The sequence below is a fragment of the Curtobacterium sp. MCLR17_031 genome (assembly GCF_003234775.2).
GTDB classification, from domain to species: domain Bacteria; phylum Actinomycetota; class Actinomycetes; order Actinomycetales; family Microbacteriaceae; genus Curtobacterium; species Curtobacterium flaccumfaciens.
In genome coordinates, this window is record NZ_CP126270.1 from 2,512,204 (window position 1) to 2,569,216 (window position 57,013).

The 57,013-nt window shown below is 70.7% G+C and carries 55 protein-coding genes and 1 pseudogene (2 of these 56 running past the window's edge); 21 read left to right on the forward strand and 35 right to left on the reverse strand.

Annotation, left to right across the window (positions count from 1 at the left end):
* Window positions 1-92, reverse strand: the beginning of a protein-coding gene (locus tag DEI96_RS11825) for a hypothetical protein (RefSeq protein WP_111022323.1). It extends 136 nt beyond the left edge of the window; only the first 92 of its 228 coding nucleotides appear in the window; the start codon lies at window positions 90-92; its stop codon lies beyond the left edge, outside the window.
* A gap of 131 nt (window positions 93-223) precedes the next feature.
* On the reverse strand, window positions 224-1,447 hold the full coding sequence (locus DEI96_RS11830; protein WP_181440440.1) for a polysaccharide pyruvyl transferase family protein: 1,224 nt from the start codon (window positions 1,445-1,447) through the stop codon (window positions 224-226).
* 48 nt (window positions 1,448-1,495) lie between these two features.
* Between DEI96_RS11830 and DEI96_RS11835 the strand changes: the two genes are divergently transcribed.
* Complete coding sequence (locus tag DEI96_RS11835) at window positions 1,496-2,698, forward strand: glycosyltransferase (protein WP_146246841.1); 1,203 nt, start codon at window positions 1,496-1,498, stop codon at window positions 2,696-2,698.
* A 70-nt stretch (window positions 2,699-2,768) separates the two neighbouring features.
* Here the strand turns inward: DEI96_RS11835 and DEI96_RS11840 are convergent, their stop codons facing one another.
* The 3 genes from DEI96_RS11840 to DEI96_RS11850 form a co-directional block, all read right to left on the reverse strand.
* On the reverse strand, window positions 2,769-4,076 hold the full coding sequence (locus tag DEI96_RS11840) for a UDP-glucose dehydrogenase family protein (protein WP_071406414.1): 1,308 nt from the start codon (window positions 4,074-4,076) through the stop codon (window positions 2,769-2,771).
* A 70-nt stretch (window positions 4,077-4,146) separates the two neighbouring features.
* Window positions 4,147-4,695: a PH domain-containing protein gene (locus DEI96_RS11845; protein ID WP_071244247.1), complete on the reverse strand. Its 549-nt coding sequence runs from the start codon at window positions 4,693-4,695 to the stop codon at window positions 4,147-4,149.
* A gap of 4 nt (window positions 4,696-4,699) precedes the next feature.
* A complete protein-coding gene (locus tag DEI96_RS11850; protein WP_111022321.1) occupies window positions 4,700-5,500 on the reverse strand; it encodes a biotin--[acetyl-CoA-carboxylase] ligase in 801 nt (266 codons plus the stop codon).
* A 74-nt stretch (window positions 5,501-5,574) separates the two neighbouring features.
* Here DEI96_RS11850 and DEI96_RS11855 point away from each other — a divergent pair, with 74 nt between their 5' ends.
* Complete coding sequence (locus tag DEI96_RS11855; RefSeq protein ID WP_071406413.1) at window positions 5,575-7,170, forward strand: acyl-CoA carboxylase subunit beta; 1,596 nt, start codon at window positions 5,575-5,577, stop codon at window positions 7,168-7,170.
* Window positions 7,170-7,424 (forward strand): acyl-CoA carboxylase subunit epsilon, encoded by a 255-nt coding sequence (locus DEI96_RS11860; protein ID WP_051596908.1) that lies wholly within the window; start codon window positions 7,170-7,172, stop codon window positions 7,422-7,424. The genes DEI96_RS11855 and DEI96_RS11860 overlap by 1 nt, the downstream gene beginning before the upstream one ends.
* Before the next feature lie 648 nt (window positions 7,425-8,072).
* Here DEI96_RS11860 and DEI96_RS11865 read toward each other — a convergent pair.
* The 4 genes from DEI96_RS11865 to DEI96_RS11880 all read right to left on the reverse strand — a co-directional run bounded on the left by DEI96_RS11865 (window position 8,073) and on the right by DEI96_RS11880 (window position 12,533).
* A complete protein-coding gene (locus DEI96_RS11865) occupies window positions 8,073-9,122 on the reverse strand; it encodes a DUF8320 family protein (RefSeq protein WP_111022366.1) in 1,050 nt (349 codons plus the stop codon).
* Entirely contained in the window at window positions 9,119-10,372 is a 1,254-nt protein-coding gene (locus DEI96_RS11870; protein ID WP_111022320.1) for a sensor histidine kinase, read from the reverse strand. Before DEI96_RS11870 ends, DEI96_RS11865 begins: the two co-directional genes overlap by 4 nt.
* 5 nt (window positions 10,373-10,377) lie before the next feature.
* Window positions 10,378-11,097, reverse strand: a complete 720-nt coding sequence (locus tag DEI96_RS11875; protein ID WP_017888757.1) for a response regulator transcription factor — start codon at window positions 11,095-11,097, stop codon at window positions 10,378-10,380.
* Window positions 11,098-11,273: 176 nt separating this feature from the next.
* The gene (locus DEI96_RS11880; protein WP_111022319.1) at window positions 11,274-12,533 is read right to left on the reverse strand and encodes a class I SAM-dependent RNA methyltransferase; all 1,260 of its coding nucleotides are present in this window, start codon (window positions 12,531-12,533) and stop codon (window positions 11,274-11,276) included.
* A 14-nt stretch (window positions 12,534-12,547) separates the two neighbouring features.
* Between DEI96_RS11880 and DEI96_RS11885 the strand changes: the two genes are divergently transcribed.
* Window positions 12,548-13,342, forward strand: a complete 795-nt coding sequence (locus DEI96_RS11885; protein ID WP_111022318.1) for a Maf family protein — start codon at window positions 12,548-12,550, stop codon at window positions 13,340-13,342.
* A gap of 95 nt (window positions 13,343-13,437) precedes the next feature.
* On the forward strand, window positions 13,438-15,222 hold the full coding sequence (locus tag DEI96_RS11890) for an acetyl/propionyl/methylcrotonyl-CoA carboxylase subunit alpha (RefSeq protein ID WP_111022317.1): 1,785 nt from the start codon (window positions 13,438-13,440) through the stop codon (window positions 15,220-15,222).
* An 85-nt stretch (window positions 15,223-15,307) separates the two neighbouring features.
* On the opposite strand, the gene DEI96_RS11895 is transcribed toward DEI96_RS11890, so the two are convergent.
* The 16 genes from DEI96_RS11895 to DEI96_RS11970 form a co-directional block, all read right to left on the reverse strand.
* Window positions 15,308-16,246: a polysaccharide lyase domain-containing protein gene (locus DEI96_RS11895; RefSeq protein ID WP_111022316.1), complete on the reverse strand. Its 939-nt coding sequence runs from the start codon at window positions 16,244-16,246 to the stop codon at window positions 15,308-15,310.
* Window positions 16,247-16,424: 178 nt separating this feature from the next.
* Entirely contained in the window at window positions 16,425-18,101 is a 1,677-nt protein-coding gene (locus DEI96_RS11900) for a phospho-sugar mutase (RefSeq protein ID WP_111022315.1), read from the reverse strand.
* The gene (locus tag DEI96_RS11905) at window positions 18,098-18,940 is read right to left on the reverse strand and encodes a purine-nucleoside phosphorylase (protein ID WP_111022314.1); all 843 of its coding nucleotides are present in this window, start codon (window positions 18,938-18,940) and stop codon (window positions 18,098-18,100) included. Before DEI96_RS11905 ends, DEI96_RS11900 begins: the two co-directional genes overlap by 4 nt.
* A gap of 101 nt (window positions 18,941-19,041) precedes the next feature.
* Entirely contained in the window at window positions 19,042-19,320 is a 279-nt protein-coding gene (locus DEI96_RS11910; protein ID WP_027466460.1) for a PTS sugar transporter subunit IIB, read from the reverse strand.
* A complete protein-coding gene (locus DEI96_RS11915; RefSeq protein ID WP_071406407.1) occupies window positions 19,317-19,763 on the reverse strand; it encodes a PTS sugar transporter subunit IIA in 447 nt (148 codons plus the stop codon). Before DEI96_RS11915 ends, DEI96_RS11910 begins: the two co-directional genes overlap by 4 nt.
* Before the next feature lie 3 nt (window positions 19,764-19,766).
* The gene (locus DEI96_RS11920; RefSeq protein WP_111022313.1) at window positions 19,767-20,879 is read right to left on the reverse strand and encodes an adenosine deaminase; all 1,113 of its coding nucleotides are present in this window, start codon (window positions 20,877-20,879) and stop codon (window positions 19,767-19,769) included.
* 120 nt (window positions 20,880-20,999) lie between these two features.
* Entirely contained in the window at window positions 21,000-22,298 is a 1,299-nt protein-coding gene (locus DEI96_RS11925; protein ID WP_111022312.1) for a thymidine phosphorylase, read from the reverse strand.
* Between the two features lie 5 nt (window positions 22,299-22,303).
* Entirely contained in the window at window positions 22,304-22,786 is a 483-nt protein-coding gene (locus DEI96_RS11930) for a cytidine deaminase (RefSeq protein WP_111022311.1), read from the reverse strand.
* 19 nt (window positions 22,787-22,805) lie between these two features.
* Entirely contained in the window at window positions 22,806-24,098 is a 1,293-nt protein-coding gene (locus tag DEI96_RS11935; protein ID WP_111022310.1) for an ABC transporter permease, read from the reverse strand.
* Window positions 24,095-25,462, reverse strand: coding sequence for an ABC transporter permease (locus DEI96_RS11940; RefSeq protein WP_181440439.1), 1,368 nt, complete (start codon window positions 25,460-25,462; stop codon window positions 24,095-24,097). Before DEI96_RS11940 ends, DEI96_RS11935 begins: the two co-directional genes overlap by 4 nt.
* Window positions 25,463-25,517: 55 nt before the next feature.
* A complete protein-coding gene (locus DEI96_RS11945; RefSeq protein ID WP_071406403.1) occupies window positions 25,518-27,038 on the reverse strand; it encodes an ABC transporter ATP-binding protein in 1,521 nt (506 codons plus the stop codon).
* 167 nt (window positions 27,039-27,205) lie between these two features.
* On the reverse strand, window positions 27,206-28,270 hold the full coding sequence (locus tag DEI96_RS11950) for a BMP family lipoprotein (RefSeq protein WP_111022309.1): 1,065 nt from the start codon (window positions 28,268-28,270) through the stop codon (window positions 27,206-27,208).
* A 234-nt stretch (window positions 28,271-28,504) separates the two neighbouring features.
* Window positions 28,505-28,882, reverse strand: coding sequence for a hypothetical protein (locus DEI96_RS11955; protein WP_284183604.1), 378 nt, complete (start codon window positions 28,880-28,882; stop codon window positions 28,505-28,507).
* Window positions 28,883-29,010: 128 nt separating this feature from the next.
* A complete protein-coding gene (locus DEI96_RS11960; RefSeq protein WP_111022307.1) occupies window positions 29,011-29,508 on the reverse strand; it encodes a hypothetical protein in 498 nt (165 codons plus the stop codon).
* A 25-nt stretch (window positions 29,509-29,533) separates the two neighbouring features.
* A complete protein-coding gene (locus DEI96_RS11965; RefSeq protein WP_111022306.1) occupies window positions 29,534-31,456 on the reverse strand; it encodes an alpha/beta hydrolase in 1,923 nt (640 codons plus the stop codon).
* Window positions 31,457-31,528: 72 nt separating this feature from the next.
* Window positions 31,529-32,644 (reverse strand): mannose-1-phosphate guanylyltransferase, encoded by a 1,116-nt coding sequence (locus DEI96_RS11970; RefSeq protein ID WP_071244281.1) that lies wholly within the window; start codon window positions 32,642-32,644, stop codon window positions 31,529-31,531.
* Window positions 32,645-32,831: 187 nt separating this feature from the next.
* On the opposite strand from DEI96_RS11970, the gene DEI96_RS11975 reads away from it, so the two are divergent.
* From DEI96_RS11975 to DEI96_RS12000, 6 genes are all read left to right on the forward strand, one after another.
* Window positions 32,832-34,067 carry a glycosyltransferase family 4 protein gene (locus DEI96_RS11975; protein WP_231495703.1) on the forward strand — a complete coding sequence of 412 codons (1,236 nt, stop codon included), beginning with the start codon at window positions 32,832-32,834 and terminating at the stop codon, window positions 34,065-34,067.
* A gap of 78 nt (window positions 34,068-34,145) precedes the next feature.
* Window positions 34,146-34,595: a succinate dehydrogenase, cytochrome b556 subunit gene (gene sdhC / locus DEI96_RS11980; protein ID WP_017888739.1), complete on the forward strand. Its 450-nt coding sequence runs from the start codon at window positions 34,146-34,148 to the stop codon at window positions 34,593-34,595.
* 11 nt (window positions 34,596-34,606) lie between these two features.
* Window positions 34,607-35,053 carry a succinate dehydrogenase, hydrophobic membrane anchor protein gene (gene sdhD / locus DEI96_RS11985; protein WP_027466446.1) on the forward strand — a complete coding sequence of 149 codons (447 nt, stop codon included), beginning with the start codon at window positions 34,607-34,609 and terminating at the stop codon, window positions 35,051-35,053.
* 49 nt (window positions 35,054-35,102) lie between these two features.
* Window positions 35,103-36,896, forward strand: a complete 1,794-nt coding sequence (gene sdhA / locus DEI96_RS11990; protein WP_027466445.1) for a succinate dehydrogenase flavoprotein subunit — start codon at window positions 35,103-35,105, stop codon at window positions 36,894-36,896.
* Window position 36,897: 1 nt separating this feature from the next.
* Window positions 36,898-37,671, forward strand: a complete 774-nt coding sequence (locus tag DEI96_RS11995) for a succinate dehydrogenase iron-sulfur subunit (protein ID WP_017888736.1) — start codon at window positions 36,898-36,900, stop codon at window positions 37,669-37,671.
* 51 nt (window positions 37,672-37,722) lie between these two features.
* Complete coding sequence (locus DEI96_RS12000; protein ID WP_111022304.1) at window positions 37,723-38,364, forward strand: TNT domain-containing protein; 642 nt, start codon at window positions 37,723-37,725, stop codon at window positions 38,362-38,364.
* Window positions 38,365-38,431: 67 nt separating this feature from the next.
* Here DEI96_RS12000 and DEI96_RS12005 read toward each other — a convergent pair whose 3' ends face one another.
* The 8 genes from DEI96_RS12005 to ptsP all read right to left on the reverse strand — a co-directional run bounded on the left by DEI96_RS12005 (window position 38,432) and on the right by ptsP (window position 46,482).
* The gene (locus DEI96_RS12005) at window positions 38,432-39,154 is read right to left on the reverse strand and encodes a DUF805 domain-containing protein (RefSeq protein WP_181440438.1); all 723 of its coding nucleotides are present in this window, start codon (window positions 39,152-39,154) and stop codon (window positions 38,432-38,434) included.
* Complete coding sequence (locus DEI96_RS12010) at window positions 39,151-39,735, reverse strand: DUF805 domain-containing protein (RefSeq protein ID WP_111022303.1); 585 nt, start codon at window positions 39,733-39,735, stop codon at window positions 39,151-39,153. The genes DEI96_RS12005 and DEI96_RS12010 overlap by 4 nt, the downstream gene beginning before the upstream one ends.
* 82 nt (window positions 39,736-39,817) lie before the next feature.
* Window positions 39,818-40,369: a DUF805 domain-containing protein gene (locus DEI96_RS12015; protein ID WP_111022302.1), complete on the reverse strand. Its 552-nt coding sequence runs from the start codon at window positions 40,367-40,369 to the stop codon at window positions 39,818-39,820.
* A gap of 102 nt (window positions 40,370-40,471) precedes the next feature.
* Window positions 40,472-41,404 carry an NADP-dependent oxidoreductase gene (locus DEI96_RS12020; RefSeq protein ID WP_111022301.1) on the reverse strand — a complete coding sequence of 311 codons (933 nt, stop codon included), beginning with the start codon at window positions 41,402-41,404 and terminating at the stop codon, window positions 40,472-40,474.
* A 114-nt stretch (window positions 41,405-41,518) separates the two neighbouring features.
* The gene (locus DEI96_RS12025) at window positions 41,519-42,676 is read right to left on the reverse strand and encodes a mannitol-1-phosphate 5-dehydrogenase (protein WP_111022300.1); all 1,158 of its coding nucleotides are present in this window, start codon (window positions 42,674-42,676) and stop codon (window positions 41,519-41,521) included.
* Window positions 42,673-43,110, reverse strand: coding sequence for a PTS mannitol transporter subunit IIA (locus DEI96_RS12030; protein WP_071244331.1), 438 nt, complete (start codon window positions 43,108-43,110; stop codon window positions 42,673-42,675). Before DEI96_RS12030 ends, DEI96_RS12025 begins: the two co-directional genes overlap by 4 nt.
* An 88-nt stretch (window positions 43,111-43,198) precedes the next feature.
* The gene (locus tag DEI96_RS12035) at window positions 43,199-44,755 is read right to left on the reverse strand and encodes a PTS mannitol transporter subunit IIBC (protein WP_181440437.1); all 1,557 of its coding nucleotides are present in this window, start codon (window positions 44,753-44,755) and stop codon (window positions 43,199-43,201) included.
* Between the two features lie 68 nt (window positions 44,756-44,823).
* A complete protein-coding gene (gene ptsP, locus DEI96_RS12040; RefSeq protein WP_111022298.1) occupies window positions 44,824-46,482 on the reverse strand; it encodes a phosphoenolpyruvate--protein phosphotransferase in 1,659 nt (552 codons plus the stop codon).
* Window positions 46,483-46,733: 251 nt separating this feature from the next.
* Between ptsP and DEI96_RS12045 the strand changes: the two genes are divergently transcribed.
* Both DEI96_RS12045 and DEI96_RS12050 read left to right on the forward strand, forming a co-directional pair.
* Window positions 46,734-47,504: a DeoR/GlpR family DNA-binding transcription regulator gene (locus DEI96_RS12045; protein WP_111022297.1), complete on the forward strand. Its 771-nt coding sequence runs from the start codon at window positions 46,734-46,736 to the stop codon at window positions 47,502-47,504.
* A gap of 69 nt (window positions 47,505-47,573) precedes the next feature.
* Complete coding sequence (locus DEI96_RS12050; RefSeq protein ID WP_022905912.1) at window positions 47,574-47,846, forward strand: HPr family phosphocarrier protein; 273 nt, start codon at window positions 47,574-47,576, stop codon at window positions 47,844-47,846.
* A gap of 92 nt (window positions 47,847-47,938) precedes the next feature.
* On the opposite strand, the gene DEI96_RS12055 is transcribed toward DEI96_RS12050, so the two are convergent.
* On the reverse strand, window positions 47,939-48,280 hold the full coding sequence (locus tag DEI96_RS12055) for a hypothetical protein (RefSeq protein ID WP_111022296.1): 342 nt from the start codon (window positions 48,278-48,280) through the stop codon (window positions 47,939-47,941).
* 52 nt (window positions 48,281-48,332) lie between these two features.
* Between DEI96_RS12055 and DEI96_RS12060 the strand changes: the two genes are divergently transcribed.
* From DEI96_RS12060 to DEI96_RS12095, 8 genes and pseudogenes are all read left to right on the forward strand, one after another.
* On the forward strand, window positions 48,333-49,175 hold the full coding sequence (locus DEI96_RS12060; RefSeq protein WP_110863349.1) for an exodeoxyribonuclease III: 843 nt from the start codon (window positions 48,333-48,335) through the stop codon (window positions 49,173-49,175).
* A 41-nt stretch (window positions 49,176-49,216) separates the two neighbouring features.
* Window positions 49,217-50,227, forward strand: a complete 1,011-nt coding sequence (gene trpS / locus DEI96_RS12065) for a tryptophan--tRNA ligase (protein ID WP_111022295.1) — start codon at window positions 49,217-49,219, stop codon at window positions 50,225-50,227.
* 2 nt (window positions 50,228-50,229) lie between these two features.
* Window positions 50,230-50,784 (forward strand): GNAT family N-acetyltransferase, encoded by a 555-nt coding sequence (locus tag DEI96_RS12070; protein WP_181440436.1) that lies wholly within the window; start codon window positions 50,230-50,232, stop codon window positions 50,782-50,784.
* Window positions 50,785-50,875: 91 nt separating this feature from the next.
* Complete coding sequence (gene ribD / locus DEI96_RS12075) at window positions 50,876-51,976, forward strand: bifunctional diaminohydroxyphosphoribosylaminopyrimidine deaminase/5-amino-6-(5-phosphoribosylamino)uracil reductase RibD (protein WP_258372693.1); 1,101 nt, start codon at window positions 50,876-50,878, stop codon at window positions 51,974-51,976.
* Between the two features lie 29 nt (window positions 51,977-52,005).
* Window positions 52,006-52,635 (forward strand): annotated as a pseudogene (gene ribA / locus DEI96_RS12080) (GTP cyclohydrolase II); the annotation flags it as partial.
* Window positions 52,636-52,857: 222 nt separating this feature from the next.
* Complete coding sequence (locus DEI96_RS12085) at window positions 52,858-54,237, forward strand: MFS transporter (protein WP_111022292.1); 1,380 nt, start codon at window positions 52,858-52,860, stop codon at window positions 54,235-54,237.
* 143 nt (window positions 54,238-54,380) lie between these two features.
* Window positions 54,381-54,596, forward strand: a complete 216-nt coding sequence (locus DEI96_RS12090; protein WP_027466417.1) for a hypothetical protein — start codon at window positions 54,381-54,383, stop codon at window positions 54,594-54,596.
* Window positions 54,597-54,603: 7 nt separating this feature from the next.
* Window positions 54,604-56,457 carry an ABC transporter ATP-binding protein gene (locus DEI96_RS12095; RefSeq protein WP_071404991.1) on the forward strand — a complete coding sequence of 618 codons (1,854 nt, stop codon included), beginning with the start codon at window positions 54,604-54,606 and terminating at the stop codon, window positions 56,455-56,457.
* Window positions 56,458-56,527: 70 nt separating this feature from the next.
* Here DEI96_RS12095 and DEI96_RS12100 read toward each other — a convergent pair whose 3' ends face one another.
* Window positions 56,528-57,013, reverse strand: the 3' portion of a protein-coding gene (locus tag DEI96_RS12100) for an NAD-dependent succinate-semialdehyde dehydrogenase (RefSeq protein ID WP_111022291.1). The gene runs 1,023 nt beyond the window's last position; only the last 486 of its 1,509 coding nucleotides appear in the window; its start codon lies off the right edge, out of view; its stop codon occupies window positions 56,528-56,530.

Genomic DNA, 57,013 nt, shown 5'->3' on the forward strand with positions numbered 1-57,013 from the left:
ACGGTGAGGATCAGCGCCCCGGTTCCGGAGACGGCTCCGCCGATGGCGGCGGTGACGCCGCCGGCGACGGTGAGGGATCGACGCTCGGTCATGTCGTCAGCCTAGGGGCGCGCGCCCCCGGCGCTCGGCCACCACGAACGGACAGGAGGCCCGTGGCGGTGTCGCCACGGGCCTCCTGTCCGTCACGGGCGCGCGTTCGCGCCCGCCGTGTCAGCGCACAGTGTCAGCGGACGTCGCGCGTCGCCTCGGCGAAGTCGGCGTCGAGGGCGGTCGCCATGCGGGCAACGCCCTGCGCGAGCTGCGCGCGGACCGCGTCGCGGTCCGCGTCGAGCGCCTCGAGCTGCGCCGTGACGTCGTCGACGAACGTGGGCTCGAGTGCGGCCTCGATCGGCTTCGAGTAGGCCTGCTGGCCCATCTGCTCGAAGAACAGCCGGCCCTTGTCGACGTAGTAGAGCACCGCGGCGGGGACCCCGGCGATGGTCGCGACGATCGCCGAGTGCAGGCGGCTCGCCAGGAACAGGCGGCTGCGCGACATCAGTCCGGCGTACTCGGACGGCGAGAACTCGTCGGCCTCGACCACGTGGGTGCGGTCGGCGCGCCGCATCAGCGCGATGACCTCGCGCGCGAAGGCGGCGTCACCCTCGGACGCCTCCATGTGCATCGGGTAGAACACCACGTCGGCGTCCCAGCGGTCGATCACACGGTCGGCGAGATCGGCGACGGCCTGCCGGTAGGTCACGAGCTTGTCGCTGTCGACACCGGTCTGGCGGAAGCGCTTCGGCAGGAACCGGAACGGGATCCAGCCGCTGCGCTTGTAGTGGAACCAGCGACGGACGCCGAAGCCGATCGAGCCGTCGAGCTGCTCGGCGGTCAGGCCGGTGGTGCGCTCGAGCCGCTCGAGCACCTCGGCGTCGGGCGGGGTGACCGTCCCGACGACCGCGGGGTCGAAGGACGACACGATCGGCGTCTTCACGCCCCAGGACAGGAGCTTCTCGCGGGACTCGTCGTCGCGGACGGCGAACGCGCTGCAGAGGTCGACGGTGGCGCGGATCAGGCGCTTGCTGACCCCGGCGGTGGTCGGGCCGATGCCCTGGAACGCCCCGACGAGGTTCTTGTTGACCGCACGGACGAGCAGCATCTTGCCGAACCAGTACACGAGGCCGAGCTTGTTCGTGTAGTCCTTCAGGATCTCGCCGCCACCCCAGAGCACCACGTCGGCGCCGCGGGCGGCACGGAGCAGGGCGAACAGGTCACCGATGCCGGTGCTGTACGGGGAGACCGGCAGGAACCGGATCCCGAACCACGCGGCGTCCCGCTCGGGGTACTGGGACAGGGACACGATCTCGGCGTCCGGCCACCGGCGACGGACGAGCTCGACGTTGCCGGCGAGGATCGCCCGGTCCCCGCGGTTGTGGGGCGAATCGCTATTGTGGATCAGTACGCGCACGGGGTGAGAGCCTACCGGACCGTCCCCCGCCAGCCCCGGAAAGGCACGATGTCCCGCACCACTCGCTCCGCCCGTTCCCGCCAGGACCGCCCCCGCCTGCTCGTCCTGGGCTCGACGTTCCCGGCCCGTCCGGACGACGGCGTTCCGGCGTTCGTGCTCGACCTCGCCCACCAGGAGGCCACCGAGTTCGACACCCTCGTGCTCACCCCCCGCGTGCCCGGCGGTGCCGCGAAGGAGCGCATCGGCGACGTCGCGGTGCGCCGCTACCCGTACTTCCCGCGTCGCTTCGAGGACCTGGCCGACGGCGCGATCCTCGACAACCTCAAGGAGCGGCGCTCCCGCATCGTTCAGGTGCCCGCGCTGGTGCTGGCGCAGTACCTGGCCGTGCGGCGCATGGTGCGCTCCGCGAAGCCCGACGTCATCCACGCGCACTGGGCCATCCCGCAGGCCCTCGTCGCGACGCTGGCCGCCCCGGGTGTACCCGTCGTCGTGACCACCCACGGCGGGGACATCTACGCGCTCCGTGCGGCTCCCCTGGTCCGGCTCAAGCGCTGGGTCTTCGGACGGTCGGCGCACGTCACCACCGTGAACTCCGAGATGCGCGAGCGCCTGACCGAGTGGGGCGTCCCCGAGTCGCGCTCGACCGTGATCCCGATGGGTGTCGACCTCGGTCCGGCCCGCGACACCCGTGCCCGCGTCGCGCCGCAGGAACACCACGTCGTCGCCGTCGGTCGTCTGGTCGAGAAGAAGGGCTTCGGCAACCTGATCGAGGCGCTCCGCGGCCTGGGCGACGACGTGCCCTGGCGGCTCACCGTGGTCGGCGACGGCCCGTACCGCGCCCAGCTCGAGCAGCAGGCGGCGGATCTGCCGGTGACGTTCCTGGGCCAGCGGGGCCGCACCGAGGTGCTCGAGACCCTCGCGTCGGCCACCGTCGTCGCGGTGCCGTCGGTCCCCGCGGCGAACGGCGACCAGGAAGGGCTGCCGGTCACCCTGCTCGAGGCCGCGGCGGTCGGGGCCGCGATCGTGGCGAGCGACCTGCCGGGCATCCGGGACGTCGTGCAGGACGACGTGTCCGGCGTGCTCGTGCCCCCGGGGGACGTCCCGGCGCTCCGCGCAGCACTGCAGCGCGTGCTCACCGACGATGCAGCGCGCTCGCGCTACCAGGAGCAGGCCGTCGTCTCGGCGGCGGAGTTCTCCACCGAACGGATCGGCGAGCGCTACCGGGCGGTGCTGCGCGCAGCCATCGGCTGACGACGCGGCAGACACACCGGAGGCCCGGTGCCGGTCCCACGGACCGGCACCGGGCCTCCTGTGTGTCGCCCTAGCGCCCCATGCCGCGGTACGTGAAGCCGGCGGCGGTCCACGCGTCACGATCGAGGCAGTTGCGGCCGTCGATGACGACCGGCGACGCCACGAGTGCGGCGGCGGCGGTCGCGTCGAGCTCCCGGAACTCGGTCCACTCGGTGAGCACGAGCACGAGCTCCGCCCCGCCCAGCGCCTCGGCCGCACTCTCGACGTAGTCGAGCTCCGGGTGGACGCGTCGCGCGGTGACGACGGCCTCGGGGTCGTACGCCGAGACCACGGCGCCGAGTTCCTGCAGGCGGGCTGCGATGTCCAGGGCGGGCGAGTCACGCACGTCGTCGGAGTTCGGCTTGAACGCCAGGCCGAGCACCGCGACGCGCTTGCCGCTGACGACACCGCCGAGCAGCTCCTGCGCCAGCTCGACGACGTGGGCGCGACGGCGCAGGTTCGTGGCGTCGACGTCGGCCAGGAACGCCAGGGACTCCCCGACGCCCAGCTCGTTCGCCCGCGCCTGGAACGCACGGATGTCCTTCGGCAGGCACCCGCCACCGAAGCCGAGACCGGCGTTCAGGAACTTGCGGCCGATGCGGGCGTCGTGGCCGATCGCGTCGGCGAGCGCCGTGACGTCGGCACCGGCGACCTCGGCGATCTCGGCCATCGAGTTGATGAACGAGATCTTCGTGGCGAGGAACGCGTTCGCGCTGATCTTGACGAGCTCGGCGGTGGGCAGGTTGACGACGAGTCGGGGCGTGCCGGTGGACAGCGCCTCGGCGTAGACCTCGTCGAGGGCAGCGACGGCCTGTTCGCCGGCCTCGCCGTCGGGCACGCCGTAGACGAAGCGGTCCGGCGCGATGGTGTCCTGCACAGCGAAGCCCTCACGCAGGAACTCGGGGTTCCAGACGAGCGTGGCACCGGGGACGGCCTCGCTGACCTCGGCGGCCAGGCGTGCGGCGGTGCCGACGGGCACCGTCGACTTGCCGACGACGAACTCGCCGGCGGACAGGTGCGGGGTGAGCGCGGCGACGGCGGCGTTCACGTAGGTCAGGTCCGCGGCACCGGTGGGACCCTGCGGGGTGCCGACGGCGAGGAAGTGCACGCGGGCACCGGCGACCTCGGCCATGTCGGTGGTGAAGCGGATCCGACCGGACTCGAGGGCCTCGGTCAGGATCTCGGGCAGGCCGGGCTCGAAGAAGGGGGCCTCGCCCGCGGCGAGCCGCTCGATCTTGGTGGGGTCGACGTCCACGGCGACGACCTCGTGTCCGAGTTTGGCCATGGAGGCGGCGTGCACGGCACCGAGGTAGCCGCAGCCGATCACAGAGATACGCACGTCGAAGAAGGTACCGGTTTCTCGCCGAAGTCTCATCACGGCGCCCGCGGCGACGCTCGCAGCGGCCGGGTCAGGCCCGCACGTCGCCCCACGGCGGACGGTCCGGACCGCCGACGATCTCGTCCCAGTCCGGCTCACGGTGCCGGCGTCTGGCCTCGTAGGCCTCCACCAGGTCGTGCAGGACGGCGACGACGAGGTCGGCGTGCGGCACGTCGGCGAGGACCACCGCGGGGTCGTCCCCGGGGAACACGAGCACGTCACCGGAGCGGAACAACCCCTGCAGCCCGCGGCGCCGCACGGTCACGTCGTAGCCGCGGGAATGGAGGAGCTCCCGTCGGGTCCGGGTGCCGAGTCCGTTGACCACGACCAGGCGACGCGTGGTGACGACGTACCGCTCCGACATCCAGCGGAACAGCGGGACGGCGCCGCCGAACACGACGAGCACCACGACGACGAGCGCGACGACGGCGTTCAACCAAGCCAGCTGCGCCTGGAACACGCCGAAGCCGAACCCCCCGGCCGCGGTGACGAGCACGACGAACACCGCCGGGCGCACCAGCCGACGGGCGTGTGGTCGCAGGCGTGCGACGACACGTTCGGGCGGGGGCTCGGCGGTCATGCCGTCATGCATACCGCAGGTGGGTGACGTCCCCCACCGCGACTCCCCTGGTGCCGCCCGCCTGGTCCCGGATCGTGATGCGACCGGCGTCGTCGATGCCGGTCGCGTCGGCCTCCTCGACGGTGCCGTCCGGCAGTTCGAGGCGGATGCGGCGACCGATCGTGCCGCACGCGGCGCGGACGTGGGACCGGACCGTCTCGGCGGCGGGACCCCCCGTGACCAGGCCGGCCACCGCCTCCAGGACGGACCGCAGGAAGGCGGACAAGACCGCGTCGGCCAGGGCGGGTGCGTCGTCGACCGCGCCGGCGAGCAGGAGCGAGGTGGACGTCGGGGTGGGCAGCCGGTCCGCCGGAATCGTCAGGTTCACGCCGGCCCCGACCACGACGCCGCCGTCGGCGGCGACTTGGCAGAGGATCCCGCACACCTTGTCCCCGGCGACCTGCACGTCGTTCGGCCACTTCACGACGACGTCGGCGCCGGCCGGGAGCACCGATGCGATCGCGTCGCGCATCGCCGCCCCGGCGACCAGCGGCAACCAGCCGCGGTCGTGGTCGTCCAGGTCCGCACGGACGAGCACGCTGGCGGCGAGCGTCTCACCGGCCGGAGCGGTCCAGGTCCGGTCGAGCCGGCCCCGACCCGCGGTCTGGTGCAGGGTCGCGACGACGCTGCCGTGCTGCTGCTCGGGGGCGGCGGCGAGCAGGTCCGCGTTGGTGGACCCGGTCTCGGCGGGGGCGGTGATCGTCGCGCCCGCCGACCGGACAGCCGCGCTGGTGGCGGGGAACGACGGCGACGGGGATGTGGACATGCACGCAAATGTACGGGCAGGAACCGTGGGGGTCCTCCAACCGGCAGCGTGGCACCCGCCGGTAGGGTGAGCGGGTGACTTCAGGAGACACCCCCGATCTGTCGACGACGGCCGGCCGACTGGCCGACCTCCGCGACCGGTACCACGAGGCCGTGACCGCCGCGGGCGAATCCGCCATCGCCAAGCAGCACGCGAAGGGCAAGGGCACCGCGCGCGAACGCATCGAGCAGCTGCTCGACGAGAACTCCTTCGTGGAGTTCGACGAGTTCGTGCGGCACCGCACCACGTCGTTCGGCATGGACGCCAAGCGCCCCTACGGTGACGCGGTCGTCACCGGGGTCGGCACGATCCACGGCCGCAACGTCGCCGTCTACGCGCAGGACTTCACGGTCTTCGGCGGGTCGCTCGGCGAGGTCGCCGGCGAGAAGATCATCAAGGTCATGCAGCACGCGCTGAAGACGGGTGTGCCGATCATCGGCATCCTCGACTCCGGCGGCGCCCGCATCCAGGAAGGCGTCGTCGCGCTCGGCAAGTACGGCGAGATCTTCCGCCTGAACACCCAGGCCTCCGGTGTCATCCCGCAGCTCTCCATCGTGATGGGTCCGGCGGCCGGCGGTGCGGTGTACTCCCCTGCACTCACCGACTTCGTCATCATGGTCGACAAGACCAGCCACATGTTCGTCACCGGCCCCGACGTCATCAAGACCGTCACGGGCGAGGACGTCGGCTTCGAGGAGCTCGGCGGCGCCCAGACGCACAACGCGGTCTCCGGCGTGGCCCACTACCTGGCCGAGGACGAGACCGATGCGCTCGACTACGCGCGCTCGCTCATCGGGTTCCTGCCGGACAACAACCTGTCCGACCCGCCGGCCTACGACGTCGCCCCGGAGCTCGAGACCACCGACGCCGACCACGAGCTCGACCTCGTGATCCCGGACTCGACGAACCAGCCGTACGACGTCACCACGATCATCGAGCACATCGTCGACGACGGTGAGTTCCTCGAGGTCCAGCCGCTCTTCGCGCCGAACATCCTGATCGGCTTCGGCCGGGTCGAGGGCCGCACGGTCGGCATCATCGCGAACCAGCCGCAGGCGATGGCCGGCACGCTGAACATCGACGCCGGCGAGAAGGCCGCCCGCTTCGTGCGGTTCTGCGACGCGTTCGGCATCCCGATCCTGACCCTGGTGGACGTGCCCGGCTACCTGCCCGGCACCGACCAGGAGTGGACCGGCGTCATCCGCCGCGGCGCGAAGCTGCTGTACGCCTACGCCGAGGCCACCGTCCCGCTCGTCACCGTCATCACCCGCAAGGCCTACGGCGGCGCGTACATCGTGATGGGCTCGAAGCAGCTCGGCGCCGACATCAACCTGGCGTGGCCGACCGCCGAGATCGCCGTCATGGGCGGTCAGGGCGCCGTGAACATCCTGTACCGCGCCGAGATCAAGCGCGCCGAGGAGTCCGGCGAGGACGTCGCCGCGGTCCGCACGAAGCTCGCGAACGAGTACACGTACAACGTCGCGTCGCCGTACCTGGCGGCCGAGCGCGGTGAGCTCGACGGCATCATCCAGCCGCACGCCACCCGGGTGTCGGTCATCAAGGCCCTCCGGTCGCTGCGGGGCAAGCGCGCCACGCTGCCCCCGAAGAAGCACGGGAACATTCCCCTCTGATGGGTCGCCACGCAGCAGCCGTGCCCTCGGACGAACCCGCCTCGGTGGCGGACGTCCGGGTGGTCTCGGGCGACCCCACACCCGAGGAACTCGCCGCCGTCGTGGCCGTCCTGCAGCGCCAGGCCGACGAAGCCGCTGCCGCCGGACGCGCCGCCGTGGTCGTCGAGCCCCGCACCGGGTGGGACGCCGCGGCCCGCGGACTCCGACGCCCGCTCGACCACGGACCGGGCGCCTGGGGCCGATCGCTCCGCTGATGTACCCCTGGTGCGCGGGCGACCGGAACGGTTGCAGGGCGTACTTCCCGGTCGGTATCCCCTCACTCGGGGGACACGTTCAGCGGATACGGACCGGAAATGCCGGAATTGTCCCCCATAATGACGACTGACATGCGGCTCGTGCGTGGGCATAGTAGTTGGTGTTCGGTGTCCTTCAACGAAAGACATCGCAGGACGGTGGCCGACTAGGGTACGAAGCCGCCGCCCGCTGCGAGGCAGGGCGACATTCGGGTTGTCGCTCAGCCTCGGGTCGTGAACGGGCCGGTCGGTATCCGACCGGCCCGTTCCCCGTTTCCAGGGCGTTCAGCGCGTGCGTGCGGGCGTCGGTGCGGTACCGAGGCCGACGCGGAACGACACCGTCGACGTCGTACGACAGCGACATGGTCGCTTCCGAGCGCGCGCCCGCCCGGCGCACCCACGTGGCGGCCGGGAGGCCCGTGGCGGGGCCGCCACGGGCCTCCCGGCTGTCCCCCATCGCCGTCCACCGCCGCCCGCACGCCCGGCGCACCACGCGCCTCCGCAGCGCAGTCCGCACCACGTCCGCGACGATCCACGCGTCGATCACGTGGCGCACTGTCGCAACACGCGCGCACACGCTGCCGCGCGCTGTACCGAGCGCGCCGCGCGCTACGCGGGCTCGTGCCGCGGGATCTCGAGCCAGAGTGCGACGGAGTCGTCCTCGTCCCCGTCGTCGTCGTCCATCCCCGCTCCGAGCGCCGCGGACTCGCTGGCCGCGCCGTCGAGGCGGAGTCCGACGACGGTCACCGCGGAGTCGGAGCCCTCGCCGACCGTCCGCACGATGACGTTGTCGGCGTCGCGGGCCTGCCGGAGCGCCTCGGCGACACGGGCGTGGATGCGGCGGATGTCCGGGGCGTCCAGGTCGTCGAGCCCACCGTCGTCGTGCAGCTGGACGGTCGCGCCGCGGCGACGCAGGCGCATCACTTCGTCGCGGACGTCGTCGGACAACAGGGACCGGCCGCGGATCTCGTCGCGGATGGCCTGCTCGAGGTGCAGGCACTCGGCGCGGTCGGCGTCGTCGAGGTCGCCGCAGGAGTCGATGATGCGCTGCAGCATCGGCAGGGCCATCCGGGTGGTCTGGCTCAGCCGGAACTGCCGCTCGAACACGTGGGCGTCCTGCGCGGCCTGCCAGTCGGCGGTCTCCTGCTCGGCGAGGACGAGCTCACGGGTGTTCCGGATGGCACGGCTCATCGCGGCGGCGAAGACGGTGGCGATCGCGACCCAGGCAACGCTGCCGACCACGCCGAGCCCACCGAGCGAGCCGAGACCGGCCCAGGCGACGGTGTACACGGTCAGGAACAACACGCCGGCCCACGCGAAGGGGCCCCGACCGCGCACGACGAGCACCACCATGAGCGTGCCGATGGCCGCGATCCACCAGGTGGCGGAGCCAGGACCGCGACCATCGACGAGGACGGGGGCGGCGATCACCGGCATCACGATGGCTGTCGCGAGGGAGAAGCAGGCCGTCCAGACCGGCAGGACCCTGCCGGGGACGAACAGTGCGAGGCCGGTGGCCGCGGCGTACAGGACCATGCAGGCGACGATCGGGGCGACCTGGTCGACGCGCGGCAGCGTGGCCGCGGCGAGGACCAGGTGGTAGAGGGAGAACAGCGACGCGAGTCCGAGGGCGATGCTCGCCGGCAGGGAGACCTTCATGCGGTCGTCCTCGCGGCCGGAGACCACATCAGCACGATGCGGGTGCCCTCGCCCGGGGCGGTGTGCACCTCGGCTCGGCCGTCGACGGTCGCGACCCGCTCCACGATGGAGCGACGGACACCGAGCCGTTCGGCGGGGATGGCCGCGACGTCGAACCCGCGGCCGTCGTCACCGACCTCGACGAGCACCCCCTGGCCCTGCTGCTCGATGCGGACCCAGCGGGAGACGTCAGCGTCGCCGGCGTGCTGCACGCTGTTCACCGCGGCCTGCAGCGCCGCCGAGGCCAGCGCGTCGGCGACCGACGCGGGCAGGCGGACCGACCCGGTCGGCGTCGGGACGAGGCGGACCGGGGCGGGCAACGCACCGACCCCCTCGCGGATGCGCGCCCGGAGTTCCCCGAGGGCGACCGGTGCGACGTCACCGGGACCGTCGGTGGCGGCGGCCTCGAGGTGGTCGATCGCGTTCCGGGCCATCCGCGCGGCGAGGGTCTTGGCCTCGAGCGTGTCGGCACGGGCGGCGGAGAGCAGCGTCGTGAGCACGCTGTCGTGCACGATGGCGTCCACCTGGACCCGCTCGACCTCGGTCGCGTGTTCCCGGATGGCGAGCGAGTACCGCCGCACCGCGGTGGACTGCGCCGTGTCGACCGACGTGGCCGCACGCCGCAGCACCACGGCGATGACGAGCACCGCACCGCTGAGCAGCGCCGTGTACACGCCGTCGAGCAGGACGGCGAGGACCCCGACGTCGCCGCCGAGCGGGCTGAGCCGGATGACGACGTACACCGCCGGCACGAGCGCGGTGTAGACCGTCGCGCGCCACGTGGCGAAGCCCATGGCCGCCGCCGTGCAGCCGACCGTGCAGAACCACCACGGCCACGGCTGCTGCGCCGACGGGATGGGCTCCTGCACGGTGGCCGTCCACGTCACGAGCACGACGAGGAACAGCAGCGCGCAGACGATCTGCGCGAGCTGCGCGACCCGCTGCACGAAGGCCGAGACCCCGATGAACACGAACGACGCCGCGAGGGCGAGCATCAGCGTCGGACCCCAGAACGGGTCGAGGTACGGCAGCTGCTGCAGGACCGCGGGCGCGTCGACGACGCCGAGGCCGATCGCCGCCATCGCGAGGAGGATCGCGAACGCGCGCTCCACCGACGCCTGCGTGATCGAGGCGCGGACGCTGCGCGCCGGATCGGCGCCGAAGGGCGCCGGTTCGACGACCGGCCGCGCCGACTCAGCCGCGGTCGCCATCCGTGTCAGCGACCGTCGCCGTCGGGGTCGATGCCCGAGTCGAGCCCGGGGAGGATCCCGTCCTCGACGGCTCGACGCAGCAGGTCGACCTTCGTCGGGGCCGGGCGGCCGACCTCGACGTACTTCACACGGATCCGGTCGAGGTACTCACGGGCCGTCGAGTACCCGATGCCGAGCTGCTGGGCGGCGAGCTTGAGCGGGAGTCCCGAGGCGTAGAGGTGCAGGATCTCGCGCTCGCGGCGGCCGAGCTGCGCCTTCGCGAAGTCGCGGTCGGCGTCGATGGCGCTCGCCCACTCGAGGTTGTTGAGCACGTCACCGCGTGCGACGGTGGCGACCGCGGCCATCACCGTCTTGGTGGCCGAGGACTTCGGGATGACGCCGGCAGCCCCTGCTGCGAGCGCCTCACGCACGTTGGCGACACGGTCCGCGATCGAGTGCACGAGCACCGCCGATCCCGTCCCCTGCACGCCCTTGACGTTCTCGGTCACGGTCGAACCGTCACCGAGGGACAGGTCGAGGACGACGACGTCGACCTCTCGCCCGTCGAGGTTCTGGACGTACTCGGGGACGCTGGCGGCGGTGAGCACCACCTCGAACCCCTCGTTCTGGCACGCCGCCTGGATCCCGAGTCGGACGGACTCGTGGTCGTCGACGATCGCGACCCGGACCGGCCTGGTGGCCGCCCCTGACGTCTCGGTGCTGGTGGTTGTCGTTCCTGCTGCCACAGTGGCCTCTCGTTCCGATGCGCGACGCCGGCCCCTGAAACCGGAGTGCCATCAACGACCCAGGATACCCAGCCCGGACTCAGGTGCGGGGCTTCTCCGCTGCGCCACGCTGGCCGGTCCGCCGATTGGTGGACACCCCGACACGCAAGGACCCGCGGTCGAGTGACCCCCGGACCTCAGCGCGTGGGGACCAGGCGCGCGACGGCTTCCAGGTGGTGCGTGTGCGGGAACAGGTCGAAGGCCCGCAGTGCTTCGAGCCGGTAGCCGAGGTCGGCGAACGTCGCGACGTCGCGGGCCAGTGCCACCGGGTCGCACGCCACGTAGACGACCTGCTCCGGCTGGAGCGCAGCGATCTGCACGACCACGTCACGACCGGCACCGGCGCGGGGCGGGTCGAGCACGATCGTGCCGGCGCGGAAGCGGTCCTTCTCGGCACGCGAGGCGTTCGCCACCGTGTTCGTCAGCCAGCGGTCCACACGGCCGGTCTCGGCGCGGGCGCCGAGCCACTCGGACAGGTTCTCCTGCGCGTGCTCGGTGGCACGGGCGGCGCTCTCGACGCTCGTGATGCGCGCCTTCGGGCCGACCAGGTCGCCGAGGGCGGCGGCGAGCAGGCCGACACCGCCGTACAGGTCCAGGTGGGTGCCCTCGGGGTCGAGGCGGTCGCGGTCGACCAGGTCCTGCACGGCCTCGGTGAGCACGGTCGCCGCAGAGCGGTGCACCTGCCAGAACCCGTTGTCGTCGACCTGGAACGTGCGCTCCCCCACGACCTCGGTCACCACGGTGGGCTTCTGGTCGTCGATGACGAGCCGCGCGCCCTCGGAGCCGCTCGGTGCGAGGACGTCGATGACCGACGAGCCCGGCAGCGCACCACGGCCGAGCGGGGCGCTCTGCTGCACGACGGCGGTAGCGAGCGGCAGGCTGGCGACGGGGATCACGGAGTGCGAGCGGGCGGCGAAGGGGCCGGCGGTGCCCTGCTCGTCGACGTGCAGCCGGACGCGGGTGCGCCAGCCGAGGCCGTTCGCCGAGTCGTCACCGGGCGCGGCCTCGACGACGACGTCGTGGCCGAGCACCTCGGCGAGGTCCATCCGCGCGAACCGCGCGAACGAGTCGACGAGGACGTCGTGCTTGAGCGTGCGCTGGTGTGCGAGGGCGATGTGCCCGAACTCGGCACCACCCGGGCGCGTCTCGGGGTCACGCTCGAGCGCGGCCTCGGGCCAGACGTGGTCGACGCGGTGCTCGCTCGGCGTGATGACGCTGACCGTGTCGGCGCGCCAGAACGACTTCTTGCGGTCCTCGGTCACCCGGGCGACGACGCGCTCCCCGGGGATCGCGTCCGAGACGAAGACCACCCGTCCTTCGTGCCGTGCCACCGAGATGCCGCCGTGGGCGATCCCGGTGACGTCGAGTTCGAGCAGCGTGCCGACGGATTCACCCATGGTGAGATGGTCCCATGCGTCTGTACCTCGCGAGTACATCCCCCGCCCGCCGAGCACTCCTCGCCCAGTCCGGGATCGAACCCGTGCTCGTGTCCCCCGGGGTCGACGAGGACGCCGTCGGCGCCGCAGCAGCGGCATCGCTCGGCCGCGACCTGACCGGTCCGGAGCTCGTCTCGCTCCTCGCCGTCGCGAAGGCGTCCGCGGTCGCCGACTCCGCGGTCGCCGGGTCACCGGTCGACGGGGTGGTCTTCGGCGGGGACTCCGCGTTCGAGGTCGACGGACAGCTGTACGGCAAGCCGCACGACCCCGCGGTCGCCCGGGAGCGCTGGCGGCAGATGCTCGCCGCCGGCGGCGGGACCCTGTGGAGCGGACACTGCGTGATCGATCGACGGCGCGACGACCGGCACCGGGACCCGGAACCGGCCACGGGACGGCCTGGAGGCGCGGCACCGGCCCGCACCGTGCCTCCCGTCCGGTCCCTGATCACGTCCACCGCCGGCGTCCCGCAGCTGGGTGCCGTCGCGCCCGGCGGGTCGGCGCTGGCCGCCGCCGGCGACCGCGTGGTCGCGGTCGACAGCGCGGTGCTGACCTTCGCCGACGACGTGTCCATCGACGAGATCGACGCGTACGTCGCGACGGGCGAGCCGCTCGAGGTGGCGGGTGCCTTCACCATCGACGGTCGGGCCGCCGCGTACATCACGCGGATCGACGGAGCACCGTCCGCCGTGATCGGGATGTCGCTGCCGGTGCTGCGGTCGATGCTCCTCCGTGGCTTCGGCATCGCCTGGCACGATCTCTGGGCTCATTAGACGCGGCGCACTGTAGACATCCACACCTGTTCCGGGTGGTTCTTTGTGGGTGCCAGTCAAAACGCACTCCCGCCGCACGAATACGCTGCTGTGTCATGCCCCGTATCAGCAAGGTCCTCATCGCGAACCGCGGCGAGATCGCCGTCCGCATCATCCGCGCGGCCCGCGACGCGGGCAAGGCATCGGTCGCGGTCTACGCCGACCAGGACCGCGATGCCCTGCACGCCCGCCTCGCCGACGAGGCCTACGCGCTGAACGGCACCACGAGCGCCGACACGTACCTCGTCATCGACAAGATCATCTCGGTCGCCCGCCGCTCCGGTGCGGACGCCGTGCACCCGGGCTACGGGTTCCTCGCCGAGAACGCCGACTTCGCCCGCGCCGTCATCGACGCCGGGCTCGTCTGGATCGGCCCGTCGCCGGAGTCGATCGAGCGCCTCGGCGACAAGGTCTCCGCGCGCCACGTCGCCGAGAAGGTCGGCGCACCGCTCGCCCCCGGCACCATCGAACCCGTGCAGGACGTCTCCGAGGTCTTCGACTTCGTCGACCAGGTCGGCCTGCCCGTCGCGATCAAGGCGGCGTTCGGCGGTGGCGGTCGTGGTCTGAAGGTCGTCCGCGACCGTGCCTCGGTCGAGGAACTCTTCGAGTCCGCCACCCGTGAGGCCATCGCCGCGTTCGGTCGGGGCGAGTGCTTCGTCGAGAAGTACCTGGACAAGCCGCGCCACGTCGAGACCCAGTGCCTGGCGGACGAGCACGGCAACGTCGTCGTGGTCTCCACCCGCGACTGCTCGCTGCAGCGTCGCCACCAGAAGCTCGTCGAGGAAGCCCCGGCGCCCTACCTGACGCCCGAGCAGCAGACCGCGCTGTACGAGTCGTCCAAGGCGATCCTGCGCGAGGTCGGCTACGTCGGCGCCGGCACCTGCGAGTTCCTCATCGGCGCCGACGGCACCGTGTCGTTCCTCGAGGTGAACACCCGCCTGCAGGTCGAGCACTGCGTCTCCGAAGAGGTCACCGGCATCGACCTGGTGCGCGAGCAGTTCCGCATCGCCGAGGGTGGCGTGCTCGACTACTCGGACCCCACGCCGCGGGGACACTCGTTCGAGTTCCGCATCAACGGCGAGGACCCGGGTCGCAACTTCTTCCCCGCGCCCGGCCCGGTGCACGCGTTCAACGCACCGTCCGGCCCCGGCGTCCGTGTCGACTCGGGTGTCGTCTCCGGCGACGTCGTGTCCGGCTCGTTCGACTCGATGCTCGCGAAGCTGATCGTCACCGGCGCCACCCGTGCCGAGGCGCTGGAGCGTTCGCGTCGTGCACTCGCCGAGTTCGAGGTCACCGGCCTGCCGACCGTGCTCCCCTTCCACCGTGCCGTGGTGTCCGACCCGGCGTTCGCGACGGACGACTCCTCGCCGTTCAGCATCTACACGCAGTGGATCGAGAGCGACTTCGTGAACGACATCCCGGCGTGGAGCGGCTCCCCCGAGGAACTGCCGGCCCCGGCTGCGCGCGACAGCGTCGTGGTCGAGGTGCAGGGCAAGCGCATCGAGGTCACCATGCCGTCGATCGTCGGTGGCGGTGCTGCCGGCGGTGTCGCCGGTCGTCGTCCGGCCGGCCCCACCGCTCCCCCGAAGCGCCGCTCGTCGGCCGTCCGCGGGGGCCTGGCGAAGTCCGGGTCGTCCGTCGCGTCGCCGATGCAGGCCACCGTGGTGAAGCTCGCCGTCGCCGAAGGTGACACCGTGGTGAAGGGCGACCTGCTCGTCGTGCTCGAGGCCATGAAGATGGAGCAGCCCGTGCAGGCCCACAAGGACGGCGTCGTCACCGGGCTGAACGCCCCGGTCGGCCAGACGGTCTCGTCCGGTCACGTGCTGCTCGAGCTCGCGTAGCGCGGGGGTTCTTGCTCTCCCCCGGAACCAGGTTCCGGACACAGCACCGTGCATCTACACGGTGCTGTGTCCGTTCCACGGTGCGTCACCACATTGGTGTCGTGCGGCTCGCCAGTGGGACCGGGAGTCCGGACCTCCGGAGCGTGGACGGAGCATCTCCTCCCGGAAGGACTTCCCGCCAGACGAGCCTCGCGAGACCCCGGACCCCCGGGACTGCACGTACCGCGTCCTCTCGGAACTTCTCCGCGATCACCACTTCTTCTGCCGTCCGCGCGCCGCGAACCTCGCCGGCCCGGTACTTGACGAGTCCGTCGAACTCCACGACCACCCCCTGCTCCGGAAACCAGAAGTCGACCCGTGCGATGCATCGGCCGTCGACGGAGAACTCGTGTTGCAGCTCCGGCCGTGGCAACCCGAGATCGTGCATCACCAACAGCGCGAGGCTCTCTCCGGCGGACTCGATCCGACCATCCGCGAGCTCGAGGAGCGCTCGGACCCGCTGGGCACCGCGGCGTGTCGGTCGTGATTCGAGTTCGGCCAGCAGGTCGTGACGATCGACCCCTCGTCGGAGCACCGCGTCGAGGACGACCAGGGCATGGCCCCGGTCGGATCGGAGCGCAACGTCGATGGCCGTGGTCACCAGGTCCGTCGTCTCGACCCCGTCGATGAGCACGGTTGCCACGTCTCGACCACGTGCCGGCACCTTGTCGCTGAAACGCAGGCGCTGCGCGCGGTCGCGCGTGGGGTCGGTGAGGGCCACGCGATCCGGGAGTGGCCCGAACCAGGGCAGCTCGTGCATGACGACGGCCGACGCGTGCGACACGATCAGCCCCGGACGGGAGGCAGCGAGGACGGCATCGATCCGGGCACGGTGACGCGCCGCTTCCGACGCATCCCGGAACGCCTGGGTGGGGGTCGAAACGCCGTGGCCGATGCGGAGGAACTCGCCCCGCTCCGTTCTGCGCCGCATGCTGCGAGCCGTTGCGCTGTCCACCGGAGTCGTCATGAGCGTGAGGCGTTCCATCGGGACAGCGTGGCGTCCCGGCGGCCGCTCACGGCACGATGACCCGGTCGCTGTGGAGAACCAGCCGACCCGTTGCCATTGTGGAGCGGTACCGGGCTTACGCGACACTGCGGAATGGACACAGCACCGCGAAGATGCGCGGTGCTGTGTCCGGAACCTGGTTCGGGCGGACCGCGCCCTACGACACCAAGGGGCGCACCGCGTCGGCGAGGGCGTCGACCAGGCGCTGGGCCTCGGCGGGGGTGTCCGCGACGGTGTCGATGTACACCTTCACCTTGGGCTCGGTCCCGCTCGGGCGGACGATCACCCGGGCGTCGCCGGACAGGTCGTAGCGCAGGATGTCCGAGGGCGGGAAACCCGCCACCCCGTCGGCGTAGTCCGTCACCGTGTGGACGTCGAGCCCGCCGAGCGTCGACGGTGGCGTGGACCGGAGCGACGCCATGATCTCGCCGATGCGCGACAGGTCGTCGACGCGGGTCGCCACCTGCCCCGACGCGAACGCGCCGAACTCGGCGGCGAAGGCCTCGAGGTGATCGGCGATGGTCGAGCCGGACGCGGCGAGCTCGTCGGCGAGGGACAGCAGTTCGAGCGCAGCCGAGATGCCGTCCTTGTCGCGCACGACCGACGGGTCGACCAGGTAACCCAGGGCCTCTTCGTAGCCGAACAGCAGCTCGGGCACCCGCGAGACCCACTTGAAGCCGGTCAGGGTGTCGCGGTACTCCAGCCCGTGGCGCGCAGCCACCCGGGCCAACGCCGGCGACGAGACGATCGACGCGGCGAGCGTGCCGGTCGCGCCCGACTCGGACGCCCGTGCAGCGGCACGCCACCCGAGCAGCCAGCCGACCTCGTTGCCCGACAGCCGGCGGTAGGACGGCGCACCGGCGTCCGCGGCCGTCGGGATCGCGAGTGCGAGCCGGTCGGCGTCGGGGTCGTTCGCGATCACCAGGTCGGCGCCGACGGCGAGACCACGGGCGATCGCCAGGTCCATCGCGCCGGGCTCTTCCGGGTTCGGGAAGGAGACCGTCGGGAATGCTCCGTCCGGCTCGATCTGCTCCGGCACCACGGTCGGTGACGCGAACCCGGCGGCGACGAACACCGCGCGAGCGGTCTCCCACCCGACGCCGTGCATGGCCGTGTAGACGACCTTCGGCTGCTCGTCGACCCCGAGTACCGGAGCGGGCACGATCGCGGCCGTGGCGGCCACGTAGGCGTCGACCAGAGCCGACGTCGCGACGGTGTAGTCCAGGCCGCGCGGCAGGTCGGTGACGGACCCCGCAGCGACGGCGTCGATGGCGTCCGCGATCTCGCCGTCGACGGGCGGCACGATCTGCGAGCCGTCGTCGTCCTGACCGAGGTAGACCTTGTACCCGTTGTCCCGCGGCGGGTTGTGGCTCGCGGTGACCATGACGCCCGCGCCGACGTCGAGGTGCCGGACGGCGAACGCGAGCACCGGCGTCGGCAGGGCCGCGGGCAGCAGGGTGACCTCGAGGCCGAGGCCACGCATGACCTCGGCCGAGTCACGTGCGAAGACGTCCGAGTTCACCCGGCCGTCGTACCCGATCACGACGCTGCGCGAGCGCCCGGTGTCGATGAGGAACCGTGCGAGCCCCGCAGCGGCCTGGGTCACGACGACCCGGTTCATCCGCAGCGGGCCCCAGCCGAGCTCCGCGCGGAGTCCGGCGGTGCCGAACTGCAGCCGGCCGTCGAAGCGCTCGGCGAGCGCCCGGGCAGCGGGACCGTCACCGTCGGCCGCCGCGTCGATCGCCGCGGCCAGCTCGTCGCGGGTCTCGGGGTCGGGGTCCTGCGCCAGCCAGGCCCGCGCGGTGCCGAGCACCTGGTCGAGGTCGAGCTTCACGACGTCGGCTGCCCGAGTGCGGCGACCACGCGTGCGAGCAGGTCGGCGATCACCGGCTCGGCCTGCTTGCCGGCCTCGAGCACCTCGGTGTGCGACAGCGGGGTCTTCTGGATGCCCGCGGCGAGGTTCGTGATGAGCGAGAACCCGAGGACCTCCATACCGGCCTGACGGGCCGCGATGGCCTCGAGCGCGGTGGACATGCCGACGATGTGTCCGCCGATGGTCTTCGCCATCTGGACCTCGGCCGGGGTCTCGTAGTGCGGGCCGCGGAACTGCGTGTACACGCCCTCGTCGAGCGACGGGTCGACCGTCCGGGCCAGCTCGCGCAGCCGCGCGGAGTACAGGTCGGTGAGGTCGATGAACGTCGCGCCCTCGAGCGGGCTGTCCGCGGTCAGGTTGATGTGGTCGCTGATGAGCACCGGGGTGCCCGGGGTCCAGTGCTCCTTGATGCCGCCGGCACCGTTGGTCAGCACCATGATCGAGGCACCGCTCGCCGCGGCCGTGCGGACGCTGTGCACGACCCGACGGACCCCGTGGCCCTCGTAGTAGTGGGTGCGGGCACCGATGACGAGCGCGTGGCGGCCGTCGGCGAGACGGATCGACCGGATGGTGCCGGAGTGTCCGGGGACGGCCGAGGCGCTGAACCCGGGGACCTGCGCGGCCGGGATCTCGGACACGGTCTCACCGATGATGTCGGCGGCCTTGCCCCAGCCCGACCCGAGGGTCAGGGCGATGTCGTGCCGCTCGATGCCGGACTGTTCGGCGATGACGGCGGCGGCGGCCCGCGCGACCTCGAACGGGTCGGCAGCGGGGTCGTTCAGCGGGTTCTCGGTGCTCATGCCCCAACTCTAAAGGGCGGACGCCCGCCGCAGCGCCCGCCGCAGCGCCCGCCGCAGCGCCCGCCGCAGCGCCCGCCGCAGCGGCCGCCACCGCACCCGCCTCAGTGCTCGCCGAGCGCCCGGTCCACCGCCGCCGTGATCTCGCCCTGGTCGAAGTGGTTCGCGATGACGATGACCTCGGCGTAGGTGTCGCCGATCGCCTCGACGAACTCCTGACTCGTCAGGATCACGTTCGCGTCGTCGGAGACGTCCCGCACGGACGCGACGTCCGCCGCGACGACCGACGCCGACAGCCCGAGGGCGTCGAGCGCCTTCTCGGCGTTCACCTTGAGGATGCCGCTCGACCCGATGCCGGCGCCGCAGATGGTCACGATCTTCACGCGGAGACCCCCATGATCGTGCGGACCTCGTCCGCCGTGGTCGCCGCCGCGATCCGCCCGGTCACGGTGGCGTCGTTGAACAGGTTCGCGATCTCGCCGATCGACTCCAGGTGGGTGCCGACCTCGGCCACCGCGAGCCCGAGCACCACACGGACGGGGTCGTTGTGCGGGTGGCCGAACGCCACCGGCGTCGCGAGCGTCACGATCGCGAGTCCGTCCCGCACGACGGCACCACCCGGCCGGGCGTGCGCGAACGCGAGCCCCGGCGAGATGACGATGTACGGCCCGTGCTCCTCGACCATGCCGATCATGGCGTCGGTGTACTCGTCGGTGGTGGCGCCCGAAGCGACGAGCGCACCGCCGACCAGGCGCATCGCGTCACGCCACGCGGGCGCGTCCGCACCGAGGAGGACGGCGGTGTCCGGCAGCGGTGGCAGTCCCATGCGTCAGGCCTCCTGGTACCCGGCCGTGATGGTGGCGATGATCTCCTCGCGGTCCTCGAGCGGCAGGAACGACCCGAGCGCGGCGTTGATCTGGAACGCCGCCAGGTCGTCGAGGTCGTACCCGAACGTGCCGGCGAGCAGTGCGAGCTCCTTCGACAGCGAGGTCCCGCTCATCAGGCGGTTGTCGGTGTTCACCGTGACGCGGAAGCCGAGCTGGTAGAGCACGTCGAACGGGTGGTCGGCGAGGTCGTCGCCCCACGCGGCGATCGCCCCGGTCTGCAGGTTGGAGGACGGCGAGACCTCGAGCGGGATCTCGCGGTCACGGACCCACGAGGCGACCTCGCCCAGGGAGGCCAGCGTCGAGCCGTCCCCGGCGTCGGACAGGGCGACGTCCTCGAAGATGCGGACGCCGTGCCCGAGGCGGAGCGCCCGGCCGTCGACCAGGGCGGACCGGATGGAGGCGAGCCCGTCGGCCTCGCCCGCGTGCACGGTGACGGGGAACAGTTCGGACGCCAGGTAGTCGAAGGCGGCGCGGTGGTTCGAGGCGGGGAACCCGGCTTCGGCACCGGCGATGTCGAAGCCGACGACCCCGGCGTCACGATGGCGGACGGCGAGCTCGGCGATCTCGAGCGACCGGTCGGCGTGCCGCATCGCGGTGACGAGCTGGCCGACGCGGATGCGCCCACCGGCGGCGTCGACGGCTTCCTCGATGCCGGCCTGCACGGCCTCCACCGTCTGGTCGAGGGTCAGCCCGCCCTGCAGGTGCTGCTCCGGCGCCCAGCGGACCTCGCCGTAGACGACGCCGTCGGCGACCAGGTCCTCGACGAACTCGCGGGCGATCCGGGTGAGCTGCGGCGCGGTCTGCATCACCGACGTGGTGACGTCGAACGTCTTCAGGTACTCGACCAGGGAGCCGGAGTTCGACTGGTCGGCGAACCACTGCCCGAGCTCGGCCGGGTCGGTGGTGGGGAGCGACACACCCGCCGAGGCCGCGAGCTCGATGATGGTCGCGGGACGCAGGCCGCCGTCGAGGTGGTCGTGCAGCGAGACCTTCGGCAGGTCGTTGATGACCGCCCCGGCGTCGGGCAGGCGGTAGGTCGGGGCGTCGGCGCTCATGCCCCCAGGCTATCGGTGGTCACCGCCGCCGCGCAGGCACCTGTGCACAACCCACGACGGAAGACACTGGAGGCTCCCCACAGGTGTGCAGGGAGCCTCCGGTTCGTCGGGTGGCCGGGTTCAGGACCCGATGCGCTCGCGCACGATCGGCCCGCGTGCCGCGGCAGCGGAACTCGCCGGGCCGATGGTCCACGCACCCTCGAGCGACTCCAGCGCGCGCGGGATCCGCGACGCGTCGTCGGAGTGCAGCGTCCAGAGCGGCTGGCCCTCGGTCACGGTGTCCCCCGGCTTGACGTGGAGCTCGATGCCCGCACCGGCCTGCACCGGGTCCTGCGCGCGGGCACGACCGGCCCCGAGCCGCCAGGCCGAGACCCCGAACGGCAGCGCGTCCTGCTGCGTGAGGACCCCCGACGTCGGCGCGGTGACGACGTGCTGTTCGCGGGCGACGGGCAGCGCGGCGGAGGGGTCCCCGCCCTGCGCCTCGATCATCCGACGCCAGGTGTCCATGGCGCGGCCGTCCGTGAGCGCCGCGGCCGGGTCGGCGTCGGGCAGTCCGGCCAGCGTGAGCATCTCGGTCGCGAGTGCCACGGTCAGCTCGACGACGTCGGCGGGGCCGCCGCCGGCGAGCACCTCGACCGACTCCCGCACCTCGAGCGCGTTGCCGATCGTCAGCCCGAGCGGGACCTCCATGTCGGTCAGCAGCGCCGAGGTCGCGACCCCGGCGTCGTTGCCGAGGTCGACCATGGTCTGCGCGAGCTCCCGGGACGCCTCGTAGGTCGGCATGAACGCGCCGGACCCGAACTTGACGTCGAGCACGAGCGCACCGGTGCCCTCGGCGATCTTCTTCGACATGATGCTCGACGCGATGAGCGGGATGCACTCGACCGTGCCGGTGATGTCGCGGAGCGCGTAGAGCTTCTTGTCCGCGGGTGCCAGGCCGGACCCGGCGGCGCAGATCACCGCGCCGACGTCTTGCAGCACCTGCATCATGCGGTCGTTCGAGATGGACGCCTGCCACCCGGGGATCGACTCGAGCTTGTCGAGCGTGCCGCCGGTGTGCCCGAGTCCGCGGCCGGACAGCTGCGGCACGGCGACGCCGAACGACGCCACCAGGGGTGCGAGCGGCAGCGTGATCTTGTCGCCGACGCCACCGGTGGAGTGCTTGTCCACGGTCGTCTTGCCGAGCGACGAGAACGACATCCGCTCCCCCGACGCGATCATCGCGAGCGTGAGGTCCTTGATCTCGCGCCGCTCCATCCCGTTCAGGAAGATCGCCATCGCCATCGCGGCCATCTGCGGGTCCTCGACGTAGCCGCGGGTGTACGCGTCGACGAGCCAGTCCACCTCGGCGGTGCTGAGGGCCCCGCCGGAGCGCTTCGTACGGATGAGGTCGACGGTGTCGAACGGCTCGACGGCCATGTGGATCAGTGCTCCTGCTGGTAGGTGGCGAGGGTCCGCGGCCCGAAGGCGTCCGGCAGGACCTCGTCGATGGTGCGGATGCCGGAGAGCGTCTCGAGGAGCATGCCCTCGGCGGAGTGCTCGAACAGCAGCTGGCGGCAGCGCCCGCACGGCATCAGGGTCGCCCCGTCGCCGTCGACGCACGTGAACGCGACGAGCTTGCCGCCGCCGGTCATGTGCAGCTGCGACACGAGCGAGCACTCGGCGCAGAGCGTCACCCCGTAGCTCGCGTTCTCGATGTTGCAGCCGGAGACGATCCGGCCGTCGTCGGTGAGCGCCGCGGCGCCCACCGGGAACGACGAGTACGGCGCGTAGGCGCGCCGCATCGCGGCCGTGGCGGCGTCCCGCAGGACGCCCCAGTCCACGTCGTCGGCCGGGAGGCCCGTGGCGGCGTCCGTCGGGTCGGTGGCGGTGACCGTCTGGTCACCTGCAGCGTGTGCGTCGGTCATGTGTCGTGCCTCCAGGCCGTCAGCTCTTGATGTAGGGCTTGCCGGACGCAGCGGGGCCGCGTGACTGCCCGACCAGGCCGGCCACGGCGAAGATCGTCACCACGTACGGCAGCATCAGCAGGAACTCGCTCGGCACGGGCGAGCCGACCGCGCTGAGCGTGTTCTGCAGGTTCGACGCGAAGCCGAACAGCAGGGCGGCGAGCGTTGCCTTGATCGGGTCCCAGCGGCCGAAGATCACGGCGGCCAGGGCGATGTAGCCCGCGCCCGCGGTCATGTCCTTCGTGAAGCCGCCGGTGGCGTCGAGCGTGAAGTACGCCCCGCCGAGGCCCGCGATCGCACCGGCGAGCGAGACGTTCCAGAACCGGGTGCTCGTGACGTTGATGCCCACCGTGTCGGCGGCCTGCGGGTGCTCGCCGACGGCGCGGAGTCGCAGACCCCAGCGGGTCTTGAACAGGCCGAAGGTGACGACCGCGACGGCGACGTAGGCCAGGTAGACGACGACCGACTGCTCGAAGAAGATCGGTCCGATGATCGGGATCTGGTGGAGCACCGGGACCTCGAACTTCGGGAACCGGATGCCGATGTTGAGCGTCTGCTGGTTCGGGGACAGCACCTGCGAGTACAGGAAGCCGGTCAGGCCCGAGATGAAGGCGTTGATGACGACACCGACGATGACCTGGTCGACCAGGTACTTGATGCTGAACGCCGCGAGGACGAACGACACGAGCACACCCGCGACGAGGGCACCGACGAGACCGACCCAGGGCGACCCGGTGAGCGAGGCGATGAGCGCCGAGGTGAACGCACCGGCGAGGAACTGGCCCTCGATCGCGATGTTCACCACGCCGACCCGCTCGGAGATCACGCCACCGAGTGCACCGAAGACGAGCGGGACCGCGAGGCCGAGCGCACCGAAGAGCATGCCGGGGATGGTGATCGAGTCGCCGGCGACCGCCCACGCGAGGAAGCCGACCACGAAGACGATCGCGAACACCGAGGTCACCCAGAGCGGCACACGACGGGAGGCACGGGTCTCGACGATCGCGTACACCGTGGCGAGCGCGAGCAGCACGGTGACGACGATCCCGGTGGCCGTCGCCGGCAGCGGGAGGTTCGGCAGCGCGAAGAAGTCGCCCTTCGAGGCCAGGCGGAGCGTCGCGGTTCCGGGGCGGTGTCCGAAGCCGAACAGCACGAGCGCGAGCAGCGTGAACACGCCGTACCCGATCGGGAGCTTCCAGCTGCGGGTCGTCTCGACCGGGCGGCCGTCCAGGGGCATGCGCGGCGCGGCCGCGGTGGGGCTGAGGGTGCTCATGCGGCGACCGCCTTCTTGCTGTTCTTGCTCGTCTTCGTGCGCTTGCGTGCACCCGGCTGCGGGATCCGGAAGATCGCGCGGACGAGCGGCGGCGCCGCGATGAAGAGGACGATGAGGGCCTGGATGACGCCGACGATGTCGATCGGGATGCCGTTGGCGGCCTGCATGGCGTAGCCACCGTTCTTCAGCACGCCGAACAGGATCGCCGCCCAGAACACGCCCCACGGCTTCGAACGGCCGAGCAGGGCCACGGTGATGGCGTCGAAGCCGATGCCGGCGTCGATGCCCGAGGTGAAGCCCGTGGTGACGGCGCCCTGCACCTGGTAGGCGCCGGCGATGCCGACCAGGGCACCGGAGATGACCATGACCCAGATGGTCAGCGACGGAACGCTCATGCCGGCCACACGGGCGGCACGGGGGTTCTCACCGATGGTGCGGAACCGGAAGCCGAGCGACGACTTGTTGACGAGCCACCAGACGATGACGACCGCGATGATCGCGACGATGAACCCGAGGTCCACGCCGTACCCCACGCCGAAGAGCTGCGGCAGGAGCGCGCTGTCCTTCGTGGCGGGCGAGATCGGGTTGCTGCTGCCCGGGGCCTGCAGCAGGCCCGGGGTGCGGAGCAGGTAGCTGACCAGGTAGAGCGCGACGTAGTTGAGCATGATCGTGACGACCACCTCGTTCGCACCCGTCCGGGCCTTGAGCACCCCGACGATGCCGCCCCAGACCGCGCCGCCGACGATGCCGGCGAGGATCGTGAGCGGGATGTGGATCGCGGCGGGGCCGTCGAACGAGAACCCGACCCAGCCGGCGGCAGCGGCGCCCATCAGGATCTGGCCCTGGCCGCCGATGTTGAACAGTCCGGCGCGGAAGGACAGCGCGATCCCGAGCCCGGCGGCGATGAGCGGCACCGAGTAGTCGACGGAGCGCGTGAGCGGCCCGATCGCCTGCTGGAAGGAGTCCGCGCCGAAGTTGAACACCGAGCCCTGGAACAGCGAGGCGTAGGCGCCGCCGACCGCGGTGCCGATCGCCTGGAGCATGTCGGTGGGGCGGGCGAAGAAGTAGCCGGCGGTCGCACGGACGTTCTCGTCCGTCACCGCGATGAGGATGCCGCACGCGACCAGCGCGAGGACGACGGCGAGCACCGTGACGAGCACGGAGCCGTTCAGGATCCCCTGCAGGGCGGCCTGCCAGCGGTCACCACCGGCTCCGTTGCGGCGCTCGGTGTCCTCTGCCGAGTCCGTCATCAGGTGCGGGGTCGACTCGACCACCTGCAGACGGTCGTCGGTGAGCGGGGCGTCCGCGGTGCCTTGCGCAGCCGGGGTCGGCTGCTGCGTGTTGTCTGGCGGTGGGGTGGTCACGCTGCCAGCTCCGTTCCGGTCGTGGGTGTGGCTTGGATCTCGCCGGCCGAACCGGTCATGCGGCCAGCTCCGTTCCTTCGGGGATCTCCCCGGCCATCATGAGGCCGAGGACGTCACGGGGGGTGGTCGCGGGGACGATGCCGACGATGCCGCCGCGGTACATCACGGCGATCCGGTCGGCCAGGGCCACGACCTCGTCGAGCTCGGTGGAGACGACGATGACCGGCACACCGGTGTCGCGGGTGGCGACGATGCGCTTGTGGACGAACTCGATCGAGCCGACGTCGATGCCGCGGGTGGGCTGCGCGGCGACGAACAGCCGCAGCTCACGGCTCAGTTCGCGCGCCAGGACGATCTTCTGCTGGTTGCCACCGGACAGCCGACCGGCCGCGGTGGTGCGACCCGGCGTCCGGATGTCGAACTCGGCGATCTTCTCGTCGGCGAAGGCGTCACGCTCGGCCGAGCGGATCGTGCCGGCGCGGACGAACTCGGCGTGGTCGGCCCGGTCGAGCATCAGGTTCTCGGCGATCGTGAACTCGCCGACCAGGCCGTCCTCCTTGCGGTCCTCGGGGACGAAGCCGACGCCGGCGTCGAGCACCTGCTTGACGCTCCGACCGGTGAGTTCCTTGCCGTCGAGGGTGATGCGGCCAGCATGGGCGGGCTCGAGACCGATGATCGCCTCGGTGAGCTCGGTCTGCCCGTTGCCCTGCACCCCGGCGATCGCCAGGACCTCGCCGCGGCGCACCGTGAAGGAGACGTCGTCGACGAGCACGATGCCGGACGGGTCGGTCACGGTCAGGTTCTCGACGACCAGGGCGTCCGCGCCACCGGTCGCGGGAGCCTTGTCGACCACGAGCGAGACGGCACGGCCGACCATCAGCGCGGCCAGCTCGTTGTTCGTGGCGGTCGGCGATGCCTCGCCGACGACCTTGCCGAGACGGATGACCGTGATGCGGTCGGCGACCTCGCGCACCTCGCGGAGCTTGTGGGTGATGAAGACGATCGCGGTGCCGGCCTCGCGGAGCTGGCGCATGATGCCCATCAGCTCGTCGGTCTCCTGCGGGGTGAGGACGGCCGTCGGCTCGTCGAACACCAGCACGGAGGCGTCGCGGGACAGCGCCTTGATGATCTCGACGCGCTGCTGCACACCGACGGGCAGGTCCTCGACCTTGGCATCGGGGTCGACGTCGAACCCGAAGCGGTCGGAGATCTCCTGCACGCGCTTGCGGGCACCGGCCAGGTCGAGCCGCCCGCCGAAGGTGGTCTGCTCCTGCCCCAGCATGACGTTCTCGGCGACGGTGAACACGGGCACGAGCATGAAGTGCTGGTGCACCATGCCGATGCCGGCGCGCATGGCGTCACCGGGGCCGTCGAAGTCCTGCACCACGTCGTCGAGCAGGATCTCGCCCTCGTCGGCGTCGTACAGGCCGTACAGGACGTTCATCAGGGTGGATTTGCCGGCGCCGTTCTCACCCAGGAGGCAGTGGACCTCACCCGGCTCGACGGTGAGCGAGATGTGGTCGTTGGCGACCAGGGCGCCGAACCGCTTGGTGATGCCGCGGAGTTCGAGCTTCATGTTCGGGAGTCTATTTCTGTCTCGCGCGCGCCACGCGGGCGCACGGTGTCGCGTGCAGCCCGCGGATGCACGATGTGGTGTGCGCCGCCGGGCGCACGATGTGGTGTGCGCCACCCGGGCGCACGAGAACGCGGGCGAGGGATGCTCCCCCGCCCGCGTTCATCGGGTCAGGACTGGGTCTTGACCTTGATCGAGCCGTCGATGATGCCGGCCTTCACGTCGTCGAGCTCGCCCTGCAGGCCCTTGTCGACCTTGGACTCGAAGTCGTGGAACGGCGCGATGCCGACGCCGTCGTTCTCGAGGGTGCCCACGTACGGGTCCTTCGAGAACTTGTCGTCAGCCGCCTGCTCGACGACGTCCTTCACGGCCGGGCGCATGCCCTTCTCGACCGAGGTGAAGGCGATGTCCTTGTAGCGGGGGTCGGCCTCGTAGAGGTCGCTGTCCGCACCGATCAGGACGGAGCCGTTGTCGGCGTCCTTGATGGCCTCGGCAGCGGACTGGTAGATCGGGCCACCGACGGGCAGGATCACGTCGGCGTCCTGGTCGAGGAGCGTCTGCGCGACCGACTTGGCCTGCGTGCCGGCCTCGAAGCCACCGGTGAAGGAGCCCTTGCCGGTGTCGACGTTCCAGCCGACGACCTTGACGTCCTTGTCCTTCTGCTCGTTGTAGTACTTCACGCCGTCCGCGAAGCCGTCCATGAAGATGGTGACGGTCGGGATCTGCATGCCACCGAAGGTGCCGACGACGCCGGTCTTCGAGTAGGACGCCGCCGCGTAGCCGGCGAGGAACGCCGCCTGCGAGGTGTCGAACGTGATCGGCTTGACGTTCTTCGCGTCGATCGAGTTGTCGTCGATGATCGCGAAGTCGGTGTCGGGGTTCGCAGCGGCCTGCTTCTTCGTGGCGTCGGCCAGGTTGAAGCCGACGGTCACGACGAGGTTGCAGTTCTGGCCGATGAGCTGCTCGATGTTCGAGTCGTAGACGGTGGCGTCCTTCGACTCGGCCTCCTTGTAGGTGGCACCGAGTTCCTTGGCGGCGTCCTTCATGCCCTCGTAGCCGAGCTGGTTGAACGACTTGTCGTCGAACCCACCGGCGTCGGAGACCATGCAGGGGCGGAAGTCGGTCTTCTTCGCCGTGTCGGTGGTGGACGGCGCCGAGGCACAGCCGGCCAGGACGGCGACGGTGCCGGCGAGCGCGAGGCCGCTGAGGACGACCTGTCGGGTACGAGATGTCACGGGTTGGTTCCTCCGGGGAGCGTGCCCGGACCACGTGCGTTCCGGGCGATCGTGGCGACAGTACACGACCGTCGGGTCGGTACAGGACCCGTTGCGGGGGTCCTGCGGATCGGTTACGGGATCGCGACCCCGCCGAAACGCGCCCGTAACGCGGGGCAACCCACGCACCCCCAGTTCGAGGGGTTTGTCGGTGGAGCGCTACAGGATGTCGCCGGGAGAGCGGATCTCTGGAGGTCAGAGTTCGTCGGGGTCACCCGGGAAGCACAGCGAGACGGCCTGGACGGTGTAGTTCCCCGAGTATGCGTAGACGCTGATCGAGGTGATCTTCCCTGCGCCGTCGCCGAAGATGGCGGGCCCGTCGCTCGAATCACGCTGGGTGACCCGCATCCCCTGACCTTCCCAGTGCTCCGTCATCCGGGCGGCGTCGGCGTCGGGTCTCCCGGCCAGCGTGCTCCCGGTGAGGTAGCGCCAGTGTGCACCTCGCTCGCCGTCCGCGAGAACGCAGCCTTCCGCGTAGTCCGGCCCGGTGCGTGCTTTCCATTCACCGCCGAGTCGCGCTGTTGCGTCATCGACCGCTTCGACCATCTGTCGCTTCGCGGCGTTCTCACTCACCTGGCGCTCCGCCCGCTCAGATGAACCGGTGCCGGTCCTCTGCGCGGCGCAACCGGTCGGCCCCACCAGCAGCATGCCGACCAGGAGCACGGAGCCGACAAAGCCGCATCCCACGTCACGTCGGTGTGTCACAAGCTGTCGGCGTCACCCGGGAAACAGAGCGAGATGGCTTCAACGGTGTAGTGGCCCGGAAACGCGTACAGGTTGATGGAGTCGATCGAGCCACCGCCGCGGCCGACGATCGCGGGCCCGTCGGGGTCAGCCCAACGCTCGACTTCCATGCCCTGGGATTCCCAGCGGTCGAGCGTCTCCTTCGCGTCCGGTTCCGGGTCCTCCGAACCGACCTTGGAAGTCCGGCCGGTGAGGTACACCCAGTGCGCCCCCTTCTCCCCGCCGGACAAGCTGCAACTCTCGGCGTAGTCGGGCCCAGTTCGCGCCTTCCACTCGCCGCCCAGACGTCCAGTGACGTCGTCGATGGCGTCGATCATCTGCTGTTTCGCGGTATCAGGGTCCACGTACGCCTTCCTCTCCTCTGGGTGCCGGGCGCAACCGGCGAGCACCGCGATCACCATCACGAATGCGAGAGCGCACCCTGCCACGCTCCGGACGGGCGTTGCGACGATCATCGTTCTCCTCAGTCGTTCCGTGCGTTCATCTGGCTCGGGCCGCAGTCAGTTCGTCATCGCGACCATTGATCGCGAGTCCGACGTTGTGCAGCGTCTCGGTGCCGCGGTCGAGATACCCCCGTCGGTCGCTGTTCAGCGGGTCGTGATGCAAGACCGAGTTCAACTTCTCGCCACCCTTCGTCGTCGTGCCGTCGGCGCCGAACACCGTCGCATCGAACGCTTCCGACGTGGGGTCTACGCGATGCCCGACGCTGTGATCTCGTCCGAAGGAAGCCCACTCGTCGCCCTTGCCGGTCTGTCCCACCGGCGCATCCTTGGCCTGCGACGCGTAGACGCGTCCAGCGTGCAGATCGTTCGCCGAAGTGACCTCGTCTGGCAAACCCGCCGAACCGAGTGCCACGAACCGGTCGACGTGGACGCCCCTCTTCGACAGGGCAACCGCCGCTGTTGTCGTGCCGTAGGAGTGCCCGACGATGTTCGTCTCCGGCATCCGCCCCGCACGCACGGCGTCCAGCCCTCGGATCGACGCGGCGAGGTTCTCGCCACCCCGCTCGGCCTTCCCCATGAGCAAGACGTCCGCTGGGTTCGGAGCGTCATACCCGATCCAGGCGATCACCGCTCGACCAGCAGGGTCGCCACGACGCAACTGCTCGTCGTAGATGTTCTGCGCTGCCGAGGTCCACGAACTCATGTCCGCGGTCGTGGTGTCCATCCCGGGTACCGCCCACGTCACGGAGTCGGCCGTGTCGAGATCTCCGATCGAGACGGCGGCCAACGGCGGCTGGTCGTCGGTGAGCGCGATGAGGTACCGAGGGCTGTCCGTGCCCGCCTTCGCCATCGTCGCGTTGATGTTCCGCAACGACTTCATCTCTTCTTGAAGCGACGCCAGCCGCCGAGCCATCGCGCTCGCGCCTTCCCCAGCGGAGGCGACCCGGCCCTGCAGCGTCTCGATCTCGAGCTCGACGTCGCCCAGCCGCTGGTTCAGCACCACGACGTTGGCGGTGCTCCGCGCCCAGTACGGGATTCCCTCCAGGTTGCCGAGCTCGGACAACACCGACGTCGGCAACGCTCGGAGGGCGTCGGCGTCAGACTTGGTCAGACCGAGCGAAGCCCACCTCGCGGCGACCTGGGCCGGCGTCAGGTGATCAGCCAGCAGTCTCTGGACAGCGGGTGCCTCCCGCCCCATGGCTGCGATGTCGAGCACTGCGTCGGACAGCGCACCGCCGCCACCAGCATCTTCGAATGCCTGAGCAGTCTTCGTGATCCAGGACCTGTCTTCGTCGTTCTCGGCCACGTACCGCTCGAATCCGACCGGCATGCTGCCACGGTCGACCTGCACCCAGGCGCACGATGACCGGAACGACGACCACGCCGAACGCACCCGCGTTGCCTCCGCCGACGCCGCGGTGTCGAGGCCCGCCACAGCGGACACGAAGCCCCGTAACGCCGCCGGATCAGCGGAGCTCTTGCCCCCGCTCGCGCCGTTCCCGTACCGCGCACGCTCGCGTCCACGGAACTCGGCGTCGACGACGGGTGGACGAAGTGGGTCATCCGAGGGTTCCCGGTCCACGAACGTGTCCCACACCCCGATCGCGACGCCGGAGAACGGTCCGGCCAACGCCTCATTGGCGGCGCGCTGGCGGTCGGCGTCTCGGAGCTTCCAGGCGGCGTGCGCCCGCACACGCTCGCGCTCCTGCTCGGCGAGTTCAACCGCGCGATCGAGGGCGGACGCCAGGTCGGTCAGCACGCCGACAAGCCTGCCCCGGTCCTCGGCCTCGATCACAACCGCGTCGTTGAAGCGATCCGCGTACGACCCCGCGAAGTCGGCGAGCGCCGCCTCAGCCGACGCCGAGCGGGTCCCACTCTGGCCCCGCAGGGTGTCAGCTGCCGACCGTGCCGCCTTCGACAGCGCCTTCGCGTCCCCCGCGTCGAACTCGATGTCCGCCATGTCCTCCCCCGACGTCGCTCCCCAGCGACCCTACACCTGGAACATCACCGGCCGGTTGGCCGACGCTCGAACCTACAGGACGTCGCCGCGGCCGCTGATCTTCAGGGCATCCACGACGCCCTTGACCCGCTGTGCGTTCGCGCTCGTGGTGACGAGCAGCGCGTCCGGGGTGTCCACGACGACGATGTCCTCGACGCCGATGAGCGAGATGAGCCGCTGGCTGTGCGAGATCACGATGCCGCTCGACGAGTCCGCCAGGATGCGGGCGCCGTCCCCGAGCACCGCGAGGTTGTTCGGCCGGCCGCCGGACTGCAGCTTGGCGAGGGAGGCGAAGTCGCCCACGTCGTCCCAGTCGAAGTCACCGGGGACGACCGCCATGCGTCCGGCGGCAGCCGCGGGCTCGGCGACCGTGTAGTCGATGGCGATCTTCTCGAGCATCGGCCAGACGGCGTCGACGACGGCGCCGCGCGCCGAGGTGTCCCAGGCGTCGGCGAGTTCGTTGATGCCCGCGAGCAGCTCGGGCTTCGTCCGGCCGATCTCGGCGAGCAGCACGTCGGCGCGCGCGATGAACATGCCGGCGTTCCAGAGGTAGTTGCCCTGCTCGACGTACGAGCGGGCGGTGTCGAGGTCCGGCTTCTCGACGAACGACTTCACCGCGTGTGCGGTCGGGGCACCCTCGATGTCGAGCGCGGCGGTGTCGGCGTTGATGTAGCCGAAGCCGATCGCGGGTTCCGTCGGGGTGATGCCGATGGTGGTGACGTAGCCGGCGCGGGCGACGGCGACGGCTTCGCGCACCGAACGACGGAAGCCGCGGGCGTCACCGATGACGTGGTCGGCGGCGAACGAGCCGATGACGACATCGGGCTCGCGGCGCACCAGGATCGCCGCGGCCAGGCCGATGGCCGCCGTGGAGTCCTTCGGTTCGCTCTCGAGCACCACGTTGTGGTCCTCGACGCCGGGCAGCTGCGACTCCACCGCGACACGGTGCGCACGGCCGGTGACGACCATGATCCGCTGGTCGCCGGCGAGCGGCGCCAGGCGGTCCCAGGTCTGTCGCAGCAGCGAGGTGCCGGATCCCGTCAGGTCGTGCAGGAACTTGGGTGCGTCCGCGCGCGACAACGGCCACAGGCGCGATCCGATGCCCCCTGCGGGGATGATCGCGTAGAAGTCTTCGAGAGCGTCAGCCACGCGCTCACCGTACCGGTCCCACCGGGCGGATCCTGGGTGGTCTCCGCACGATTCCCGCATGCGGGCTCCCGCAGGGCTCCGTCCGGCGCCCGCACCGGAGGGCGTCGCGTTGTTCACCCGGCGCGCGCGTCCCGTTCACGTCGTCGGCCCCGCCGGGTCACGTCACGCCCGGAGCATGGGGAACACCATGAGCGCACGCAGCGTGGAGCGCGGCACGTCCCCCCGGACCGTCGCCGTCGTGACCGAGAGCTTCCTGCCCACCCTCAACGGCGTGACCACCAGTGTCCTGGCGGTCCTCGACCACCTGGAACGACGGGGTCACCGCGCGGTCGTGATCGCCCCGGACACCCCCGGCCTCGCGCAGTTCCGGTCGCGGAGCGCCGTCGAGCGCTACCGCTCCTTCGACGTCCACCGCATCCCCGCCGTCGCCTACCGCCAGTTCCCGGTGGCCCTCCCCCACCCGGTGCTCGACACGATCCTCGCCGCCTCCGGCGCCGACGTGCTCCACGCCGCCAGTCCGTTCCTGTTGGGTGGGCGCGCGATCACGGCGGCCGGGAGGCTCGGCATCCCCTCCGTCGCCGTCTTCCAGACCGATGTGGCCGGGTTCGCCCGCCGCAACGGCTTGACCGCGACCGTCCCGTTGGTGCGGAAGATCCTCGGACGCATCCACGCCGGCGCCTCGCTGACGCTCGCCCCGTCGAGCGCGACGGCCGCGATGCTCGCCGAGGAGGGCGTGCCCCGCGTCGCCCGCTGGGGTCGCGGCGTCGACACCGAGCTGTTCCACCCCGCGCGCCGGTCGACCGGGCACGTGCGGGCACTCCGCCGCCGCCTGGCCCCGAACGGCGAGACCATCGTCGGCTACGTCGGACGCCTGGCCCCGGAGAAGGAGGTCGAGCGGCTCGCCGAACTCGGCGGTGTCCCCGGAATCCGGGTCGTCGTGGCCGGAGGGGGTCCGTCGCGGGCGATGCTCGAACGTCGGCTCCGGCACCTCGACGTCACCTTCACCGGCCCCCTGCGCGGCGACGCCCTCGCCGACGCGTACGCGGCGCTCGACCTGTTCGTGCACACCGGTCCGGCCGAGACCTTCGGGCAGACCCTGCAGGAGGCCCACGCCTCCGGCCTGCCGGTGATCGCGCCAGCGTCCGGCGGCCCGCTCGACCTGGTCGCCCCGGGGCTCGACGGCGAGCTCTACGACGCCGATGCCCCGCAGGCCCTGCGGCACGCGGTCCTGCGACTGCACCACGACCGCGCGCTGGCGGAGCGGATGGGTTCCGCCGGTCGGCTCCGGGTCGAGGGCACCACCTGGGAGGCCGTCGGCGACCAGCTCCTCGACCACCACGACACGGCCCGCACCATCGGCGCGCCGCCCGTCGGACGGGGCCTCCGGGCAGGTCGGGACGAGAAGGTCAGCGCCCGCGCATAGGATGGGTCGTGTTCCACACGAACACGAACGGCAAGGGCTCGCCGATCGGGCGAGCCCGTCCTATGGAAGGACGAGCTCATGGCTGAGCACACCGGCGGGGGTACGGCGACCGCGGTGCCCGACGTCTCGATCGAAGCCCCGCGGGCTTCTCGGACGCCACAGGGCACGCTCTACCGCGGTTCGATCGGGATGTGGTCGTGGGTCCTCCACCGCATCACCGGCGTCGCGATCTACTTCTTCCTGCTCGTGCACATCCTCGACACGGCGCTCGTGCGGCTCTCCCCAGAGGCGTACAACGCGGTCATCGGCACGTACAAGACCCCGATCATGAACCTCGGCGAGATCGCGCTGGTCATGGCCATCGTGTTCCACGCCTTCAACGGCCTGCGGATCATCCTGATCGACTTCTGGTCGAAGGGCCCGAAGTACCAGCGGGCCATGTTCTGGATCGTCATGGTCCTGTGGGCGGTGGCGATCGCGGGCTTCCTGCCCCGCCAGCTCATGAACCTCGTCGCGGACTTCAACTGAGGGGCACGAAGATGACCACACAGATCGTCGAACCTCCCCGCTCGGCCGCGGCCGCCCGCAGCACCACCAACTGGGAGAAGTGGGGCTGGATCTACATGCGCGCCTCGGGCGTGCTGCTCGTCGTGCTGATCTTCGGCCACCTCTTCGTCAACATGGTGGCGGGCGAGGGCGTCAAGCAGATCGACTTCGCCTTCGTCGCCGGCAAGTGGGCCAACCCCTTCTGGCAGGTCTGGGACTCGCTCATGCTGGTCCTCGCCCTCATCCACGGCTCGAACGGCATGCGCACGATCGTCAACGACTACGTGTCGAAGCCGGGCATCCGGAAGACGCTCCTGGTCGCGATCCTGGCCGCCTGCGTCGTGCTGATCGTCCTCGGGCTCCTCGTCTGCTGGACCTTCGACCCGTGCCCCGCCGGCGCCGCTGCCGCCGACCTGCCGTCCTTCTGCCCGGCGCAGTAGCACCACCACCGTTGCTGCCCGCGTTCCCACCGTCTACGGAAAGACCCCTGTGACCGAGACCACCGTCCACCACCACCAGTTCGACATCGTCATCATCGGCGCCGGAGGCGCGGGCATGCGAGCCGCGATCGAAGCCGGCCCGAAGGCGAAGACGGCCGTCATCTCGAAGCTCTACCCCACCCGGTCGCACACCGGTGCGGCGCAGGGCGGGATGGCCGCGGCCCTCGCGAACGTCGAAGAGGACTCGTGGGAGTGGCACACCTTCGACACGATCAAGGGCGGCGACTACCTGGTCGACCAGGACGCCGCCGAGATCCTCGCGAAAGAGGCGATCGACGCCGTCATCGACCTCGAGAACATGGGCCTGCCGTTCAACCGCACGCCCGAGGGCAAGATCGACCAGCGCCGTTTCGGTGGCCACACCCGCGACCACGGCAAGTCCCCGGTCCGCCGGGCCTGCTACGCAGCAGACCGCACCGGCCACATGATCCTGCAGACGCTGTTCCAGAACTGCGTGAAGCTCGGCGTCGAGTTCTACAACGAGTTCTACGCGCTCGACCTCATCATGGTCGACGTCGTCGGTGACGACGGTGTCACCCGCCAGCAGCCGGCCGGCGTCGTCGCGTTCGAGCTCGCGACCGGTGAGCTGCACGTCTTCCACGCCAAGGCGATGATCTTCGCGACCGGCGGCTTCGGCAAGATGTACAAGACCACCTCGAACGCGCACACCCTGACCGGCGACGGCGTCGGCATCGTCTGGCGCAAGGGCCTGCCGCTCGAGGACATGGAGTTCTTCCAGTTCCACCCGACCGGGCTCGCCGGGCTCGGCATCCTGCTGACCGAGGGCGCCCGCGGCGAGGGCGCGATCCTCCGGAACGCCTCGGGTGAGCGCTTCATGGAGCGGTACGCCCCCACCATCAAGGACCTCGCACCGCGTGACATCGTCGCGCGCTGCATGGTGCAGGAAGTGGCCGAAGGTCGCGGCGCCGGTCCGAACAAGGACTACGTGCTGCTCGACTGCACGCACCTGGGCGCCGAGGTCCTCGAGACGAAGCTGCCGGACATCACCGAGTTCGCCCGCACGTACCTCGGCGTCGACCCGGTCGTCGAGCCGGTGCCCGTCATGCCGACCGCGCACTACGCGATGGGCGGGATCCCGACGAACGTCAAGGCCGAGGTCCTGTACGACAACACCACCGTCGTCCCCGGCCTGTACGCCGCCGGCGAGTGCGCCTGCGTCTCCGTGCACGGCTCCAACCGCCTCGGCACCAACTCGCTGCTCGACATCAACGTCTTCGGCAAGCGCTCGGGCAACAACGCTGCCGAGTGGGTCCAGACCGCCGAGTTCCTCCCCCTGCCGGAAGACCCGGCGGCCGGCGTCCGCGGCATGCTCGACCAGCTCCGTGCCTCGACCGGCACCGAGCGCGTCTCCGCCCTCCGCAAGGAACTGCAGGAGGAGATGGACAAGAACGCCCAGGTGTTCCGCACGGACGAGTCGCTCGCCCGTGTCACCGAGACGCTGCACACGCTCCGCAACCGCTTCATGCAGGTCTCCGTGCAGGACAAGGGCAAGCGGTTCAACACCGACCTGCTCGAAGCTGTTGAACTCGGGTTCCTGCTCGACCTGGCCGAGGTCGTCGTCTACTCCGCGCGCAACCGCAAGGAGAGCCGCGGCGGCCACATGCGCGACGACTACCCGAAGCGCGACGACGAGAACTACATGCAGCACACCATGGCGTACCTGACGGGCGACCCGCACTCGTCACTCGCCGACGACCACATCACGCTCGACTGGAAGCCCGTCGTCATCACGCGGTACCAGCCGATGGAGAGGAAGTACTGAGATGACCGACACCCTGGTCTCCGAGGCACCCCGCACCGACACCGTGCAGGACGCCCCTCCCGGATCCTTCTCCGTCACGGTCATCGTCCGTCGCTTCGACCCCGACGTCGACGACGAGCCGCGCTGGCAGGACTTCGACGTCATGATGCTGCCGACCGACCGCATCCTCGACGCCCTGCACAAGATCAAGTGGGAGCAGGACGGGTCCCTGACCTTCCGCCGCTCGTGCGCACACGGCGTGTGTGGTTCCGACGCGATGCGCATCAACGGTCGCAACCGCCTGGCGTGCAAGACCCTGATCAAGGACCTCGACGTCTCGAAGCCGATCTACGTCGAGGCGATCAAGGGCCTGCCGCTCGAGAAGGACCTCGTCGTCGACATGGAGCCCTTCTTCCAGAGCTACCGCGAGGTGCAGCCGTTCCTGCAGTCCTCGTCGGCCCCGACGCCCGGCAAGGAGCGTGTGCAGTCCGTCGCCGACCGCGCCCGCTTCGACGACACCACGAAGTGCATCCTCTGCGCCGCGTGCACGTCGTCCTGCCCGGTGTTCTGGACCGACGGGCAGTACTTCGGCCCCGCCGCGATCGTGAACGCACACCGCTTCATCTTCGACTCCCGCGACGACGCCGCGAACGTCCGTCTCGACATCCTCAACGACAAGGAAGGCGTCTGGCGCTGCCGCACGACCTTCAACTGCACCGACGCGTGCCCCCGCGGCATCCAGGTGACGAAGGCGATCTCCGAGGTCAAGCAGGCGATCATGCGCGGCCGGGCGTAGTCCCGGCTCCGTCCAAGGCCCAGCACCACGTCGACCGATAGGCTCCCGACCATGACGTTCGCGGACACCCGCCCCATCCTCGACCAGCTCGGCTACACGACCCGGTACGTGCAGCTCCCCGGCGAGACCCTGCACGAACCGCCGGTCGAGGGGGCGCTCCGCATCGTCCAGACCGACGCCTCCGGCTACGCGCTCGAGGTCGTCGACTACGGCACGGCTCGTCGTCTCGCGCAGGCCACGGGCGAGGACGACGCGGTCGAGATGCTGCGCCGGTTCCTGAACCGTCCGTTCCCGGAGCCGCGTGACATCCCCCGGCACGAGATCGAGGGGCTCCGCGACCGCGCGGCGTCGACCTACCCGCAGCTCGCGCAGCAGGTCGCGCAGGCCGGCGAGCAGGGGCTGACCATCCAGATCCCGGCCGGTGTCCCCGTCGACCGCATCGGTGGCCCGGACGGCTACCTGCTGCACCCGCTCGACACCCCGCTGCCCAGCCGGTCACTGCCCCCGCACGTGACCTCCTCGCCGGAGACCCACCGCTACGTCGTCGACCGGCCGTTCCTGGTGAACGTCCGCTTCGTCCAGCCGTGGTTCGAGCAGCCGGGTGGCGCCCTGCGCTTCCAGATCGCCGACCCGTCGGCCACCGTGCGTGACCTGGTGGTCGACGGCGCGCTCGTCCGCCTCCGGGTCGTCTGAGCCCACCGATACACGAACAGCCCGCCCCGCGCTCGATGCGTGGGGCGGGCTGTTCTCGTTCGTGGAGCTACCGCAGGTCGGGGCGGTCGTACCGCGCACCGGCCGGGTTCGACGGCAGGCAGCCGAACACGATGGCTGCGGGGCTCGCGATGAGCGACACGAGCCAGAGCGGGCCCGGCAGGTTCGCGTCGTGGAGCCGGCGCCACGCGAGTGCCAGGTTCGGCACAAGGGTGGCGAGCCACCAGAGCCCGAAGAGCCCGAGCAGCACGAAGGCGAGCGGTGAGGGCGCCCCCGACACGTCGCGCGAGTACCCGTAGTCGTCCACGACCGTGGTCGACGGGCTGGTGGCGATCAGCAGGGCGATGAAGCCCCCGTAGAGCACGATCGTGACGATGGCGTTGGCCAGGAACCAGTACCAGTACTCACTGCGACCGGCACGGCCGTCGAAGCGGGCGTACTTCTTGAAGAACCGGAGGAACGCGTCGAGGAACCCGATGCCGTACCAGGGGGCCCAGAGCGGCGGAACGCCGTCCGGGCCGAGCGGTATCGGCTCCGCCAGCTGCGGGTACCCACCGACGTACGGCTGGGCGTACTGCTGGTACGGCTGCTGTCCGTAGCCGGGCTGCTGCCCGTACCCAGGCTGCTGCCCGTACCCAGGCTGCTGCCCGTAACCCGGCTGCTGCCCGTAACCCGGCTGCTGACCGTACCCGGGCTGCGCGCCGTCCCCCTGCTGTCCCTGCTGCTGATCGCCGCCGGGCTGGCCCCACTGGGGCGTCCCGTCGTTGCTCATCGGCTCGAGATGGGGCGGTCGTACCGCGCGCCCTGCGGGTTCGAGGGCAGCAGGCCGAAGACGATGCCGACGATGCCGACGAAGATCGCGATGATCCACAGCGCACCGGGGAGGTTCGCGTCGTGCAGGCGGCGCCAGCCGAGGGCGAGCGTCGGGATGATGATCGCGAGTCCCCAGAGCAGGAACAGGATGCCCGAGATGACGAACAGCGCCGACGGCTCGGTGACGGTCGACTGGACGCTGGTGGACGTCGCGGTCGACATCGACACGGTCGAGCGCTCCGAGGTGCCGATACCGATGCCGTACAGGATGCTGAGGACGATGACCACGATCGCGTTGGCGAGGTACCACCACCAGAACTCGCTCCGGCTGGCACGACCGCTGAACGTGGCGTACTTCTTGAAGAAGCGGCCGACGGCCTTGCCGAACGAGATCCCGTACCACGGCGCCCAGAGCGGCGGTTCACCATTCGGTCCGGTCGGCGGCTGCTGGCCGTACTGCGGTGCGCCGCCGTACTGCGGCGCGCCACCGAACTGGGCGTTCGGCTGGTTGTTCGGATCCTGCGGGTACTGGTCGCTCACGTGGTCCCCCTCGAGTGTCGGCTGATGGTCGCGTCTGAGTCAACCAGAACTCCCGAGCGGCGGTCAGGACCGGTACCGCGCGTCACCCCTGCAGCGGACGGTCGTACTGCTGCCCCTGCGGGTTCGACGACATCAGGCCGATGATCAACGAGAACAGGATGCCGATCGGCGGGATGATGAACAACAGGGCGAGCAGGCCGCTGAGGTTGACGTCGTGCAGCCGTCGCACGGTCAACGCGATGAACCCGAGTGCGCAGGCCAGGCTCCAGAGACTGCCGAGTCCGTCTGAGCCGTCGTCGACGAACGGCAGCACGTCGAACCCGCTGCCGATGATGCCCGCGGCAGCCGAACCGATCAGGTACCAGAGCGCCCAGAACCAGTACTCCGACTGACTGGCCCGACCGTCGAAGCGCACGTACTTCTTCCAGAAGCGCAAGAACGCCTGGGGGAAGGGGATGCCGTACCAGGGTGCCCAGAGCGGCGGCTCGGACCTCCCACCACTCGGCCGACCCGGACCGGGCTGCCGGTACTGCCCCGGAGGCTGCTGCCCCGGAGGCTGCTGCCCCCACGGTTGCTGTCCGTACTGACCCTGCTGCTGCCCGTACGGGTCCCGTGGTGGGTACTGGTCGCTCATCGGTGGGTTCCTTCCGGCGCGGCTGTCGGTCCACACAGAGTGTGGCACTCCCCCGAGCCGGCGAGCGTCATCCGCGGGAACGACTCCTGTCCGACGATGCTGTCAGGGCAGGAGCGCGAGCTTGCCCCCGGGGTGCCCGGACTCCAGCAGCTCCGCCGCCGCCTTCGCCTCCGCCAGCGGGAAGGTCCGCGCCACCGGGACCTCGAGCTGTCCGGCACCCGCGAGGTCGATGAGCCGCTGCCGCACCGAGTCACGGAAGGCCTTGCTCGCCGGCTGCGCGCCGCCCACCGCGGCGATGCCGTCTGATGCGGCCCGCGCCTGCGCGGCGATCGTCACGATCCGTGACCGGTCCGCGACCAACGCGAGCGAGACGTCGACGGCCTCGTCGGTACCCACGCAGTCCAGTGCCACGTCGATGCCGGAAAGTGCGAGATCACGGACACGCGCCTCCAGGCCGTCGCCGTACGCGACCCACTCGCCACCGAAGCGTCGGACGACGTCCGCACCACGCTCCGACGCGGTGCCGATGACGCGGGTGCCGAGCAGCCGCAGCTGCTGGAGCAGGCTGACGCCGACCGCGCCCGAGGCGCCGTGCACCAGGACGGTGTCGCGCCCCTCAGCGCGGGTGACGCGGAGCATGTCGGCGGCGGTCGAGCCGGCGAGGAGCAGGTTGGCGGCCTCCGGGAAGCCGAGCGAAGCGGGCTTCGCGAAGACGTCGGCCGCGGGCACCGTGACCGACTCGGCCCAGCCGCCGATGACGCGGAAGGCGAGGACCTCGTCGTCGACCGTTCCCCCGCCGGACGCGATCTCGGTGTCGGGGCCGACTGCGGACAGCACGCCCGCGACCTCGTACCCGACGGCGATCGGCAGGTCAGCGGGGTCGCCCTGGCGGGTGTGCTTGGTGTCTGCGGGGTTCATGCCGGCGGCGCGGACGGCGATCGTGACCTCGCCGGTGCTGGGTGCCGGCACCTCGGTGTCGACGTACTCCAGGACTTCGCTGCCGCCGAACCGTGGGGCCACCCAGTGCTTCGTCATGCGGGCGACGGTACGCGTCGCGACCCCGGAACGGACGGGAGGCCCGTCACCAGCTGGTGACGGGCCTCCCGTCCGGTCCGTGCGGACGTCGTCAAGCCGTCCTTGCGGACGTCCTCAGGCGCGCGCGGACCGGATCCGCTCGGTGAACGCGGCGTGCAGCGGGTGCTCCGCGGCGAGACCGGTGATCTGCGTGGCCACGTCCGCGTCGGACGCGTCCGATGCCAACAGCGCCTGCAGCTCGACGCTCTGCTCGTCGTCCGCGACGTCGAAGCGGAGCGCCGCGGCCATCGCGTCGAGGAGCGCGGTCGGCTCGGTACCGTCCTCGGCCAGTGCGGCGGCGGGCGAGACGAACCGCTCGTCACGCGACAGCTTGCGGAGCGGCTGGCGGCCGACGCGGGTCACCGTGTCGGGCAGGTGCGGGTTCTCGAACCGGCCGATGATCGCCTGCACGTACGCGCGGTGCACCTCGGGGTCGAGCTCGTGCCGGCGGATGAGCAGGTCGCTCGTCTCGGCGAGCACGGACTCGAGCTCGGAGCGCACGGCGGGGATCGCGATGGCGTCCGAGATCTTGTCGGCCCCGGCGACGAAGCCGTGGTACGCGACGGTGGCGTGCCCGGTGTTCACGGTGAAGAGCTTGCGCTCGATCGACGCCGCGAGGCCGTCGACGTAGTGCGCGCCGGGGATCTCCGGCTCGTTTCCACCGAACGGCGTGCGGTCGATGGCCCACTCGAAGTAGGTCTCGACGGTCACGTCGAGTCCGCCACCCTCGGGCTGCGCGGGCACGATGCGGTCGACGGCGGTGTTCGCGAAGACGGCCTTGGCCAGGGCGGCGTCGCGGCCGTCCTCGGGCAGGGCGGCGACGATGAACTCGCGCAGGCGGTCCGTGGCGTTGAGGGCGTTCTCGCACGCCATGACGGCGATCGGTGCGGCGTCCGCGTCGCGGGCGACGAGCGCGCGGGCGATGACCGGGGCGATGAACTTCAGGACGTTCGGGCCGACGGCGCACGTGACGATCGCGGCCTTCGCGATCTCGGCGACCATGCCGTCCTCGTCCTGGGCGCTGTTCAGCGCGCGGAAGTTCGTGACCTCGTGGTCCTGGGCGCCGGCCCCGACCTCGTGCACGGTGTACGAGTCGGCTGCGGCCAGGGCATCGATGAGCGGGGCGGCGACGTCGGCGAAGACGACCTCGTACCCGGCCTCGTGGAGCAGGAGCCCGACGAAGCCGCGGCCGATGTTGCCGGCGCCGAAGTGGACGGCGGTGCTGGTGCTCACTCGTTGACCTCGCCGAGGATCGAGAGGATCGCGGCGGTGTCGGCGGCGTCGGTGAGCTTCTGGACCTCGTCCTCGTCGGAGAACACGATCGCGATCTTCGACAGGATGTCGAGGTGCTCGTTGTTCACGCCGGCGATGCCGACGACGAAGCGCACGGGGTTGCCGTCCCAGTCGATCGGGCTGGCGTAGCGGATGAACGACAGGGCGGACGACTTGATGGCGTCCTTCGCGTCGTTGGTGCCGTGCGGGATGGCGAGGAAGTTGCCCATGTAGGTGGACACGCTCTTCTCACGCTCGAGCATGGCCGGGTAGTAGTCGGCCGTGACCGCGCCCGCAGCTTCGAGGATCTCGGCCGCCTCCTTCATCGCTTCCGACTTGGTCGGCGCGGTGTCCTCGGTGTGGATGCGGATCTGGCTCTCCTGCAGGACGGGCATCGGGGGTTCTCCTTGTGTTGAGGACGAGATGGAGGGGACGGGTCAGCCCCGTCCCCTCCGATACTGCACTTCGTTACTGGTTGTGGCGTTACTGGTTCTTCAGCTGCTCGACGACCTGGTCGTACTGCGGAGCGTTCATGAAGTTGCCGACCGACACGTGCTGCGCGTTCGGGTTCTTCTGCTTCGCGCGGTCCGTCAGTTCTTCCTGCGTGATGATCAGGTCCTCGTCACCGGACAGGTTCGCGATCGCCTTGTTGGAGACCGTGACCCCTTCGATGCCCGCCTTCTTGATCTTGTTGCGCAGGACGCTGGCGCCCATCGCACTCGAGCCCATGCCGGCGTCGCAGGCGAAGACCAGGTTCTGGACCTTCGTCGCCGTCGCCGTGCTCGCCGAGCCGACGCCGCCGAGGGAGGCCTCGGCCTCTTCCTCGTTGGCCGGGTAGTTGTTGCCGAGCAGGCCGGCGGTCGCCGAGTTGACGTCGCGGCCCTTGTTCGCCTGGAGCTTCGCCATCGCGGCGCTCATGTCACCGCCACCGTTCGCCAGGTCGCGCTTGCGGCTGGCGAGGAGGAAGAAGGACGAGACCGCGAACGACACCGCGGCGGACAGGATGACCGACAGGATCACGCCGAGGAAGCTGTTGCGCTCCGTGGCGCCGAGCACCGCGAAGATCGAGCCGGGCGACGCCGGGGCGACGAGGCCGGACTGGAACGCGACGTTCGTGGCGACACCCGTGGCACCACCGAGGATGACGGCGATGAACAGGATCGGCTTCTGCAGCACGTACGGGAAGTAGATCTCGTGGATGCCACCGAAGAACTGGATGATGATCGCGCCGGGAGCGGTCGAGCGGGCGATGCCGACACCGAAGAAGGTGAAGGCCAGCAGCAGACCGAGGCCGGGGCCGGGGTTCGCCTCGAGCAGGAACAGGATGCTCTTGCCCGACTCCTTCACCTGGTCGGCCCCGAGCTGGTCGAGCACACCGTGGTTGATGGCGTTGTTCAGGAAGAACACCTTGGCCGGCTCGATGATGACGCTGGCGATCGGCAGGAGGGAGTGCTGCACGAGGAAGTCCACCATGTCACCGAGGCCTTCGGCGATGAGCTTGAACAGCGGCGCGAGCCAGAAGAAGCCGACCATCGCGAGGGCGAAGCCCAGGATCCCGGCCGCGTAGTTGTTGACGAGCATCTCGAAGCCGGGCTTGATCTTGCCGTCCCAGATCTTGTCGATCTGCTTGATCAGGTAGGCACCGAGCGGCCCGCAGATCATCGCGCCGAGGATCATCGTCGTGCCGTTGGCACCGATGATGACGCCCATGGTCATGATCGAACCGACGACCGCACCGCGGGTGTCGTAGACCATCCGGCCGCCCTGGATGGCGATCGCGAGCGGGATCAGGTAGGTCAGGATCGGGCCGACGAGGCCGGGGTTGGCGACGCCGGCCGTCTCACCGAACCCGCCGAGGACGCCGACGGGCGTCCAGCCGGTCTCGATGAAGAAGGCCGTGATGATGCCCCACGCGATGAAGATCGCGATGTTGGGCATGACCATGCCGGAGAGGAACGTGCCGAACTTCTGAACGGCGACGCGTCCGCCGCCCCGCGACTTCGCGGGTGCGTCGGGCGCTGCAACGGACGACGTTGTCATGTGCGGTGACTTTCTGTGTGGTGGAGCTGCTGCGTGGTGCTGGGAGGGGTGGTGCTGGGGGTGGTGGGTCAGGCGGCGTGCACCGCGGACGCGGCAGCGGACTTCGCGGCCGCCGCCGTGCTCGCGGCGAGTGCCGCTGTCGCCATCTCGCGGGCCTGTTCGAGCGTGTAGCGACCGAGTTCGGCGCGCACGTCGGCCAGGGCCGCGGGAGTCATGGAGAGGGTGGTGGCGCCGAGGCCGACCAGGACGACGGCGAGCAGCGGGTCGGCTGCTGCCTCGCCGCAGATCCCGACGGCCTTGCCGGCGGTGGCGCCCGCGGAGCCGAGCTGCGCGACGAGGCGCAGGACGGCGGGGTGCCACGGGTCCTGGTACGACGCGACGGTGCCGAGCATGCGGTCGGCGGCCATCGTGTACTGGGTCAGGTCGTTCGTGCCGATCGACACGAAGTCGGCGTTCTGGAACACCTGCTCGGCCATCAGCGCGAGCGACGGCACCTCGGCCATGACACCCGCGGTGCGGATGCCGAGTTCACGGGCCAGGGTGACGAAGTACTCGGTCTCCTCGGCGTCGGCGACCATCGGGGCCATGACCCACAGGTCGGCCTCGGTCGCGGCGTCGGCCTGGGCGAGCGCGGTGAGCTGGTCGCGCAGGACCTCGGGGTGGTTCCGCAGGGCACGGAGACCGCGGCGCCCGAGGGCCGGGTTCTCCTCGTCCTTGTCGGTGAGGAAGGGCAGGGGCTTGTCGGCGCCGGCGTCGAGCGCGCGCACGACGACCTTCTTGCCGGGGAACGCCGCGAGGAGCTGGCGGTACGACTCGGTCTGCTCGTCGACCGTGGGGGCCTTCGGCGAGTCGAGGAAGAGGAACTCGGTGCGGAAGAGCCCCACGCCCTCCGCACCGAGAGCAACGGCGCCGGCGGCGTCGGCGGGGCTGCCGAGGTTCGCGAGCAGGGGCACGACGTGGCCGTCGGCGAGGGCACCGGCGGTGAGCGGTGCGGCCGCGGCGGCGAGACGGTCGGCGATGCGGCGCTCGACGTCCGCGACCAGTGCGGCGTCGGGGTCGGTGACGACCGTGCCGGCGATGGCGTCCACGACGACGGACTGGCCGTCGATCAGGTCGTCCGCGCCGGTCACGCCGACGATGGCGGTGATGCCCTTGGCACGGGCGAGGATCGCGGTGTGCGAGGTCGGGCCACCGTCACGGGTGACGAGCGCCAGGACCTTCTCGAGGTCGAGCAGCGCGGTGTCCGCCGGGGCGAGGTCGCGGGCGACGAGGACGAAGGGGGTGTCCGACTCGGGGACGCCGGGGGCGTGCACGCCACGGAGCTTGGCGATGATGCGCTGGGCGACGTCGTCGAGGTCGGCCGCGCGCTCCCCCATGTAGCCGCCCATGCCGACGAGCAGGTCGCGGAACTGGGCGAACGCCTCGTACACGGCGCGCTCGGCGTTGGTGCCACCGTCGATGCGGGTGTGCACGTCGTCGAGGAGCGTCGGGTCCTGCGCCATGAGCGCCTGGGCCTCGAGCACGGCCTGGGCGTCGCCACCGGCGAGCTGTCCGCGCTTGTTGAGGTCGTCCGCCACGGCGGCCAGTGCGTCGTGCACGGCCTGCTTCGCGTCGTCCGCCGAGCCCACCAGGGCGTCCTTCGACGGTTCGCCGAGCGGGTCAGCCATCCGGAGCACGGGGCCGTGGGCAACGCCACGGCCGACGCCGGTGCCGAGCAGTTCGGACATTCGAGACTCCTTCATCTCACACGCGCTTGCGGTGGGGTGGATCGTTCGGTGCACACGACACGGGAACAGACCACGCCCGTGCGGCTGATCAGCACACTACCCCGCTTCGCGTTGACAAACAAACACATCCGGGGATAAAAATGCAGAAACAGATGCCCGTTTGCGTCTGGCGGATCGAACGCACGGGACGACATCGCGGATGTCGTGCCCGAGCATGTCCGTTCCGTTCCGACCCGAGACGACGAGGTCCGATGTACGCACCAGAACGCCACCAGCGCATCGTCGAGCAGGCGCGCGCGCAGGGCCGGGTGGACGTCAAGGAGCTGGCCGAGTTGCTCGCCGTCACGCCCGAGACCATCCGCCGCGACCTGACGAGCCTGGAACGCCGCGGTCTCGTCCGTCGCGCGCACGGCGGTGCGATCCCCGTCGAGCGGATCACCCTGCACCCCGGCGTCGGCGACCGTGGCGGCATCAACCAGACCGAGAAGATGGTCATCGCCGAGGCCGCCCTGGCGGAACTGCCCGAGAACGGCTCGATCATGATCGACGCCGGCACCTCGACCATCTGCCTGGCCGAGCTGCTGCCGACCGACCGCGGGCTGACCGTCGTCACGCACTCGCTGCCCGTCGCCACCGCCGTCGCGAACCGCCCGGGCATCGACCTGCACCTGCTCGGCGGCAACATCCGCAGCGACTCCCTGGCCGGCGTCGGCACCTGGACGCACCAGCTCATCGGCATGGTCAGCGTCGACGTCGCCTTCATCAGCATCAACGGCATCACACCGGAGCGCGGCCTGACGACCCACAACATGGCCGAGGCCGCCGTGAAGAGCGCGATGATCAAGTCCGCCCGACGGAGCATCCTGCTCGCCGACCACACCAAGTTCGGCCGCGAGGAGTTCGGTCGCGTCGCCCCGCTCGCCGCGATCGACACGATCATCACCGACCCCGCCGTCAACCTCGACCTGGTCCGCGAGGTCGAGGCCGCCGGCACCGAGGTCTTCTGGCCCGGCCGACCCTGACCGTGCCCCGTTCCCGCCCACCCAGTGCTCGCTAGCATGAGCCAACCACCCATCGACAGGAGTACATCGATGTCCGAAGCCACCCGCACCGTGACCGTCGCCAGCGCATCCGGCCTGCACGCTCGCCCCGCATCCCTCTTCGTCCAGACCGTGACGGCGTCGGGGCACCAGGTCACGATCGCCAAGGGCGACAAGTCCGGGAACGCCGGCAGCATCCTCGCCCTGCTCGGGCTCGGCATCGAGAACGGCGACGAGGTCACCCTCACCGTCTCGGGCGACGACGCCGAGACCACCGCGGACAGCCTGGTCGAGTTCCTGAAGACGGACCACGACGCGGCCTGATCGCGCAGGTCGCGTCCTGCACGCGACCACCAGACGGACGGGAGGCCCGTGGCTGCGCAGCCACGGGCCTCCCGTCCGTCGTCCGGTCGCCGCTACGGCCCGCTCAGCGGGATGGGCGGGATCGCGCGCAGCTCGCCCCAGGCGAAGGAGCTCTCGGCGATGAAGTCCTGCAGGTCGTCGGCGAGGTCCTGGAGGAGTCCGGGCAGGTCGTCGACGTCCTCGACGAGGCTCCTCGTCCCCTGGGTCTCGCCCCCGATCTCCCAGACGACGCTCATCGAGCCGTCGATGAGTTCGTCCTCCTCGTGGTCGAGTTCCCAGTCCCCGTGCGGGCTCACCCAGAAGCGGGCTGAGCGGAACTCGTCCGGACGGAGCATCTGCGCTGCCACGGGTCGGAACGCGGCGAGCAGCTCGCCGACGGTCATCACGACGGTCATGGGCAGATCGTACGACCGAGGGCTGTCGGCGCCCGCCGATAAGGTGTTCTGCATGACACGCCTGCGCCTCGCATCCGTCAACGTGAACGGCGTCCGCGCCGCGTTCCGCAAGGGCATGGGCGACTGGCTCGCCACCCGCGACGTCGACGTGCTGGCCCTGCAGGAGGTGCGCGCGTCGAGCGACGACCTGGCGGCGCTGCTCGGCGACGAGTGGGACATCGTGCACGACCCGGCGACCGCGAAGGGCCGGGCCGGCGTCGCGATCGCATCCCGACACTCCGCTCAGATCCACCGCGTCGCGCTCGGCCCGGACGACTTCGACTCGGCCGGCCGTTGGCTCGAGGCCGACTACGAGATCGGTGGCACGACCGTCACCGTCGTCTCCACCTACGTGCACTCGGGCGAGGTCGACACCCCGAAGCAGGACGAGAAGTGGAAGTTCCTCGACGCCATGACCGAGCGGCTGCCGGCACTCCGGGCGCACAACCCGCTCGCGGTCGTCGTCGGTGACCTGAACGTCGGGCACGACGAGCGCGACATCAAGAACTGGAAGGGCAACGTCAAGCGAGCCGGCTTCCTGCCGCGCGAGCGTGCCTACTTCTCGCGGTTCTTCGGCGCCGACGGCGAACCGGTCGAGGGTGCCGACGGCTCCACGGGCCCCGGGCTCGGATGGGTCGACGTGGGTCGCGCCCAGGCCGGCGACGTCGACGGCCCGTTCACGTGGTGGTCGTGGCGCGGGCAGGCGTTCGACAACGACACCGGTTGGCGCATCGACTACCAGATGGCGACGCCCGACCTGGCTGCCAAGGTCACGGAGTACACGGTCGACCGCGCCGCGGCGTACGACCAGCGATGGTCCGACCACGCCCCCGTGGTCGTCGACTACGAACTCTGACCCCTCTTCTCTCGCTTCACCTGACGCACCGGAGCACCACCATGACCAAGACCCGCATCTTCTCGGGCATCCAGCCGTCCGCCGGATCGCTGCACCTCGGCAACTACGTCGGGGCGCTCATGCAGTGGAGGACCCTGCTCGACGACTACGACGCCATCTACTGCGTCGTCGACATGCACGCCATCACCTCGCCCCAGGACCCGGCCGAGCTCCGCGCGAACACCCGGGCCACCGCTGCGCAGTACATCGCGTCGGGCATCGACCCGTCCAAGGCGACGCTGTTCGTGCAGTCGCACGTCCCCGCGCACGCCGAGCTCGCCTGGGTGCTGAACACCCTGACCGGCTTCGGCGAGGCGAGCCGGATGACCCAGTTCAAGGACAAGTCGGCACGCCAGGGCGCCGAGGCCGCGTCGGTCGGGCTCTTCACCTACCCGATCCTGATGGCCGCGGACATCCTGCTCTACGACACCAGGGTCGTGCCGGTCGGCGACGACCAGCGACAGCACGTCGAGCTCACCCGCGACCTGGCCGGACGCTTCAACTCGCGGTTCGGTGACACCTTCGTCACGCCCGAGGCACGGATCCTGACCGAGACCGCGCGCATCTACGACCTGCAGGACCCGACCAGCAAGATGAGCAAGTCCGCAGCGTCGGACAACGGCCTCATCCGCCTGCTCGACGACCCGAAGCGCACCGCGAAGAAGATCAAGTCGGCCGTCACCGACGCCGAGCGGGAGATCCGGGCCGACCGCCAAACGAAGCCCGGTGTGACGAACCTGCTGTCGATCCTGTCGGCGTTCACCGGCACCTCGATCGCCGCGCTCGAGGAGTCGTTCGCCGGCAAGGGCTACGGCGACCTGAAGGGCGAGGTCGCCGACGCCGTCGTGGCCGAGCTCGAACCGGTCCGCGCCCGCACGCTCGAACTGCTCGACGACCCGGCGGAGCTCGACCGGCTGCTCGCCGTCGGCGCCGACCGCGCCGAGTCGATCGCGCAGGAGACCCTGGCCCGCGTCTACGACCGCATCGGCTTCGTCCCGCGGTCGCGCGGCTGACCGTGCAGCCCGTCACGCTCGAGTCCGCGCGGGTCCGGCTCGACCTGCCCACCCGCGCCGACACCGCGGCGATCACCGAGGCCTGCCAGGACCCGGAGATCGTCCGGTGGACGACGGTGCCGACGCCGTACCGCGAGCAGGACGCGCGGACCTTCGTCGACGCCCTGGTCGGACCGGGGTGGGCATCGGACCGCGAGTACACGTGGGCGATCCGACCGGCCGGTTCGACGTGGCTCGTGGGCATCATCAGCTACCGCACCGCCGGCCGTGACCTCGGGTTCTGGCTCGCACCGTCCGCGCGCAGTGCCGGACTCATGCACGACGCCGTCCGGCTCGTCGTCGACTGGGCGTTCGAGCAGGGTGCGCCGGACGTCTACTGGGAGTGCTACGAAGGCAACGCCGCCTCGGCAGCGGTCGCCCGTGCGGCCGGGTTCTCGTACACGGGCCTGGGCGCAGCACGGGTGCCGGACCGGGACGGCGGCCCGACCACGGCGTGGACGGCACTGCGACGCGCCGACGGCACGCCAGCCTCCGAACTCCCCTGGCCCGTCGCCTGAACGCGCTCACATCCGTGGTGACGTGTCACCCAACCGCCGCCGGTAGGCTCGGCCCGTGAGCGACACGGCACGACCCACCGAGGTCCGGGCGATGCGCCGCGGGCTCGAACTCGCGGCCCTCGGGCCCGTCGTCGGCGACCACGCCCGCGTCGGCGCCGTGATCCTCTCCCCCACCGGTGAGGTCCTCGCCGAGGGTTGGCACAAGGGCGCCGGCACACCGCACGCAGAGGTCGACGCGATGGCCAAGGTCGACCCGGCACTGCTGCGCGGTGCCACGGCGGTCGTCACCCTCGAACCCTGCAACCACGTCGGCCGCACCGGGCCGTGCGCCGTGGCCCTGCTCGACGCCGGGATCGCCCGGGTCGTGTACGCGATCGACGATCCCGGCGCCGACGTGCACGGCGGCGCCGACCGACTCCGTGCCGCCGGGGTCCAGGTCGTCTCGGGGGTCCTGGCCGACCAGGCCGAGGCGTTCCTCGAACGGTGGCTGCTCTCGGTCCGGCTCGGCCGACCGTGGGTCACCGTGAAGTGGGCGTCCAGCCTGGACGGGCGCGCCGCCGCTGCCGACGGCACGAGCAAGTGGATCACCGGCGCCGCCGCACGCCAGCACGTGCACGAACAGCGCGCAGCCCACGACGCGATCCTCGTCGGCACCGGCACCGTCCTGGCCGACGACCCGAGCCTGACCGCGCGCGGGGACGCCGGCGAACTGCTCGCCGACCAGCCGCTCGCCGTGGTGCTCGGTGACCGTCCCGTACCGGTCGACGCCGCCGTCCGTCGGCACCCGCGGGGGTTCGTCACCCTGCCCGGACACGACCTGGCCACCTCGCTCGGTGCACTGCGCGGGCACGGGGTGCACTCGGTGTTCGTCGAGGGTGGCCCCACGGTCGCCTCGGCGCTCATCGCCGCCGGACTCGTCGACGAGTACCTGGTGTACATCGCACCGGTGCTGCTCGGCGGCCCCCGTGTCGCCCTCGACGACCTGGGGGTGGGAAGCATCTCCGACCGTCGGCGGTTGGACGTACTATCGACCACCAGCCTCGGCCCCGACCTGCTGGTCCGGGCCCGGCCGCAGCATCCGCAGCACCAGAACCAGCACCAGCACCAGCACCAGCACGACCGCCAGCAGCAGCACGACGCGACACCCGGGCTCGGGAACGACGGGCCCACGAACGACCGGAGCACCCCATGACCGATGCGCTGACCTCCCCCACGCCGGGGAGCCCGGTCAAGTTCGAGGTGTCGACGAACGTGCCGACCACCCACGGCACCTTCCAGATGCGCGCCTACCGCGACCTCGTGACGAGCGCGGAGCACGTCGCGATCATCGGCACCCTGCCGGACGGCTCGATGCCCACCGACGGCGCACTCGTCCGGGTGCACTCCGAGTGCCTGACCGGTGAGGCCTTCGGCTCGCTGAAGTGCGAGTGCGGCCCCCAGCTCGACGCCGCGCTCGACACGATCGCGGCCGAGGGCGGCGTGGTCATCTACCTGCGCGGGCAAGAGGGCCGCGGCATCGGCCTCATCAACAAGCTCAAGGCCTACCGCCTGCAGGAGGACGGTCTCGACACCCTCGACGCCAACCTCGCGCTCGGCCTGCCCGCCGACTCCCGCGCCTACGGCGGCGCCGCGGGCATCCTCGCCGACCTCGGCATCACCCGGGTCCGGCTGCTGTCGAACAACCCGGAGAAGCGCCGCCAGCTCGAGGAGCACGGCATCACCGTCGACTCCCTCGTGCCGCTCGTCGTCGGCATCTCGGCGCAGAACGCCGGTTACCTCGACACCAAGCGCGACCGGATGGGCCACCAGCTGCCCGAGCACCTCGAAGCGGGCGCCGGCGCGGGCGCCTGAGCGCGCGCAGGCGGCAGACGCTGCGGCCAGCTGACTCTGGGCTGATTCGCAGGCAGACGACATCTGTCGTATGATCGGGCTTCCGTCACAAGCGGTCCCCCCCCTCAGCCGAACGCACCCGATCGGTGCCCGCGCCACCCCGCGCGAACCGATCGGTGTCCGCCGTTTCGGATCCTCGTGCTCCCCGTCGGGAGTACGCAGCACGGAAGACCCCGCACTGTCATGACCGCCGCCCCGGCACCCGCAACCCCCACCTCCGCTCCGGCGCCCGCCGGCAACCCGCGCTCCCGCGTCGTCATCGCGAGCCTCGTCGGCACGTCGATCGAGTTCTACGACTTCTACGTCTACGCGACCGCTGCGGTGCTCGTCTTCCCGACGCTGTTCTTCCCGAACGAGGACCCGACGGCATCGCAGCTGTCGTCCTTCGTCACCTTCGCCCTGGCGTTCTTCGCCCGGCCGGTCGGGTCGATCATCTTCGGGCACTTCGGTGACCGGATCGGCCGCAAGACCACCCTCGTCGCGTCGCTGCTCGTGATGGGCACCGCCACGTTCCTGATCGGCTGCCTGCCGACGTTCGACACCATCGGTGTCTGGGCCCCGGTCCTGCTCGCCGTGATGCGCTTCGCCCAGGGTGTCGGACTCGGCGGCGAGTGGTCCGGTGCGGCCCTGCTCGCGACCGAGAACGCGCCGAAGGGCAAGCGCGGCGTGTTCGGATCGATGCCGCAGCTCGGCGCCCCGATCGGCTTCCTGCTCGCCAACGGCCTGTTCATCGCGATCAACGCGGCGATGCCCGCCGGTGCCGACGGCACGCCGAACGCCGATTTCCAGGCGTGGGGCTGGCGCATCCCGTTCCTGCTCTCCGCCGTGCTCGTCATCGTCGGTCTCTACGTGCGCTTCAAGCTCGTCGAGTCGCCGGTGTTCCGCGGCGTGCAGGAATCGGGCACGGTCGCAAAGGTCCCGCTCGGCCGGGTGTTCCGCACCTCGTGGAAGGCCGTCATCGTCGGCACCTTCGGCATGGTCGCCACGTACGTGCTCTTCTACTTCCTGACGACGTTCACCCTGCAGTACGGCACGACCGGCACCGAGAACAGCGCGCTCGTGCCGAAGATCGGTCTCGGGTACACCCGTGGCGAGTTCCTGACCCTGCTCATGATCGGCGTCGTGTTCTTCGGCATCTTCACCCCGATCGCGGGGCTGCTCGCCGACAAGTTCGGCCGCCGCAAGACCCTCATCCCGACCACGATCGGCATCGCGCTGTTCGGTCTGACGTTCCAGTTCTGGTTCGCTGCGTCGAGCGGCCCGATCACCGTGGTGACGTTCCTCATCGTCGGGCTCTCGCTGATGGGGCTGACGTTCGGTCCGATGGGTGCGCTGCTGCCCGAGCTGTTCCCGACGAACGTCCGGTACACCGGCTCGGCCATCGCGTACAACGTCGCGTCGATCCTCGGTGCGTCACTCGCCCCGACCATCGCGCTGGCGCTCTGGAAGCCGGACGGCGACATCTTCCTCGTCGGCCTGTACCTGACGATCGCCGCGGTCGTGACGCTGGTCGCGCTGTTCTTCGTGCGTGAGACGAAGTCGAAGGACATCGCCAACGCCTGATCGGCGACCACCTGACGGACGGGAGGCCCGGTGCCAGCTGGCACCGGGCCTCCCGTCCGTCATGGCGGCGACCCCACTGCCCGGTGCGAGTCGCCGTCAACGCAGGTTGACGGATGTCGGTGCGTCAATGTAGGTTGACAGGCATGGACCGACCGACCATCACGAGCCTCGCGGCCGGAGCATCAGGGGACGACCCGTTCTCCGCCCTCGCCAACGTGCGGGAGCTGCGCCGTGAGCTCGACCGGACCGAAGAGCTCGCCGCGCGACGTGCCCGCACCGCCGGCGCCTCGTGGCAGGAGATCGCGACGCTGCTCGGTGTCAGCCGACAGGCAGTGCACAAGAAGTACGGCAGAAACTAGGAACACGATGAGCTTCCCCTTCGCACGCCCGAAGACCTCCGACGGCCCCCGCGCCACGTTCGGTCGCCTGCTGTCCTACCTGTTCGAGAACAAGCCCGCGATGGTCGTGATCATCGTGCTGAGCGTCCTCGGTGCGGGGGCCTCACTTGCGCAGCCACTCCTGGTCAACCAGGTCATCACCGCGGTGCAGCAGGGCAACACCCTCAGCACGCTCGTGTGGCTGCTGGTCGGGCTCGTCATCGTCGCGGGGGTGCTGAACGGCGTGCAGCACTTCCTGCTGCAGCGTGCGGGCGAGGGCGTCGTGCTCTCCACCCGCCGCAAGCTCATCGCCCGCATCCTCAACCTGCCGATCTCGGAGTTCGACACGCGGCGCACCGGCGACCTGGTGTCCCGCGTCGGCAGCGACACCACGCTCCTGCGGGCCGTCCTGACCCAGGGGCTGATCGAGTCGATCGGCGGCGCGCTCACGTTCATCGGCGCCATCATCGCGATGGCGATCATCGACCCGCTGCTGCTCGGCATCGTGATCGTGATCGTCCTGATCGCCATCGTCGTCGTCGGCGGGCTGAGCCGCCGCATCCGGGTCGCTTCGAAGCGTGCACAGGAGAAGGTCGGCGACCTCACCGCGGCCGTCGAACGCGGGATCGGCGCCGTCCGCACCATCCGAGCAGCCGGCGCCACCGAACGCGAGGTGCGCGAGGTCGACGGCCACGCGACCGAGGCGTACAAGCGCGGCCTCGACATCGCCAAGATGTCCGCCTTCGTCGTCCCCGTCGCGAGCATCGTCATGCAGGTCGCGTTCATCGCCGTCCTGGGCGTCGGCGGGGCACAGGTCGCGGCCGGCACGATCACCATCGCGACGCTCATCACGTTCATCCTGCTGCTCTTCATGATGATCATGCCGCTCGGCCAGGCGATGGGCGCGGCCGTGGCCGTCGCCCAGGCGCTCGGCGCGCTCGGCCGGATCGAGGAGATCCTGCACCTGCCGACGGAGTCCCAGGACGACGAGTCGGTCCGGCCCGCCGCAGCGGTCGCCACCGACGACGCCATCGCGTTCGAGCACGTCTCGTTCCGGTACCGCGCCCAGGCGGATGCCTCGGGTGCCGACGGCGCGGTCGCGTCCGACCCCGCGGACCGCCCAGGAGGCCCGGATCGCGTCGACGACGAGCGCCCAGCTGACGACGTGGTGCTCCACGACGTGTCGTTCCGGGTGCCGCGTGGGTCGCGCGTCGCACTCGTGGGTCCGTCCGGAGCCGGCAAGTCGACGACCCTGGCACTGATCGAGCGGTTCTACGACCCCACCGACGGCGTGATCCGCCTGGGCGGCATCGACGTGCGCGGCATGGACCGCGACGAACTCCGGGCTCAGATCGGCTACGTCGAGCAGGACGCACCCGTCCTCGCCGGCACGATCCGCGCCAACCTGCTGCTCGGGTCGCCGAACGCCACCGAGGACGACTGCGTCCGGGTGCTCGAGGCGGTCAACCTCGGCGAGGTCCTGCACCGCGACCCCCGCGGTCTCGACGCGCAGGTCGGTGAGGACGGCGTGATGCTCTCCGGCGGGGAACGGCAGCGCCTGGCCATCGCCCGCGCGCTGCTCGCCGCTCCCCCGATCCTGCTGCTCGACGAGTCGACGTCGTCACTCGACGGGGTCAACGAGCAGAAGATGCGGCTCGCGATCGACGCCGTCGCCGAGGACCGCACCCTGCTCGTGATCGCCCACCGGTTGTCGACGGTGGTCGACTCCGACGTGATCGTCGTGCTCGAGCACGGCCGCGTCGTCGGCAGCGGCACGCACTCCGAGCTCGTGGAGTCGACGCCGCTCTACCGCGACCTGGCGAAGCACCAGCTGCTGGTGTGATCGACGGTACGGCCGCGAGTACCGCGGCCGTACCGTCGATCCGGGCTCGGGGTCGGGCTCGGGCTCAGGCTCAGGCGGCGAAGGGGTCCGGCGTCAGCACGTAGACGGTCTCGAGGTACTCCTCGATGCCCTCGTGCGACCCCTCGCGGCCGAGGCCGGAGGACTTCACACCGCCGAACGGGAACGCCGCATTCGAGACGACGCCCGTGTTCAGCCCGAGCATGCCCGTCTCCAGGCGCTCGGCGAGACGCTGACCACGCCGGAAGTCGGTCGTGAAGGCGTAAGCGATGAGCCCGTACTCGGTGTCGTTGGCGAGCCGGATCCCCTCGTCCTCGGTGCTGAAGCGCGTGACCGAGGCGACCGGTCCGAAGATCTCCGTCGTCATGATCTCCGAGCCGGGCTGCACGTCGTCGATCACCGTCGCCTCGTAGAAGGTGCCCGGGCGGTCGATCCGGTGGCCGCCCGTGACGAGCCGGGCACCGCGGCCGAGGGCGTCGTCGACGAGCGAGGCGGCCTTGTCCACGGCGCGGTCGTCGATGAGGGGTCCGAGCGTCGT

Coding starts and splice junctions, on each gene's coding strand:
- DEI96_RS11835 (WP_146246841.1), top strand. CDS start 1,496: ATGTCCCGCACCACTCGCTCCGCCCGTTCCCGCCAGGACCGCCCCCGC.
- DEI96_RS11845 (WP_071244247.1), bottom strand. CDS start 4,695: ATGACCGCCGAGCCCCCGCCCGAACGTGTCGTCGCACGCCTGCGACCA.
- DEI96_RS11850 (WP_111022321.1), bottom strand. CDS start 5,500: ATGTCCACATCCCCGTCGCCGTCGTTCCCCGCCACCAGCGCGGCTGTC.
- DEI96_RS11860 (WP_051596908.1), top strand. CDS start 7,170: ATGGGTCGCCACGCAGCAGCCGTGCCCTCGGACGAACCCGCCTCGGTG.
- DEI96_RS11865 (WP_111022366.1), bottom strand. CDS start 9,122: ATGAAGGTCTCCCTGCCGGCGAGCATCGCCCTCGGACTCGCGTCGCTG.
- DEI96_RS11870 (WP_111022320.1), bottom strand. CDS start 10,372: ATGGCGACCGCGGCTGAGTCGGCGCGGCCGGTCGTCGAACCGGCGCCC.
- DEI96_RS11880 (WP_111022319.1), bottom strand. CDS start 12,533: ATGGGTGAATCCGTCGGCACGCTGCTCGAACTCGACGTCACCGGGATC.
- DEI96_RS11885 (WP_111022318.1), top strand. CDS start 12,548: ATGCGTCTGTACCTCGCGAGTACATCCCCCGCCCGCCGAGCACTCCTC.
- DEI96_RS11890 (WP_111022317.1), top strand. CDS start 13,438: ATGCCCCGTATCAGCAAGGTCCTCATCGCGAACCGCGGCGAGATCGCC.
- DEI96_RS11895 (WP_111022316.1), bottom strand. CDS start 16,246: ATGGAACGCCTCACGCTCATGACGACTCCGGTGGACAGCGCAACGGCT.
- DEI96_RS11905 (WP_111022314.1), bottom strand. CDS start 18,940: ATGAGCACCGAGAACCCGCTGAACGACCCCGCTGCCGACCCGTTCGAG.
- DEI96_RS11915 (WP_071406407.1), bottom strand. CDS start 19,763: ATGGGACTGCCACCGCTGCCGGACACCGCCGTCCTCCTCGGTGCGGAC.
- DEI96_RS11920 (WP_111022313.1), bottom strand. CDS start 20,879: ATGAGCGCCGACGCCCCGACCTACCGCCTGCCCGACGCCGGGGCGGTC.
- DEI96_RS11925 (WP_111022312.1), bottom strand. CDS start 22,298: ATGGCCGTCGAGCCGTTCGACACCGTCGACCTCATCCGTACGAAGCGC.
- DEI96_RS11930 (WP_111022311.1), bottom strand. CDS start 22,786: ATGACCGACGCACACGCTGCAGGTGACCAGACGGTCACCGCCACCGAC.
- DEI96_RS11935 (WP_111022310.1), bottom strand. CDS start 24,098: ATGAGCACCCTCAGCCCCACCGCGGCCGCGCCGCGCATGCCCCTGGAC.
- DEI96_RS11945 (WP_071406403.1), bottom strand. CDS start 27,038: ATGAAGCTCGAACTCCGCGGCATCACCAAGCGGTTCGGCGCCCTGGTC.
- DEI96_RS11960 (WP_111022307.1), bottom strand. CDS start 29,508: ATGATCGTCGCAACGCCCGTCCGGAGCGTGGCAGGGTGCGCTCTCGCA.
- DEI96_RS11965 (WP_111022306.1), bottom strand. CDS start 31,456: ATGGCGGACATCGAGTTCGACGCGGGGGACGCGAAGGCGCTGTCGAAG.
- DEI96_RS11975 (WP_231495703.1), top strand. CDS start 32,832: ATGAGCGCACGCAGCGTGGAGCGCGGCACGTCCCCCCGGACCGTCGCC.
- sdhC (WP_017888739.1), top strand. CDS start 34,146: ATGGCTGAGCACACCGGCGGGGGTACGGCGACCGCGGTGCCCGACGTC.
- sdhD (WP_027466446.1), top strand. CDS start 34,607: ATGACCACACAGATCGTCGAACCTCCCCGCTCGGCCGCGGCCGCCCGC.
- DEI96_RS11995 (WP_017888736.1), top strand. CDS start 36,898: ATGACCGACACCCTGGTCTCCGAGGCACCCCGCACCGACACCGTGCAG.
- DEI96_RS12000 (WP_111022304.1), top strand. CDS start 37,723: ATGACGTTCGCGGACACCCGCCCCATCCTCGACCAGCTCGGCTACACG.
- DEI96_RS12005 (WP_181440438.1), bottom strand. CDS start 39,154: ATGAGCAACGACGGGACGCCCCAGTGGGGCCAGCCCGGCGGCGATCAG.
- DEI96_RS12015 (WP_111022302.1), bottom strand. CDS start 40,369: ATGAGCGACCAGTACCCACCACGGGACCCGTACGGGCAGCAGCAGGGT.
- DEI96_RS12020 (WP_111022301.1), bottom strand. CDS start 41,404: ATGACGAAGCACTGGGTGGCCCCACGGTTCGGCGGCAGCGAAGTCCTG.
- DEI96_RS12030 (WP_071244331.1), bottom strand. CDS start 43,110: ATGCCCGTCCTGCAGGAGAGCCAGATCCGCATCCACACCGAGGACACC.
- DEI96_RS12035 (WP_181440437.1), bottom strand. CDS start 44,755: ATGACAACGTCGTCCGTTGCAGCGCCCGACGCACCCGCGAAGTCGCGG.
- ptsP (WP_111022298.1), bottom strand. CDS start 46,482: ATGTCCGAACTGCTCGGCACCGGCGTCGGCCGTGGCGTTGCCCACGGC.
- DEI96_RS12045 (WP_111022297.1), top strand. CDS start 46,734: ATGTACGCACCAGAACGCCACCAGCGCATCGTCGAGCAGGCGCGCGCG.
- DEI96_RS12050 (WP_022905912.1), top strand. CDS start 47,574: ATGTCCGAAGCCACCCGCACCGTGACCGTCGCCAGCGCATCCGGCCTG.
- DEI96_RS12055 (WP_111022296.1), bottom strand. CDS start 48,280: ATGACCGTCGTGATGACCGTCGGCGAGCTGCTCGCCGCGTTCCGACCC.
- DEI96_RS12060 (WP_110863349.1), top strand. CDS start 48,333: ATGACACGCCTGCGCCTCGCATCCGTCAACGTGAACGGCGTCCGCGCC.
- trpS (WP_111022295.1), top strand. CDS start 49,217: ATGACCAAGACCCGCATCTTCTCGGGCATCCAGCCGTCCGCCGGATCG.
- ribD (WP_258372693.1), top strand. CDS start 50,876: ATGCGCCGCGGGCTCGAACTCGCGGCCCTCGGGCCCGTCGTCGGCGAC.
- DEI96_RS12085 (WP_111022292.1), top strand. CDS start 52,858: ATGACCGCCGCCCCGGCACCCGCAACCCCCACCTCCGCTCCGGCGCCC.
- DEI96_RS12090 (WP_027466417.1), top strand. CDS start 54,381: ATGGACCGACCGACCATCACGAGCCTCGCGGCCGGAGCATCAGGGGAC.
- DEI96_RS12095 (WP_071404991.1), top strand. CDS start 54,604: ATGAGCTTCCCCTTCGCACGCCCGAAGACCTCCGACGGCCCCCGCGCC.